Origin of the sequence: Gracilibacillus suaedae, assembly GCF_017599345.1 — a bacterium.
Lineage (GTDB): Bacteria > Bacillota > Bacilli > Bacillales > Amphibacillaceae > Gracilibacillus > Gracilibacillus suaedae.
The window spans coordinates 1-57,671 of record NZ_JAGFVL010000062.1; the positions used below are offsets into that span (position 1 = coordinate 1).

Annotated in this window: 45 protein-coding genes, 1 pseudogene and 1 other annotated feature; of the genes and pseudogenes, 37 read left to right on the plus strand and 9 right to left on the minus strand. The window is 35.3% G+C overall.

Annotation, left to right across the window (positions count from 1 at the left end):
* The first annotated feature begins 105 nt into the window (after window positions 1–105).
* Entirely contained in the window at window positions 106–1,344 is a 1,239-nt protein-coding gene (locus J5J03_RS18675) for an IS256 family transposase (RefSeq protein ID WP_208585893.1), read from the plus strand.
* Window positions 1,345–1,651: 307 nt separating this feature from the next.
* Here J5J03_RS18675 and speD read toward each other — a convergent pair whose 3' ends face one another.
* Window positions 1,652–1,891, minus strand: coding sequence for an adenosylmethionine decarboxylase (gene speD / locus J5J03_RS18680; RefSeq protein WP_208592228.1), 240 nt, complete (start codon window positions 1,889–1,891; stop codon window positions 1,652–1,654).
* A 117-nt stretch (window positions 1,892–2,008) separates the two neighbouring features.
* Window positions 2,009–2,281, plus strand: a binding site (T-box leader).
* Between the two features lie 57 nt (window positions 2,282–2,338).
* On the opposite strand from speD, the gene J5J03_RS18685 reads away from it, so the two are divergent.
* The 11 genes and pseudogenes from J5J03_RS18685 to J5J03_RS18735 all read left to right on the plus strand — a co-directional run bounded on the left by J5J03_RS18685 (window position 2,339) and on the right by J5J03_RS18735 (window position 16,902).
* Complete coding sequence (locus tag J5J03_RS18685; RefSeq protein ID WP_208591865.1) at window positions 2,339–4,000, plus strand: 2-isopropylmalate synthase; 1,662 nt, start codon at window positions 2,339–2,341, stop codon at window positions 3,998–4,000.
* A 243-nt stretch (window positions 4,001–4,243) separates the two neighbouring features.
* Window positions 4,244–4,888, plus strand: a complete 645-nt coding sequence (locus J5J03_RS18690) for a hypothetical protein (RefSeq protein WP_208591867.1) — start codon at window positions 4,244–4,246, stop codon at window positions 4,886–4,888.
* Between the two features lie 73 nt (window positions 4,889–4,961).
* A complete protein-coding gene (locus J5J03_RS18695; RefSeq protein ID WP_208591869.1) occupies window positions 4,962–5,192 on the plus strand; it encodes a hypothetical protein in 231 nt (76 codons plus the stop codon).
* A 408-nt stretch (window positions 5,193–5,600) separates the two neighbouring features.
* On the plus strand, window positions 5,601–6,350 hold the full coding sequence (locus J5J03_RS18700; protein WP_208591875.1) for a DUF3883 domain-containing protein: 750 nt from the start codon (window positions 5,601–5,603) through the stop codon (window positions 6,348–6,350).
* A gap of 31 nt (window positions 6,351–6,381) precedes the next feature.
* A pseudogene (locus J5J03_RS18705) lies at window positions 6,382–6,747 on the plus strand (transposase); the annotation flags it as partial.
* 400 nt (window positions 6,748–7,147) lie between these two features.
* Entirely contained in the window at window positions 7,148–8,644 is a 1,497-nt protein-coding gene (locus tag J5J03_RS18710; RefSeq protein WP_208591877.1) for an ATP-binding protein, read from the plus strand.
* A gap of 24 nt (window positions 8,645–8,668) precedes the next feature.
* A complete protein-coding gene (locus J5J03_RS18715) occupies window positions 8,669–11,425 on the plus strand; it encodes a Z1 domain-containing protein (protein WP_208591880.1) in 2,757 nt (918 codons plus the stop codon).
* Window positions 11,418–12,449, plus strand: a complete 1,032-nt coding sequence (locus J5J03_RS18720; RefSeq protein WP_208591882.1) for a PD-(D/E)XK motif protein — start codon at window positions 11,418–11,420, stop codon at window positions 12,447–12,449. Before J5J03_RS18715 ends, J5J03_RS18720 begins: the two co-directional genes overlap by 8 nt.
* Window position 12,450: 1 nt before the next feature.
* A complete protein-coding gene (locus J5J03_RS18725; protein WP_208591884.1) occupies window positions 12,451–14,232 on the plus strand; it encodes an AIPR family protein in 1,782 nt (593 codons plus the stop codon).
* A 208-nt stretch (window positions 14,233–14,440) separates the two neighbouring features.
* On the plus strand, window positions 14,441–16,162 hold the full coding sequence (locus J5J03_RS18730) for a DNA cytosine methyltransferase (protein ID WP_208591886.1): 1,722 nt from the start codon (window positions 14,441–14,443) through the stop codon (window positions 16,160–16,162).
* A gap of 23 nt (window positions 16,163–16,185) precedes the next feature.
* Window positions 16,186–16,902, plus strand: a complete 717-nt coding sequence (locus J5J03_RS18735) for a DUF3427 domain-containing protein (protein ID WP_331460536.1) — start codon at window positions 16,186–16,188, stop codon at window positions 16,900–16,902.
* Window positions 16,903–16,919: 17 nt separating this feature from the next.
* Here the strand turns inward: J5J03_RS18735 and J5J03_RS18740 are convergent, their stop codons facing one another.
* A complete protein-coding gene (locus J5J03_RS18740; protein WP_208591888.1) occupies window positions 16,920–17,327 on the minus strand; it encodes a (deoxy)nucleoside triphosphate pyrophosphohydrolase in 408 nt (135 codons plus the stop codon).
* Window positions 17,328–17,489: 162 nt separating this feature from the next.
* Between J5J03_RS18740 and J5J03_RS18745 the strand changes: the two genes are divergently transcribed.
* From J5J03_RS18745 to J5J03_RS18755, 3 genes are all read left to right on the plus strand, one after another.
* Window positions 17,490–17,585, plus strand: a complete 96-nt coding sequence (locus J5J03_RS18745) for a putative holin-like toxin (protein ID WP_073200242.1) — start codon at window positions 17,490–17,492, stop codon at window positions 17,583–17,585.
* Window positions 17,586–18,019: 434 nt separating this feature from the next.
* Window positions 18,020–19,252 (plus strand): endo-1,4-beta-xylanase, encoded by a 1,233-nt coding sequence (locus J5J03_RS18750; RefSeq protein WP_208591891.1) that lies wholly within the window; start codon window positions 18,020–18,022, stop codon window positions 19,250–19,252.
* Window positions 19,253–19,487: 235 nt separating this feature from the next.
* Window positions 19,488–20,249, plus strand: a complete 762-nt coding sequence (locus tag J5J03_RS18755; RefSeq protein ID WP_208591893.1) for a helix-turn-helix domain-containing protein — start codon at window positions 19,488–19,490, stop codon at window positions 20,247–20,249.
* Between the two features lie 198 nt (window positions 20,250–20,447).
* Here the strand turns inward: J5J03_RS18755 and J5J03_RS18760 are convergent, their stop codons facing one another.
* The 3 genes from J5J03_RS18760 to J5J03_RS18770 all read right to left on the minus strand — a co-directional run bounded on the left by J5J03_RS18760 (window position 20,448) and on the right by J5J03_RS18770 (window position 22,529).
* Window positions 20,448–20,825 carry a DUF3237 domain-containing protein gene (locus J5J03_RS18760; protein WP_208591902.1) on the minus strand — a complete coding sequence of 126 codons (378 nt, stop codon included), beginning with the start codon at window positions 20,823–20,825 and terminating at the stop codon, window positions 20,448–20,450.
* A 238-nt stretch (window positions 20,826–21,063) separates the two neighbouring features.
* Entirely contained in the window at window positions 21,064–21,672 is a 609-nt protein-coding gene (locus J5J03_RS18765; protein ID WP_208591904.1) for a sugar-binding protein, read from the minus strand.
* A gap of 56 nt (window positions 21,673–21,728) precedes the next feature.
* Entirely contained in the window at window positions 21,729–22,529 is an 801-nt protein-coding gene (locus J5J03_RS18770) for an alpha/beta hydrolase (RefSeq protein WP_231710850.1), read from the minus strand.
* 725 nt (window positions 22,530–23,254) lie between these two features.
* On the opposite strand from J5J03_RS18770, the gene J5J03_RS18775 reads away from it, so the two are divergent.
* The 3 genes from J5J03_RS18775 to J5J03_RS18785 all read left to right on the plus strand — a co-directional run bounded on the left by J5J03_RS18775 (window position 23,255) and on the right by J5J03_RS18785 (window position 28,455).
* Window positions 23,255–26,383, plus strand: coding sequence for a carbohydrate binding domain-containing protein (locus J5J03_RS18775; RefSeq protein ID WP_208591910.1), 3,129 nt, complete (start codon window positions 23,255–23,257; stop codon window positions 26,381–26,383).
* Between the two features lie 84 nt (window positions 26,384–26,467).
* Window positions 26,468–27,196, plus strand: a complete 729-nt coding sequence (gene bglS, locus J5J03_RS18780; RefSeq protein ID WP_208591911.1) for a beta-glucanase — start codon at window positions 26,468–26,470, stop codon at window positions 27,194–27,196.
* A gap of 188 nt (window positions 27,197–27,384) precedes the next feature.
* On the plus strand, window positions 27,385–28,455 hold the full coding sequence (locus J5J03_RS18785; protein WP_208591912.1) for a LacI family DNA-binding transcriptional regulator: 1,071 nt from the start codon (window positions 27,385–27,387) through the stop codon (window positions 28,453–28,455).
* Between the two features lie 72 nt (window positions 28,456–28,527).
* Here J5J03_RS18785 and J5J03_RS18790 read toward each other — a convergent pair whose 3' ends face one another.
* Both J5J03_RS18790 and J5J03_RS18795 read right to left on the minus strand, forming a co-directional pair.
* On the minus strand, window positions 28,528–29,070 hold the full coding sequence (locus J5J03_RS18790; protein WP_208591913.1) for a hypothetical protein: 543 nt from the start codon (window positions 29,068–29,070) through the stop codon (window positions 28,528–28,530).
* A 157-nt stretch (window positions 29,071–29,227) separates the two neighbouring features.
* Window positions 29,228–29,587 carry a hypothetical protein gene (locus tag J5J03_RS18795; RefSeq protein WP_208591914.1) on the minus strand — a complete coding sequence of 120 codons (360 nt, stop codon included), beginning with the start codon at window positions 29,585–29,587 and terminating at the stop codon, window positions 29,228–29,230.
* A 347-nt stretch (window positions 29,588–29,934) separates the two neighbouring features.
* Between J5J03_RS18795 and nikA the strand changes: the two genes are divergently transcribed.
* The 11 genes from nikA to J5J03_RS18850 all read left to right on the plus strand — a co-directional run bounded on the left by nikA (window position 29,935) and on the right by J5J03_RS18850 (window position 40,756).
* The gene (gene nikA / locus J5J03_RS18800; RefSeq protein ID WP_208591915.1) at window positions 29,935–31,575 is read left to right on the plus strand and encodes a nickel ABC transporter substrate-binding protein; all 1,641 of its coding nucleotides are present in this window, start codon (window positions 29,935–29,937) and stop codon (window positions 31,573–31,575) included.
* Window positions 31,576–31,592: 17 nt separating this feature from the next.
* The gene (gene nikB / locus J5J03_RS18805) at window positions 31,593–32,537 is read left to right on the plus strand and encodes a nickel ABC transporter permease subunit NikB (RefSeq protein ID WP_208591916.1); all 945 of its coding nucleotides are present in this window, start codon (window positions 31,593–31,595) and stop codon (window positions 32,535–32,537) included.
* Window positions 32,534–33,364 (plus strand): nickel ABC transporter permease subunit NikC, encoded by an 831-nt coding sequence (gene nikC, locus J5J03_RS18810; protein WP_208591917.1) that lies wholly within the window; start codon window positions 32,534–32,536, stop codon window positions 33,362–33,364. The genes nikB and nikC overlap by 4 nt, the downstream gene beginning before the upstream one ends.
* A gap of 20 nt (window positions 33,365–33,384) precedes the next feature.
* Complete coding sequence (gene nikD, locus J5J03_RS18815; RefSeq protein WP_208591918.1) at window positions 33,385–34,221, plus strand: nickel import ATP-binding protein NikD; 837 nt, start codon at window positions 33,385–33,387, stop codon at window positions 34,219–34,221.
* A gap of 5 nt (window positions 34,222–34,226) precedes the next feature.
* The gene (gene nikE, locus J5J03_RS18820) at window positions 34,227–35,048 is read left to right on the plus strand and encodes a nickel import ATP-binding protein NikE (protein WP_208591919.1); all 822 of its coding nucleotides are present in this window, start codon (window positions 34,227–34,229) and stop codon (window positions 35,046–35,048) included.
* A 588-nt stretch (window positions 35,049–35,636) separates the two neighbouring features.
* Entirely contained in the window at window positions 35,637–36,272 is a 636-nt protein-coding gene (locus tag J5J03_RS18825) for a DUF6088 family protein (protein WP_208591920.1), read from the plus strand.
* A complete protein-coding gene (locus tag J5J03_RS18830) occupies window positions 36,259–37,248 on the plus strand; it encodes a nucleotidyl transferase AbiEii/AbiGii toxin family protein (protein ID WP_208591921.1) in 990 nt (329 codons plus the stop codon). The genes J5J03_RS18825 and J5J03_RS18830 overlap by 14 nt, the downstream gene beginning before the upstream one ends.
* A 188-nt stretch (window positions 37,249–37,436) precedes the next feature.
* A complete protein-coding gene (locus tag J5J03_RS18835; protein ID WP_208591922.1) occupies window positions 37,437–38,378 on the plus strand; it encodes a glycoside hydrolase family 43 protein in 942 nt (313 codons plus the stop codon).
* 892 nt (window positions 38,379–39,270) lie between these two features.
* On the plus strand, window positions 39,271–39,975 hold the full coding sequence (locus J5J03_RS18840; RefSeq protein WP_208591923.1) for a ferredoxin reductase domain-containing protein: 705 nt from the start codon (window positions 39,271–39,273) through the stop codon (window positions 39,973–39,975).
* A 219-nt stretch (window positions 39,976–40,194) separates the two neighbouring features.
* A complete protein-coding gene (locus J5J03_RS18845) occupies window positions 40,195–40,422 on the plus strand; it encodes a helix-turn-helix transcriptional regulator (RefSeq protein ID WP_018931982.1) in 228 nt (75 codons plus the stop codon).
* Entirely contained in the window at window positions 40,415–40,756 is a 342-nt protein-coding gene (locus J5J03_RS18850) for a DUF2178 domain-containing protein (RefSeq protein WP_208591924.1), read from the plus strand. Before J5J03_RS18845 ends, J5J03_RS18850 begins: the two co-directional genes overlap by 8 nt.
* 329 nt (window positions 40,757–41,085) lie before the next feature.
* Here the strand turns inward: J5J03_RS18850 and J5J03_RS18855 are convergent, their stop codons facing one another.
* Window positions 41,086–42,777, minus strand: a complete 1,692-nt coding sequence (locus tag J5J03_RS18855) for a hypothetical protein (protein ID WP_208591925.1) — start codon at window positions 42,775–42,777, stop codon at window positions 41,086–41,088.
* A 510-nt stretch (window positions 42,778–43,287) separates the two neighbouring features.
* Between J5J03_RS18855 and J5J03_RS18860 the strand changes: the two genes are divergently transcribed.
* Window positions 43,288–43,581 carry a hypothetical protein gene (locus J5J03_RS18860; RefSeq protein WP_208591926.1) on the plus strand — a complete coding sequence of 98 codons (294 nt, stop codon included), beginning with the start codon at window positions 43,288–43,290 and terminating at the stop codon, window positions 43,579–43,581.
* Here J5J03_RS18860 and J5J03_RS18865 read toward each other — a convergent pair.
* Window positions 43,551–44,375, minus strand: a complete 825-nt coding sequence (locus J5J03_RS18865) for a protein kinase domain-containing protein (RefSeq protein WP_208591927.1) — start codon at window positions 44,373–44,375, stop codon at window positions 43,551–43,553. The two genes, J5J03_RS18860 and J5J03_RS18865, sit on opposite strands and share 31 nt — an antisense overlap.
* Window positions 44,376–44,767: 392 nt before the next feature.
* Here J5J03_RS18865 and J5J03_RS18870 point away from each other — a divergent pair, with 392 nt between their 5' ends.
* The 7 genes from J5J03_RS18870 (at window position 44,768) to J5J03_RS18900 (ending at window position 57,669) form a co-directional block, all read left to right on the plus strand.
* A complete protein-coding gene (locus J5J03_RS18870) occupies window positions 44,768–45,427 on the plus strand; it encodes a YesL family protein (RefSeq protein ID WP_208591928.1) in 660 nt (219 codons plus the stop codon).
* Between the two features lie 27 nt (window positions 45,428–45,454).
* Window positions 45,455–47,707 carry a helix-turn-helix domain-containing protein gene (locus J5J03_RS18875; RefSeq protein ID WP_208591929.1) on the plus strand — a complete coding sequence of 751 codons (2,253 nt, stop codon included), beginning with the start codon at window positions 45,455–45,457 and terminating at the stop codon, window positions 47,705–47,707.
* 323 nt (window positions 47,708–48,030) lie between these two features.
* Window positions 48,031–48,984, plus strand: coding sequence for an ABC transporter permease (locus J5J03_RS18880; protein WP_208591930.1), 954 nt, complete (start codon window positions 48,031–48,033; stop codon window positions 48,982–48,984).
* Window positions 48,985–48,996: 12 nt separating this feature from the next.
* Window positions 48,997–49,905 carry a carbohydrate ABC transporter permease gene (locus tag J5J03_RS18885; RefSeq protein ID WP_208591931.1) on the plus strand — a complete coding sequence of 303 codons (909 nt, stop codon included), beginning with the start codon at window positions 48,997–48,999 and terminating at the stop codon, window positions 49,903–49,905.
* 93 nt (window positions 49,906–49,998) lie between these two features.
* Entirely contained in the window at window positions 49,999–51,609 is a 1,611-nt protein-coding gene (locus J5J03_RS18890) for an extracellular solute-binding protein (RefSeq protein ID WP_208591932.1), read from the plus strand.
* A gap of 198 nt (window positions 51,610–51,807) precedes the next feature.
* Window positions 51,808–54,921, plus strand: a complete 3,114-nt coding sequence (locus J5J03_RS18895) for an alpha-mannosidase (protein ID WP_208591933.1) — start codon at window positions 51,808–51,810, stop codon at window positions 54,919–54,921.
* A gap of 24 nt (window positions 54,922–54,945) precedes the next feature.
* Window positions 54,946–57,669 carry an alpha-mannosidase gene (locus J5J03_RS18900; RefSeq protein WP_208591934.1) on the plus strand — a complete coding sequence of 908 codons (2,724 nt, stop codon included), beginning with the start codon at window positions 54,946–54,948 and terminating at the stop codon, window positions 57,667–57,669.
* Window positions 57,670–57,671: the final 2 nt, after the last annotated feature.

Here is a 57,671-nt window from a genome sequence, read left to right on the forward strand (position 1 = left end):
CGGGAGTGTAATATTAACTGTGTAAGTAAGAAATGCGTACGGTTTCTTACTCACACAGTTTTTTATTTGGTAGAATAAAAATATAAAGCTAAAGGAGTGTTTTAAATGGGCAAACCCAAAAGAGATCCTAACTCCGTAGAATTAGCTAACAAGATTATGGAACAGTATCAACCAAAGTCTGTAGAAGATATGCAACATGCATTAAAGGACATATTCGGGCCGATGTTTGAATCGATGCTAAAAGGTGAAATGAATCATCATTTGGGCTATGAATCAAATGATAAAGGAGAAAAAGAAACAAACAATAGACGGAATGGGTACGGAGAAAAGACAGTCAAAACGACTACTGGCGAAGTGGATATTGCCGTACCACGTGATCGAGATAGTTCATTTGAACCGCAACTTATTCCAAAGCGCAAAAGAGATGTTTCTGCCATCGAGGATAAAGTTATCTCCATGTATGCAAGAGGGATGTCTCAGCGAGATATTTCATCCACTATAGAAGATATCTATGGTTTCTCCGTGTCTCATGAAATGATATCTGATATTACGGATACAGTGCTTCCTGATTTAGAAGAGTGGCAAAGTCGCCCTTTAAGCAACTGTTATCCCTTTGTGTTTGTAGATTGCCTTTATACGACAATACGTAACGACTACGAAACAAAGAAATACGCTGTTTATACCATGTTAGGCTATACCATGGAAGGAAAGAAAGACATTCTTGGTCTATGGTTAAATGAAACGGAAAGTAAGCATAAATGGATGCAAATCTTTGATGAAATAAAAGCTCGTGGTGTAGAAGATATTTTCTTTATTTCGATGGATGGAGTAAGTGGTTTAGAAGATGGAGCTCGTGCTATTTTCCCACAAGTAATCGTGCAACGCTGTATCGTCCATCTCATTCGAAATTCGATTAAGTACGTTCCAAGTAAAGACTATAAACCTTTCACCGCTGCCTTAAAAAAGGTGTATAGTGCACCAAGTCTTAAGGCCTGTCATAGTGCATTTGAAACTTTTCAACAACAATGGTCTGCTTATCCTGGAGCGATTGACGTTTGGAAACGGAATTTCTCCCATGTGGAACAACTATTTGATTATGGAAGTGCGATACGCAAAATCATGTACACCACAAATGCCGTAGAAAGTATACATTCCAGCTTTAGAAAAGTGACTAAAAAAGGAGCATTCCCAAACGAGAACGCTCTTCTAAAAGTCTTGTATTTACGAACGAAAGAACTTGAAAGTAAATGGGAAGGTGGCCATATTCAACAATGGGCAATGGTCATGAACCAGTTCTTAATTCATGACCATCTTAATGAACGAGTGTTAAAGTATTTAGAATAACTTACACACTTTTCTTGACAAGCCCAGTTACCCAAGTGTAGGATGGGATACAAGTCACAAATCTTGCATTCTCTACGAAATCTTTATAAAAAAATAAAAAACACTTCCCAATTTGAGTTCTTATTCACTCAAAACACGGGAAGTGTTTTTGCGTGGAACATTATTTTCCAGCCTCTTTTACTCTTGACGACCGTTTCTTCGGTGACAAGCTAGTATGTATATAAATGAACGTAAAAAGGCTGAAAAAAATCAGCCCTTTTTACGTTTTGATCTGTTGCGTACGCTACCTATAATTTTTTATATTACATTACAAATTTCGAGATTTTACGCCTCTTATTATTTCTCTACAATTATTATTGTTTGACTCTAAAGAGTAATCCAAGTGCAGAATTGCTAACTTTGGTTGGACGTACCTTCCGCATGTGTAAATATCAATACTTGCATATCCCCGTTCTGGAGAACTGTGTATACTTAAATGAGACTCTGCTAAGATAACAACTCCACAGATCCCTTGTGGTGAGAACTCGTGAACTGCGAGAACGCAAATAACTGATGACTTTTAGTAATTATTAAATCCAATAAAGCACAAAAAACCAACTCAAGAAATTACCTCCACCACTAGCCCGTTTTGAATTAGTTTGCTATAATGAGCATAATAAAAATTGGAAATGCATTGATAAGAAATAGTACTTGCTAACTTGTTTTAAGAAAGTTGCTGGTTGATGGGAAGCAATAACAGGGAAGCAGGGAACTCGTCTTAGAGCAGACTTAGTGAAACCTAAACCATGTAGAGATTAGCTAAGGACGGAACCCCGCCGTTAAAAGGGAAGGATATAAGGCAAAGCAAACCTGTCTGTATCTGGATAAGTGCATGATAATAGTTAATTATCATGAAATCGGGGTGGTACCGCGTAAGCATAAGTCTTTCGTCTCCATAGCAATTGCTGGAGATGAAGGGCTTTTTTTATTTTCAAATTTAAGGGAGGAATGTACAATGTTTAATCATCAAAAATATGAAAAGCAATACTTTTTGCCGCCGACTATTACTTATGACTGGGTGGAGAAAGAAACGATAGAGAAAGCTCCGACATGGTGCAGTGTGGATTTGCGGGATGGAAACCAGGCATTACCGATCCCGATGAATTTGGAAGAAAAACTAGAGATGTTCCAACTGTTGGTAGATATCGGTTTTAAGGAAATAGAAGTTGCATTTCCAGCTGCCTCTGATACAGAATTTAATCTGGTGCGGACGCTGATTGACAACAATATGATCCCTGACGATGTGACGATTATGGTGATCACACAGGCGAGAGAGCACATTATCCGTAGAACGTTTGAAGCGGTTCAAGGTGCGCCCAATGCCATTATTCATCTATACAATTCTACTTCAGAAGCCCAGCGCAGACAGGTCTTCAAGAAAACCAAGGATGAGATCAAACAAATTGCTGTAGATGGAGCCATTTTAGTAAAAGAGCTTGCAGAGGAAACCGAAGGCAATTTTTATTTCCAATACAGTCCGGAAAGTTTCCCAGGAACAGAAGTGGACTATGCATTAGATATTTGTAATAGTGTGTTAGATATTTGGAAGCCAACACCTGAGCATCAAGCAATCATCAATATTCCGACAACAGTAGAGAATGCGATGCCTCATATTTTTGCAAGTCAAATCGAATATATGCATAAAAACCTGTCTTATCGCGATGGTGTCAGGTTGTCGATTCATCCCCATAATGACCGTGGCTGCGGGGTAAGTGATGCCGAATTTGGTGTTTTAGCTGGTGCAGAAAGAGTAGAAGGAACCTTGTTTGGCATAGGAGAACGTACGGGAAATGTCGATCTAATTACCTTGGCAATGAATATGTATTCTCAAGGATATGATCCTAAATTGAATTTTAATAACTTAGAAGCAATTCGAAAACAGTATGAAGGATTGACAAGAACGGCAGTATATGAACGTCAGCCTTATTCCGGTGATCTTGTTTTTACCGCATTTTCTGGGTCACATCAAGATGCTATCTCCAAGGGCATGAAATACCGCAAGGAAAACCAGGTGGAAAAATGGGATGTATCATATATTCCAGTAGATCCCATGGATTTGGGACGAAATTATCAAACAGATGTGATCCGAATTAACAGCCAGTCTGGCAAAGGCGGGATCGGTTATATCCTCGAAACCAATTATGGCATTAAGCTCCCGTATAAAATGAATGAAGAAATGGGATATGCTACGAAAAAAGTATCAGATCAAACAAATAGAGAGCTGTCTTCCGAGGAAATCTACCATGTTTTTAAAGAGCAGTATCTTGATTATTGCCCGAATTTCCAGCTAGTTGATTACCGCTTTGAAAAAGGAGAGCAGCAGGAAGTCACCTTGACATTACAACAAGCCGATCAGTACATCAAGTTACAAGGAGAAGGTACGGGAAGCTTAGATGCTGTCAGCAATACACTGAAAACCTCATTTCAGCTGGATTATGAATTGGAAGTGTATGAGCAGCATTCCTTAGGAAAAGATTCTCTTGCAGAATCCTGTGCGCAGATCGGAATCTCACATAACGGGCAAATGTATTGGGGAGCTGGAATTGATGAAGATATTATGAAGGCATCGGTTCAGGCTTTGGTGGTTGCGGTCAATAGGCTGGAGGATTCTAAGTAGATTTAAAAAGGTGTCTCACCATAGACACCTTTTTTGTTATGAAGAAATTAAGTACTGTGTGCTAACTGGCTTAACTTTTTAGAATGATGAATAATGTGATTTTTATACATTTCCTTAGTATGTAATCTGTGTAACTTCTGGTTTAGATGTAGTATCACTACTTTTATATCCAATTTTCTGGTATATTAATTGTAGGTAAATAGTTTTATTTGTTATATCATGACAAACGAAAAGGGTGTAAAAATGGCGATCTTCTTCGAAAATCATACAGATGACAGACAAAAAATCTATGATGTAGCTGAGGAATGGAAAGATGAGTGTTTATTAGATGGTAAGTCGATTATATGGGACGGAGAAAATATTTGGACAGAGCAAAATATGAATCGTTTTCGAGCTATCTTTATTGAGAACCCTGATGCATCAGGAAATAGTTTTGATAGCAAGTTAAAAAAACAACTAGAAAATGAATCCCAAAGTGTTTATAAATTTGCTATTGAGCTATTGTTTATCTATTATATGTTTCCGTATAGAAAATCAGTTAGTTTTAAAACAAAGATAGAAAAGCTAGAAATGATTGCTTCATGGAAAGGAGTAGAGTTTGATCGTTCGTGGAAAGTATTTGGTGCATTAAAAGATGGCCTTGGAGCTACGGGAACTTTCTATAATACTAGCAAATATTTTGAAGTATCTTTTCTGTTTTTAGTGGTAGAGAGGCTAAAAGGACTTTCATTAGATATTCGAAAAGATATATTACATGATCCTAAACAACTGAAACGACATGCTGATGAAATACGACAAAGGCTTGGTAAGCGAGTGCAAGCACTACATATATTTTTACACTTATTGTTACCGGATTACTTCGAATCGATTGCTAGTTGGGGGGCATAAAGAGAAAATTGTAAAGGCTTATTCTAATTATATACCGGATTCTTCTGTTGAAGATACAGATGAAAAGTTGTTGATGATTAGAGAAAAGCTGCAAGAACACTATCTAGATGAGCAAATAAATTTTTATAGAATGCCTGAAATTGCGAAGGTTTGGCAAGAAGAAAAGCCTACCGCAGAACCAGAAATAAGGAATAAAGAAATGGATGAGAAGAAAATCAATACCTCCTGTGTGAATTTTGATAGTGTTGAAAATAAATTGGAAGGGTTAGTGTTTGAAAATATGAACTTCTGCTTGATCAAGTAATGACAGCTATTCAGAACGGAAAACATATTATTCTCACTGGATATCCAGGCACCATTATTAAATATTTTCTCACTAACTCATAATCAACAACATTCTCATGAGTGGTATCCTAATTGTTCAATTATAGTTCTCCATGTTTTATTTTAACTTCTACATGAGTATCAAGTATTTAGTAGAATGATATTCAATTATATAAAATAAAAAACGAGCTTTATTAAATTAGGGAAGCGGTTATAAGCTTAATGAATTTTAAATTCTGTAAGGAAAAATACTTTGCCATCCTACAGTTTATATTATTTAATGGATATACGAATTTGAATGAGTAATTGGAAACTCATGTCAAATTCCATTATTACTTTATGTACTAAATGATAAGGAAGAAGAAATTTATTGAATGGATGATTAACTATGGATTTAAATAGAAAAAAAGGGTTAGTAGTTTCTTATTATCTCTCTAAGTATGATAGAAAGGCGTTAAAAGAACTGAAATACGATTCCTTTAGAGCAGCTTTTAGAGATATCGGCACAAAACTTAATATTCCACCTAATACTATTAAAAATAGACGAGATGACTATGATTCAATAAATGATAATAATAGAAATGGGTGGTATCAGAAAGAGTTATCTAAAAGCACTCTAGACATAGTAGAGCAATTCGGAAATATTAGTGAGGTTGCATTAACAGAAATTGTTAAGGATATTTTGTTCAATACAAATGACAATAACTCTCTATTTGAGTTACTTAAAGAGGATGAAGATTCAAGTAATAGTTCGTTCAATAACCGAGGAATTACTGGTAAACAGGCAGAAAAATTATTTATACAATATTTTAACGACGGATTGTTTAATGATTATGAAGGAGAGCTAATTGATACTCGTGATGATGGCTGTGGCTATGATTTTAAATTGAGTGGTGAGACTAAAGTTGTATTTGAAGTAAAGGGACTTTCGTCTGAAGAAGGTGGCGTTAGCTTTACAGATAAAGAATGGTCAATTGCTAAGGAGTTGAAGTCCAAATATATTCTAATAATTATTAGTAACATATCTTTAAGTCCGAAAATAAAAGTTGTTGTTAATCCCTATGAAAAAATAAATCCAACTAAAAGATATACAAAAGTTATATCTGTAAATTGGGCTTTTAGAACAAGAGAAATGTAGTAATATCTAGTGAGAATGATTTGAATCTATTGCTAATCCACATAAAGATGTACCATTAGTTCAGCGTACTTTCGCGACAGTAAAATATAACCTAAATCGCTTCGACTTGTTCCATACAGATCGAGGAAGTGAGTTTAAGAATAAGCTTATTGATGAAGCTTAGAGACATTTGGCATTGAGCGATCTCTTAGTGACAAAGGTACACCTTATGACAATGCAGTGGCGGAAGCAACATTCAGAACAATTAAAACAGAATTCGTAAGTGGTATGTTTTTTTAAGTCAGCAAGAGCTAGCTCTGGAATTTTTTGATTACGTAAATTGTTCAATAATATTAGAATCCATGATTCATTAGACTATTTACCGCCTAAAGAATATTTAAATGCAATCACCAAGTAGAAGTGAGCACTCTTTCGTGGAGAAACGCGTACTTTACTTGGAGATGCGAGCAAGATTGCCTTGATTGCTGAACCAGATTTATTTAATATCTGGTTTCCTGGCTCATCACCTTGCCCGTAGATGCTCAAAGTCAAGTGACAAACTGTACGCACTAGCTTCCAATAAAGCTCTAAAAACTTAGAACACTACAAACAAGTTTATGTTCCTTTAAAAATTTGTTCAGTTTAGTGTTGAAATACCATAATGCTCTCTTAGCTAATTAGGTTAATGCTCGGCTTTTAATTTTACAATATAAAAGCTATCACTTTTTGACTGCTTTTCTATATATATCCCTAAAAATTTGTCGTAAATAATGATATATTAGTAATAGTTATTATTAGTAATTTAGGCGGTGTAAGGAATGACGTCGAACTCTGAATTTGAATTAATTGCTCCAGAAGCATCCTCTGTTGTAGAATCAATGCGTTCAATTGGCTATAATCTTGAGACTGCTTTATCCGATATTATAGATAATAGTATTTCAGCACAAGCAGCTGAAATTAAAATCAACTTCCATTGGGATAATAATAACAGCTATATTAGAATAGAAGACAACGGAATAGGCATGAGTAAGATGGAATTAACTCAGGCGATGAAAATCGGTTCAAAAAATCCGTTAGCGCAACGTGAGTCAAAAGATCTCGGAAGGTTTGGAATGGGACTAAAAACAGCAGCTTTTTCCCAATGTCGAAGGTTGACGGTTAAATCTAGACGTTATTCAGGTTGCTCTAATACTCGGTGTTGGGACTTAGATACCATACGGAAAACGGGGAAATGGACACTTCTAACAAATACAAAGGATGAAAAATCATCCGTGAATTTAAGTGAATTTTCATATAAAAGCGCTGGAACTATAGTCTTATTAGAACGATTAGACCGAGTAATATCGTTACCGTATTCAAGTAGAAAATACAATGCTTTCTTATCTAAGATAGATAAAGTAGAAAAACATTTAAGAATGGTTTTTCATCGATATTTATCAGGTCCTAATTCGATAAATATAATAATAAATAACCATCCTATTGAAGCATGGGATCCATACTTACTAAAACAAGATGCTACTCAAGAATTATTAGAAGAACCTTTTCAAGATGAAGATCAGGTAGTTAAAGTGGCTGCTTATATATTACCACACCATTCTAAAGTTTCTGAAGAGGTTTATAAAAATGCAGAGGGACCGAAAGGATGGAATGGTCAGCAAGGCTTTTATATATACAGGAACAAAAGGTTGCTAGTGGCGGGGAGTTGGTTAGGTTTATTTAAAAAAGAAGAACCTTATAAATTAGCCAGGGTTATGGTTGATATAACTAGTAACTCAGATTTTAATTGGCAAATAGATATCAAAAAATCAGTGGCCAGACCACCCAACAAAATTTTGCAGGAATTGAAAAGGATTGGTAATTTAGCAAGACAAGCTTCTTATAGAGTTTTCTATCATCGTGGTACAAAAATAATTGGTTCAGGTTCTAACACTATTAAAGAAAGTCATTTGTGGGAGCAGGTATATAGGCATGGTAAGTCATTTTATAAGTTAAACAAGTCCCACCCATTGTTATTAAAATTAATTGAAGATACTTCGGTTGATGAAAGAATATTATATACTTATTTGTCATTAGTTGAAGAAAATTTACCAATAAACCTAGTACCTTATCAGCCATCAAAAGAAAACAACGTAGAAGTGAACAAGAAAAAAATAATTAATGATGATGAAAAAGCTAGGGTATTAAGAGGATTGAGTGATTTTATTTATACAATGAGGCAACTAAATTATACAGAGGAAGATATTCTGTTTAAGTTAAGAAATAGTGAACCTTATAAACATTATCCTGAATTAATTGATGCTAGATTAGATGAATAAATGTAAAAGTGAGCGAGGGATAAAATGTCAAAGTTATTCAATGATGCAAGAAGTATGGCTTTAATATACTACGACTTGTTTGTGCAAAAATTTGATGATAATGAAATAGCATTAGATGAAGCGATCAAAAAAACAGTTGCTACAATCCCAGAAGTTACTGCTGAAAAATTAAAGGCTAATTTACTAGAATCAATTAATACTTTTATTGGCTATGATTCTATGCTTACTGATGATAACGATACAGAACATATACCATGGTATTATGATAGTAAAGGTAAAGTTGATTTGAATTTCTGGCATAGGTTTGAAAGGTACTTGAAACAAGAAAAGCACTGGCCAACTAAGGTTGTACAAAGTATAGATGAAACTACTGATAAAATTCTTAATCAGCTAGAAGATCCCACTATTAACAATCGAAAATATGATAGAAGAGGTATTGTAGTTGGTTATGTTCAGTCAGGAAAAACAGCAAACTTTACTGGCTTAATTAATAAGGCTGTTGACATGGGATTTAAGCTTATTATAGTTTTAGCTGGAATGCACAATAGTCTTCGAAGTCAAACTCAAATGCGGTTAGATGAGGAAGTATTAGGATACGAGACTAGCGTCCTAAAGCAAAATCCTAATGATAATAAACTAATAGGTGTAAGTACATTATCAGGAGAAGGGTTTTTAAGAATAAACTCTTTAACTACAAGAGATGATTCTGGGGATTTTAGCAGGTCTACAGCAAGGAAAATACGTGTGGAACCAGGTGTTGAACCTTTTCTGCTAGTAGTAAAGAAAAATGCGAGTGTATTAAAAAATGTTTTAAATTATTTTCGAGAAGATAGTTTGTTAGCCCGAATTGCGACACCAGAAGCAACTCATAAGACAGTTCCAAACGTTCCTATGTTACTTATTGATGATGAAGCAGATCAAGCTTCTATAAATACATCTGATTTGTACGATGAAGAAGGTAACTTATTGGAAGATTATGATCCAACAAAAATTAATGCTTTGATAAGACAAATATACTATACTTTTGAACAAAAAGCGTATGTTGGATATACAGCAACGCCCTTCGCTAATATTTTTGTTCATAATAAAGCATCGTCAGAACAGTATGGGTCAGAACTTTTCCCGAAAGACTTTATTTTAAGCTTGCCAAAGCCGTCAAACTATGTGGGACCTGCTGAATTTTTTAGACTGGAAGACGATGACGTAGAAGATAGTATGACATTAATTAATTTAATCGATTACCAAAATAATTTTGTTCCAATAAGGCATAAAAAAACTCATATTCCCTCTGTTCTTCCAAACAGCTTAAAAGAAGCAATCTTAAGTTATATACTTTCAGTTGCTATTCGAAGATTGAGGGGTCAAGAAAATAGTCATAATTCAATGTTAATTCATGTAACAAGATTTAAGGATGTTCAACATCATATTACTGAATTAGTAAAAGACGAATTATATAATGTAAAGAATAAAATTCGGTATGGGGATACTTCTCCTTTCACAATTAAAGACAAATTAAAAGAAATTTTGGAGAACGATGTTACCCCGACTTCAAGAAAATTTGATGCTCCTATTCACACGTGGGATGAAATTGAAAGTGTACTCGTTCCAACAGTAGAAAGCATAGTTGTAAAAGAAATTAATGGTTCAAGTGGCGACGTATTAGATTATAAAGAAAATAAGGGTACGGGGTTAAATGTAATTGCTGTTGGTGGAGATAAACTCTCTAGAGGCTTAACGTTAGAAGGCCTTACGATCAGTTATTACTTAAGGGCCAGTAAAATGTATGATACTTTAATGCAAATGGGGCGTTGGTTTGGATATAGAGATGGTTACGTGGATCTGTGTAGGATTTATACAACCCCTGATTTAGCGTCCTGGTTTAGGCATATTGCAGTAGCAACTGAAGATCTTAGGGATGAAATTGAATATATGTCTTCTATAGGAGCTACTCCTGAGGAATTTGGATTAAGGGTACAAACCCATCCAGTAATGTATATTACTAGTCAAATGAAAATGAAGTCTGGTAAGCGTCAAAAATTATCTTATAGAAATACTGTTAGTGAAACAACTGTTTTTGAATTAGATAATGACGTTTTTGCTCATAATTTTGGTGTTATTAATAGGTTTGTTCGAAACTTAGATAAACCAGTAGAAAATTTTCTGCAGAAGAGACAAGGAAAAAACATTAGATCTAATCATTTTTTCTGGGAGGATGTACCAGGAGAAACGATTGTAGAATTTTTAACCAAATATAAAACAGCACCATCTGCACCAAGAGCTAATAGCATGTATTTGAAACAATATATAGAAAAACAGCTCGAAAACAGTGAGTTAACGGATTGGACAGTCTGCTTAATTAATACTGGTGATAAGGTTTCAAGTTACCAGAAAATCGGGGGCTTAGAAGTATCGAAGGGCATAAAACGTTACGGTATCCCGCAAACAGGCACTACGGTTTCAGTAAAGCGTTTACTATCTGAAAGCCATGAATACCTTGATTTTACCAAAGAACAAATCGAGAAAAAAAATGAAATTGAAAAAAGAGCTACTGGAAGTAAGAAAAAGAGTCAAAAAATACGGGCAGAGGTCAGAGATCCTAAAAATGGCTTGTTATTAATTTACCCGATAGATCGTGATAAATCTGAAGGATTCAAAGATAAAAATATTAGTAGTTGGCCTATTGGTATAGCACTTGTTTTTCCAGACACTAATCACAAAGATGTAGCTGTTGATTACGTTGTAAATAATGTGTTTACAGAACTGGAGGAACAGGATGGTTAAAATAAATCAAATTCTTAAAAGTCTTGAAAAAGCTTCGACTACTAATATAGAAGAAATAGAACAACAATTAGCTGTTAGATTTATTGATAGTCGAGCAGTAGTACCACTTTTTTTAGGGCTAAATCAAGCAAGTGGAGTAAGATATCTTTTTATACACCTTAAAGAAAAATTACCTACTCAAACTTTAGTTAATTTGCCTACTTGGAATGGAATGAACATAGAACAAGTGAAGACATCCATTTCCCTAGCTAGTATTCATAATGAATGGTTTTTAGTTTTGCATCATCAGAATGAATCTGACTATAAAATATTTGAATCTGTAATAGAAAACATCTGTATAGATTTATTAAGTATAGAAAAAAATGAGGGTATGATTACAAAGTTACAAAGGAATTTAGAACGATGGAAATATTTTTTTAGTGTTCACGGGAGAGAAGGCCTGTCTCAAGAGGCGCAGCAAGGTCTGTATGGAGAACTATGGGTTCTTAGAGAATTGCTTCAAAACAATCATAATTCTAACATTATTGACACCTGGATTGGTCCTGAAAATGAAGCTAATGACTTTCAAAAATCAGGTGTAGCTTTAGAAGTAAAGACATTAACTACAAAAAAGCATTATAAAGTATCAATAAACAACGAAAAACAATTAAATGATAATGGACTTAGAGCACTATTTTTAGTAACCGTGGTATTAAGAAAAATAGATAGTGGAGAAACATTACCTGAAATAATAACTAGTATCAGGCGGAAATTAGGGGATAATGTTTACTCCATAAAGATGTTTGAGGAAAAGCTATTTCAAGTCGGATATTTAGGCAATCATTCATATTTATACAATAAGGGCTATGTTTTTGAAGAACTCCTTTCTTATCAAGTCAGTGAGGGATTTCCGAGAGTACTAACAAATGAATTACAACAAGGTGTTGGGGATATTAAATACTCTATACAACTTGCAGCATGTGAATCATATAAAGTTGATTTTAAGGATGTTTTATACGTTTATACCCAAGATGAGGGGGGATAGAATGAGAGATACATTATCCTTTGCTGAAAATTTTTTAGAAGATATTATAGCTACTACGGAAGCAGAAATGGAAACCGCTGAAAATATATTCGTTGAAAAATTTTGTGATTTTTTAATAGATGCTGAAGAGTGCTTTGATTACCGAATTTGTAATTACAGAAAATCTAATAAAGGAATTAAGATAAATGCCTATGAATACACTGATGATTTTGATTCAATATCTATATTTGTTTCTGAATTTGATAAGTTAAAAGTAGCGAAAAAAATTAACTCGAATACAATTAGAAAAGGTTGTAAACGAGGATTTAAATTTTTTACTCAAACGCTAAAAGGATTAAAGGATCAAATAGAAGAATCACACCGAGAGGCATTTGAGTTTGCAGATATGTTGGAAAACAATGTGAATGAAATAAGGAAAGTAAAAATTTATTTCTTAACAAATGGTGTTACCGTAAATGATAATCTTGAAGATGAAAAGATAGGTAATATAAAAGTAAGTTACCATATTTGGGATATTGAAAGGCTTTTCCAGTTTGTACACGAGAAAAAGGGGCAAGAGGTTTTAAAAGTTAATTTTAAAGAAGACTTTGGTGAATCACTTCAATTAGTAAAGATGCCTGATGAAAACCCGGTGTACGACTGTTATGTCGGTGTTATGTCAGGTGAGCTACTGGCTCGAGTCTATGATTATTGGGGACAAAGATTAATAGAACGTAATGTAAGGTCATTTTTACAAGCAAGGGGAAAAATTAATCGTGGCATTCGTGATACAATTTCAAAAAATCCTTATATGTTTATGGCCTATAATAATGGAATCTCCACAGTAGCAGAAGAAGCTAATTTTATTTCAGGTGAAAATGAAAATATGTACTTTGTACGTGATTTGACTGGATGGCAGATCGTAAATGGAGGTCAAACAACAGCTTCTTTATACCAAGCACTAAAAAATAAAATATCTTTAAAACATGTTTTTATACAAATTAAATTAACAGTAATAAAGGAAAGTAATAAAACTGGTGAAATTGTTGCTTCAATTTCAAAATATGCAAACAGTCAAAATAAAATTTCAGTTTCAGATTTAAGTGCAAATGATCCCTTTCAAGTTAATTTGGAAAATCTATCTCGAACTATCTGGGTACCGAACAAAGATCAAAAAGGGAAAGGTACAACAAAGTGGTTTTTTGAGAGGGCTAGAGGACAATATCTAGTTGAAGTGAATAGACAGGGTACTCCTGCAAGGAAAAGGGATTTTCAACAAAAAAACCCTAAAAAACAAGTAATTAAAAAAACTGATGTTGCCAAGTTTGAAATGTCATGGAGGCAACATCCTGATATTGTAAGTAAAGGTGCTGAGACAAACTTTTTAGAGTTTATTGAGAGAATGAAAGAGTGTAAAGTTACACCGGATAACAAATTTTATAAACATTTAGTAGCAAAAGCTATTCTTTTTAAAACAGTAGATAAGATAGTAAAAGAAATGGATTTTGGTGGTTATAAAGCTAATATAGTCACTTATACAATTGCTTACTTTTCATATATTAATAAGGGTGAAATGAATTTTGATAGAATTTGGGAAAATCAAGAAGTCGATTTAAACCTTTGTGATAAATTACGTGAGCTGTCTAAAGTAATTTTCAAGCATATTACCAACACCCCTTCAGACATAACAAACGTAACTCAATGGTGTAAGAAAATAAAGTGTTGGGAACAACTAAAAGGGAAAAATATCGATACATCCCCCTATATGTTAGAAATAGAAAATGAAAAATATATAACCCAGTGACTGGATTATTGGGCACCTTATTTTACAAGAAATATTTAATATAACTTTTCAATTAACATAAATTTAAGTAGATGTTTATAAGGGGAATTGATTAAAATACTTTATTATTTATTAATATTTTGCTAACATTATTTCTTACGTATTTTTTAAAATAATGTAATGAATTAATACTTAGAAGAAATCTTTTTTTGTTAGGAGGTGAAATCTCATGAGCACCTATAATGTACTAGATTTATTTGCTGGGGCCGGTGGTCTTAGTAATGGATTTGAACAGCTCGAAAAATATAAAATTAAAATGGCCGTAGAATTAAATAAATACGCTAGAGAAACATATATTGCAAATCATAAACATGTTGAGATAAAGTCTGACATTACTGATATAGAATTTAATAATAAGCGTGGAGAATTAAAAGAAGAGTTCAGTAATATAGATATAGTTATTGGTGGACCGCCGTGTCAGGGATTTTCTAATGCGAATAGACAAAAAAACACGTTAATTTCTAGTAACAATCAACTGGTTAAAGAATATCTTCGAGCTATTGAGGCTATCAAACCACAAGCTTTTGTGATGGAAAATGTTAAAAGTATGGATTCTGAAAAGCATAAGTTTTATCTCTCTAGTACTGACAATATTAAAGAATTAGAAAATTTATGTATAGAAATTGTTAAAGAAAAAGTGAAAATTGGAGAAACAAGTTCATTATTTAATTCTATTAAGCAGTTTATTAATGTCAAAATTAATCACAATTCCAAAAGAAATTTAAAACCATATTTATTAAGTAAAGAAACCTTATCCCGTTTAAATACCGTATATCGTCATGCAAAGAAAGTAAGTAAGAATGATCTTCATGAATATTTTTTAAAAGAAAAAAATATAAAGTATTTTAAAAAATTATTAGAAAGCTGGAATAACCAATATAAAGCATGTTGGGACAAAGACTTTGAATTAGAATGGGAACGTTTAAAAAAAGAAATTCAAAATCTTTTAGCCGGTAAAGTAGATTATAACGGGATTTTATCTTCGTTAAAGCGGATAGTAGAAACGCAAAAAATTATGTCTAAAATGCAAGAGGTTTTCCAAAATAATATTATTTATAAAGATTTACAAGAAAAGGATGAAGAAATAGTAATCGAGTTATTCACCTTTAATGTATTTAAATATGTTGTAGCAAAATTAAAACAATTAGGTTATAGTCTAAACGAGAATGACTATATTTTTAATGCTGCTCAATATGGTGTACCTCAAGTTAGAAAAAGATTAATTCTATTAGGGGTTAGAAATGATGTGTTAAAAAAGAAGGTGAAAAAACCTACCCCCCTATTTTTTGAAGAATGTGAATACTATTCCATCTATGATGCCATTGGTGATTTAGCAGAAGAGGAACCTGAAGTAGATATTAAAAAAAGTAAACGACCAAGAATTACAAATAAAATAGAGAAAAACAATTTAAATAATTACTTAAATAATTCTTCTGTATTAAATAACCATGTAAGGACTAATACAACAAAGACCGCATTGAAACGTTTTAAATCATTAAAACAAGGTCAAAATTTCCATGACTTAGATGATTCACTTAAGTCAACGTATAGTGATTATTCCAGAACACAAAATACGATATACAGAAGGCTTCGATATGACAAACCTTCAGACACAGTACTTAATGTTAGAAAATCAATGTGGATTCATCCAGAAAAGCATAGAGCGTTAAGTATTAGAGAGGCTGCAAGGTTGCAATCATTTCAAGACACCTACATTTTCAAAGGAAGCAAAGATTCTCAATATCAGCAAATAGGTAATGCAGTCCCTCCGTTATTGTCACGTTTTGTTGCAGAAAAGATTTTAGAATTATTAGGGGAAGAAGTAAATTCGACAATTCGAGCGATTATTGGTAATGAAAATGTAAATGGTCAAATAGCTTTAACTATTTAACTAATTTTTTAATTTGTTGTCCAATCGCGTCTTTTCTACGTTATCTAGAGGATGAGGAAGTACGTAATCAGGAAGAACAATTAATGGTAAACATGTTATATTACACGTTTTACCGAAAGAGTCCGGAAAAATTAGGTTTTGATTCAATTGCAGAAGGCTTACATGAAGTATTAAAAAGTAATGAGATGAAGAAAGAGATACAAGCAATTTTCACTTATAATTATCGACATTTAGAACTAGTGGAAAAATCGCATGATTTAACCTTCGAATCGCCATTACGTGTTCACTCTAGTTATTCAACAGATCAAGTTTTATCAGCCTTGGGCTATTATAATGAGCAGCAACGTCCAGAGTTTCGTGAAGGTGTAAAATATTTGAAAGGTAAAAAGGTAGATGTCTTTTTCATCACGTTAAATAAATCGGATAAAGATTTTTCTCCTTCGACGATGTATGATGATTATGCAATGAATGAGTGGTTATTTCATTGGCAATCGCAAAGTAGAACATCGGTAACTTCTGAAACGGCTCAGCGATATATTCATCATCGCGAGCGTAATCATCAAATCTTATTATTTGTGCGCGAATATAAACAAGAGAATGGTTATGCTGCTCCTTTTACTTATTTAGGAACCGCTGATTATGTAAGACATTCGGGCAATAAGCCAATTAGTTTTGTTTGGGAACTCCATGAAAAAATACCCGCAAAGTTGATTGTTCAAGTAAATAAACATATCTTATAAATAACGTCTTCCTCGTACTACGAGGAAGACGTCTTAGTTTTCATTATTTTTTCAACAGCAGGAATATCAGCTGGTGCCCACATGATCGAATCTAAATGTTCTGGTGCAAGCCATACTAATTTAGCATGTTCGGTTGCTTTTGGTGTTCCTTCTTTAATGGCTGCTTTGATTACGTGGAGATGAATCGTAAAGGTGTCGTATTCATGTGTATGTTCACAAATAATTTCATCGGTTGTTATTTTACAATCTAGTTCCTCTAGTATTTCACGTTGTAATGCCTCATGTGCAGTTTCACCTTTATTTATTTTACCCCCAGGGAACTCCCATTTATTAGACATGCTCATCTTAAGTGAGCGTAAAGCACATAGAATTTCATGGTTATCATTTTCAATACAGGCCGCAGCTACTTCAATTGTTTTTTTCATCATGTTCCTCCAGTGAAAAGAGTGTGAATAATATGACATTAAAATTATTAGAAACTCCCTTAAATAGAATGAATGTTCGTAATGTTTGTGATATACTAAAAAATGGATAACGTTCTTTTAGGGCAAGGTCGGCTAATCCCCTTAAGAAAGGGGGTGATGCCTATGAGTATGTATGAGAGTTTTATGGTACTATTCGGTTTTGGTACCTTCTTGATTGCATTGCTCGCTTTGATCGTATCACTGATCAATAGAAAATAGACCTCCCTATTAACCAACCAAGTGAGTAGGAGAGGTCTATCACAATCGATAGCTGATCCCTCTAAGGGAACCGCTTATCCATAACCCGTAGTGGCAGCTACGGGTTATTTAGTATATGCATTGCTCAATATAAGTATAACATAACTTAAAACAATTTGTGAATACAAGCAATGAGAATATGAAGCCTAAATGTAGTGATTATAAAGATGAAAATCCTTATAGGATTCCCATTATCTAATTGAGCTGCCACAAAAATTTTCCTTCAATAATGAAAAAAGAAATCAGGTTTCGGAGTCATGCAACACTACCTTTAATTTTTACAATAAAATCTTTAATTTACTTAGTTTTTATATCAACTGTATTCTGCTAACATTTAATGAATAAAAAAGAAAGCGCTATCTATTAAACAACATGTTATGAGTGGAGGTATTAGAATGGGACAAACAAATAAATTAGCACATCGAATGGCGAACAAAACGATTAAACTCGTTGATGCACAAGGGAATCCTGTAGCAGGGAAGGAAGTGGAACTGAAACAGACCAATCATCAATTTTTATTTGGTTCTGGGATTTTTGATGTCATCGATGTAGCAAATAAGAATGTACCAGCAGACAGACTTGCATTTCAAGAAGAAAAACTAGATAAATTTTTAGATGTATTTAACGCTGGTACATTACCTTTCTATTGGGGAAGGTTCGAACCCGAAAAAGGTAAACCCCAAACAAAAGAATTACAGGCAGCAGCTCAGTGGTTAAAAGAGAGAAATGTAACGGTGAAGGGACATCCACTTTGTTGGCACACCGTAACAGCTCCTTGGCTTCTCGATATGAGCAATGAAGAAATTTTGCAAGCACAGTTTGCTAGAATTGAACGGGACGTTACAGATTTCAAAGGCCTTATCGATATGTGGGATGTCATTAATGAAGTAGTCATTATGCCGATTTTTGACAAATATGATAATGGTATCACCAGAATAAGTAAAGATTTGGGGCGTGTTGGTATTATAAAAGAAATGTTTGCGAAGACACGTGAATATAACCCAGATGCGACCTTATTATTAAATGACTTCAATACATCAATAAATTATGAAATATTAATTGATGGCTGCTTAAATGCAGGTGTCCAAATTGATGCGATTGGTATTCAGTCCCATCAACATCAAGGATATTGGGGACGTGAGAAATTAGAAGAAGTATTAGATCGCTTTTCACATTTCGGAATTCCCATTCACTTTACAGAAAATACATTAACATCTGGACACCTGATGCCACCTGAAATAGAGGATTTGAATGATTATCAGAATCCAGAATGGCCATCTACACCAGAATTCGAGGAACGTCAGGAGCAAGAAGTGGAAGAAATGTATTCTATTTTGTTTGAACATCCTCTTGTAGAGGCGATTACGACATGGTCCTTCAGTGATGATGGTGCGTGGCTTGGGGCTCCAGCAGGATTTGTTCGGAAGGATAACAGTTTGAAGCCATCTTATGAGGTATTAAAGAAATTAATTAAAGGTGATTGGTATACCAATAAACAATCTAAAACAGATGACAACGGTATGGTATCATTTGAAGGATTCCTTGGAGATTATGACCTTTTATGTGATGGTAAAAAGGTAAGCTTTACATTAGATAAGAGTGAAGGAACAATAAAGTTGGTAGTGTAAATCATCCCTTGTCAAAAGTAATACCATTAATAAATACAGGAAAGTAATTACTTAAATAGCCGTATAGCTCCAAACTTTGATGATTTCGACAGGTGCCTGGCGCCTGTCGAAAGGGGAGCTTTTAAGTCCAAGCGTACCATTCCTCGGAAAAAAGAGATAATCATAGTTTTGGAATTAAATCGGAAATTCGAAGACTCCGTATTATAGATTGGTATATCAGTGGAGGTATACACGGATGACACATATTCACTATGTTGAATACAATATGTCGCATAATAGCAATTTTGTTATTGATGTTCCAAAGGGCTATCATTGGCTTATTGTCATCACCAAGACTCCAGCACAATTCTGGGTTAATGGTGGCCTTAAGGAGTATCCTGCACATACCACCATCGTCTATCGCCCTACACAGAAAGTTTATTACAGAGCCTGCACCGATCAGTTCATCAATGACTGGATTCGCTTTGAATCCAACGCACCTTATATAACGGAATCACCGCTTCCATTTGGCGAACCATTTTCTGTGAATGATCCAAACTATTGCCGTAAGCTATTTGAACTATTATCTATTGAACACAATTTCAATCGAGATTACAAAAAATCTTCCATCGAATTCTTGTTGAAGACGCTGTTCAACAAGTTAATGGAATCCTATTTCCATGGAGACATTTTCTCTCAATACTACAATCTATTAAAACTTCGCACAATGATTCAAAACAACCCAGGAGAATATTGGACGGTTGCCAAAATGGCAGATTACCTTCGAATCAGTTCAGGATATGTTCAGAACATATACAAAAGAACCTTTGGGGTTTCCTGTATGGATGACGTAATCGACAATCGAATTCGATTGGCTAAAGAATATTTAATTCATAGCAACCAAAATATTACAGAAATCGCTTCTCAATGCGGGTATCAAAATGTGGAACACTTCTACAGGCAGTTCAAGCATATTACGGGAAAAACACCTAGGAAATTTCAAAAATACGGTTCTTGAAGTTATACTTTATAAGGGGTTTTATTACTTCGTTGGTTGTTCCTTATAAAGATCTATCCGATGATGTGTACTAGCATCCCAGAAGGTGCCTCTACCGTATAGACCTACCAGAGAGGCAGTTTTTCTCAGGTTGTCTGTTCGGGTTTGAAAATCTAACCCCTTCGAATGGATCCGTTTCTCTGTCGCCTCTCGCGCAGATCACGTGATTTGCTTTAAACGGTAAAAGTGGAGCTTCACTGCTATCCCTTCATTCACCTGCTGTGGTTCCAATTTTCCAACAAAAGTATCTTCATTTAACCATGCGTACCAACCAATTGAGGTCAAGAAGCTAGGATGTGTCCAAATGGTTTCTCCCTTACTATTACCATGGTTTCCCTCGTTAATAATGGAAATCAATATCCCATCATCTGTTTCCAATGTATACCTCGCCCATATTTCACTACTTCCATCTTTCCGGACGGTGTTCCAGTCTGCTCCACCAGGAACGACTCTCCCGTTAATTGCCGGTCCTTCAAATGTCCCTCCCACAATTGGAATGACACGAAGAAACCCTTTAGGTGTATCTCCAATTTCCAATGGCTCTGAACATAAGCAACCAGAGAACATCGGGCATTTGGCGGATTCTCTATGGGGGCAGTCACGACGTGGTATACATTTACAGAAGCCCTAGACTATTTCAAGTATTATATGCCATTAAGTGGAGACAGCTGGGTACTTGGTTCATCAGCGGGTGGTAGCCAACCAGAGGAAACAGCTGAATACCTTGCCAACGTTGTAAGAGAATCCAGCTATACGCCACAGGATTATTACATTTTCAGTGCCACAGGCAATAAGGATATTGCGTATCCGAACTTGAAACCGATGGTGGTACACATTCCGTTATTTTCGAAGATGTGTAATACTTCTCGGCATTTTCAATATCCACGGATAGGCTATTCTCATAGTTTACCCGAATATGCAAATCATCTACTCCATATTCTTGCGTCTTATCGTTATTCTCGTCTAAAAATATTTCCACCGAATCTTGCATGTGTAGTGTGTCGGATTTTACTGATAAGTGTTCGTCTTTCACTTCTGCAAGGATATAAAGCGCATCATCGTCCCATAGCGCTTTAAATGTTGTGGAAGTGTTATCAGTAGATACGTGTTTCGGTGTAACCTTAGGTGCTTTCTTCCATACATCATCTACTTCTCTGTCAATGAGTGGCGATCCGATATAGACAACCATTCTTCCCTTTGAATCAAATCCGTCCTTGTCTACTGGAACTTTTGCAGGTACTGTAGTGGGTTTACCTGCCGCCTTACCATTATCTGAAGATGCGGAGACATCAGGCCAAATACCGATCGAATACGTTAATACTAGTGTCACAACAACTAACAACATCATTCTGGGGGAAGAAAACAACCATTTTCCTTTGTTCATAAAAATTAATCCTCGTGAACGGTTTATTTTAGTAAGCGATTACAATGTTATCTTCATTATTTCTTAAACAGTTGTTGAGAGAAATGATAGAGTCCACTACTCCAGACTGCTGGTTCATGTCCTCCTCGATCTAAATACCAGATATGAGAAATATTCTTTTCTGTTAAACTATGATGAAAGTTTTCACTAATAGATAGTAGATCGTCTTGATCTCCGCATGATAACCAAAGTAAATGTAGACGCTTAGAAATTTTTTTCGGATCTTCAAGTAATTCTTCTGGTGTCTTTGTGTTTGGTGCAGCAGAGAATGACCCGACCCACGAAAAGGTATCTAGATTATTTAGTCCGAAGTTTAATGATTGACCTCCTCCCATAGATAACCCTGCAAGTGCACGGTGGTGGCGATTTTTCCAAACAGGATATTCAGATTCTATATATGGGATAAGATCATTTAGTAAATCATCTTCAAACCTTTCGAATGCAGCAATTTTTTCAGGATCAAATATATCTCCAATGGGACGATCATCTTCCATTGCTCGACCATTTGGAAAAACAACAATCATAGGTTCTAGTTTATTCTCGGCATACAGGTTATCGAGGATGTTTTGAGGGTTCATTTGGTCATTCCACTCATTTTCATCCCCACCTATTCCGTGAAGAAGATATAAAACATTATATTTTTTCTTTGGTGAATAACCTGGAGGAGTATAGACCAATGCATTACGATTAACTCCAACTGTAGTAGAATAATAGGTTATCATATTCATTTCCCCATGAGGAATTCCACTTTGATATTCATCATATCCAGGAGGTGCGGCTTCGATTTCGTCTGAAGCTATAATGGAGCCTGGGGCCATGGCAAAAATGATACAAAAAGATAATGTCAACAAGTAGATCTTTTTCATTTTTTCACTTTCCTACTTTTATTGTATTCCTAACACCAATTACTTTTAGCTTGAAGTATTTATCACCACCTCTCAGCAGTTTGTGATAAAACAATCTTCATCCAACCTATTAACAATTCAAAGTTACAATATTCCGATTGGTCAAGACAATGATCAAAACAAATGAAAAATTGATCTATCCTCATATTAAATGATAGAACCTCTTCCGTTTACTGAAGCGAACGTGTTGATCGATTTATAGTAATTGCCTGAGATACCAAGCAATTCAATAATTTATCCCTGGACAGAACTCCCCTATAATATAAGTACACGAGCTACTTAAAAAACACTGAAAAATTTCGATAAAAAGATTGAATTTTTTCAAATAATAGTTTACTATCATTAATGAAACCGTTTTCTTTTTGGGTCGCTTTTATTTTTTTAGGTTAATACTAACGCGCGTTAGTGATTTTATGGTATACATTATACGGTTGTAAAATGTATGACAATGGAGACTAATACATCAAAAATTTCCAAGAGGTTCTAGATAATATATACAACCTCTCAAGATACATAAACACTGTAAAACATGATATAGATCGTCCTTATTGTAAAAGTAAAATACTTTATTAAAGGAGGTGATGGGTAAGCGTATTCTGTATCACTAAACCTTACAAAATTTTTAGGAGGATAGGAAAATGATGAAGTTAAAAAAATTACGTATTGCATTACTAGTAGTTCTTCTGATTAGTTTTAATTTTAGTTTTATCGCTAGTGTTTCCGCTAATACAGACGAAGATGAATCGGACGATTGGAAATTACGTTGGTCTGATGAATTTGATGATAGCGAAATAAATATGGATAACTGGAGTTATGATGTTCCGACAAATGGCAGATGGAACGGCGAAATACAATCATATACAGAAAATAATGCATTTATAGAAGATGGATCACTTATTCTGGAGGCAAGAGAAGAGGAGATAACAGAGGAAGATGGGCAAACATATGACTACTCTTCTGCTAAGCTCATTACGCAAGGTAAGCAAAAATGGACGTATGGTAAAGTGGAAGTGAGAGCAAAAATGCCTACTGGACAAGGTATTTGGCCAGCAATTTGGATGATGCCAGAGGATGAACCGTTTTATGGTACATGGCCTGTGAGTGGAGAAATCGATATTATGGAATTGTTAGGTCATGAACCTGATACCATTCATGGAACGGTACACTTTGGTGAACCACACCAACAAATTCAAGGCACGTATCGTTTGCCTGATGGACAAAGTTTTGGTGCCGATTATCATGTTTATAGCATTGAATGGGAGCCAGGGGAAATCAGATGGTATATCGACGATGAATTATATCATACAGCCAATGACTGGTTCACGAAGCATGCAGACAATGCTGATGAATATACGTATCCTGCCCCGTTTGATCAAGATTTCTTCTTAATCATGAATATTTCAGTTGGTGGGGACTGGCCTGGAAACCCAGATGAAACAACCGAATTTCCAAAGCAAATGGCTGTTGATTATGTGAGAGTATACGAAAAAGATGACTATCCAATACACGAAAAACCTATTAGTGAAGAGGATGACAACATTCGAGAACCTCTTGAAGATGGAAACTATGTGTATAATGGAAGCTTTGATATGGATGACCCTGAGGTAGAAGGTGTAGAAGGGGTTCCGAATACGGATTATTGGACTTTTTTACAGGATGGAAGTGCTAACGCTAACCTTGAAGTGAATGATGATGCGTTGGATGTACAAATTGAATCAGGTGGGAATGTTGAACACGGAGTACAGTTATTTCAAGCTCCCATGCACCTTGAAAAAGGAGCCAAGTATAAAGCTTCGTTTAAAGCAAAAGCAGAAGCAGAAAGACCGTTAAAAGTAAAAATTGGGGCAGATGGGGATCGTAGCTGGGTTGATTATGCGGACAAGGACCCCTTCACGATTACATCATCCTGGGAAGAATATGAATTGGAGTTTACGATGGAGCATGCAACAGATGTTAAAGCTAGGTACGAATTCAATATGGGACTAGACGACAATAGTATCTCTCTTGATGATGTCAGGCTAGAAAAAATTGCCGATCCAGAACCAGTTGATCCTTCAGAAACAGTAAGGGAACCACTACCAACTGGAAACCACATCTATAATGGTACTTTCGATCAAGGTGCTGAAAGAATGGGGGATTGGGAATTTAATACTGATGAAACGGCAGAGGCGACCAAATATATTGGCAGTTCTGTAGATGAACGAAGATTTGAGGCCCTCATTACCGATGGTGGTGACAACAGTGATTCTGTACAGTTAATACAAAGCGGTTTTCGGTTAGAAAATAATAGACAGTATCAGCTCACGTTTGATGCCAGTGCAGAAACAGACAGAGATATTCATGTAGCTTTTAGAAATTCGGAATCTGAAGTAGTACATGAGGAAACGATCAAGTTAAGCTCGACTACTAACACACATACAGTAGATTTTACGATGGAAGCAGAAAACGATAATCATTCAGAGCTGCAGTTTAATATGGGCAGAAATGAAAGTGATGTTTACATTGATAATGTATTTTTAAAGAAACAACCATTAGAAGAAGTAGAAGGCAATCTTATTAAAAATGGAATATTTGATGGGCTGGAAAATTGGAGAGCAGAAGCATTCAATCCTGGTAAGGCAAGTTTTCAAGTAAATGAAGAGGGACAAGCGAAAGCAGCTATTACGGATATAGGAAGTGACGATTGGAATATTCAATTATTTCAAAACGGTGTCGAAATCGAACAAGGTGCTACGTATGAGGTATCTTTTGATGCAAAAGCAACGGTTGATCGACCGTTACGTCTGCAAATTCAACATAATGGAGAAGAAGATGACGATTGGACAGGATATTTTGACCAAACAGTATCATTAACAGACACAATGGAAACGTATACGTTCACATTCGAAATGACAGAATCATCTGATCCAGCTGCTAAATTTGGTTTTGCTTTAGGAAAAGATGGGGACGGATTAACACCATCAGAAGGACATGATGTATTGATTGACAATGTTTTATTGAAAAAGGTTGAAGATGAAGACACAGATGATCCAAATGAAGAGAAGTCAGTAATTACAAATGTGAATGATTTAGAATTGGTTGATAATGTATACCAAACAAATAAAGGGACAAAGACAACAGTAGTAAGTAAGGAAGTCATTAATCAATTAGATGCAAATGGCTCGATTGCGTTTAGCTTTCAGGGAGTTACTGCTATTGTTCCTATAAGCGTGTTACAGACTGGGGAGGATATTACATTCGTATTTGGTGAGGTATCTGACGGAGTGAAAAAGAATAATTCGGATGCCGTAAGTGAACTGTATGATTTCTCATTAATTTCAAATGGAGAAGCAATCGACTTTGATGAGCCTATCACACTTATCTTTACCGTTGATCCATCTGAAATATCGAATTGGGATAATGTAAGGGGAATCTATATTAATGATAATGGTGAAAAAACAAATGAAGTCATTAAACCGGTTTCTTATGACAAAGATAACCATAGAGTAGCTGTGGAAGTATCACACTTTAGTATTTATGGGGTATTTGAAGTAGAAGAAACAAATACAGAAGATCCAGAAGCAGAGAATCCAATCACAGATGACAAGCAGAGAGAAGACAATGAAGAGAAGGAAGCAGGAGACACTACGGAATCTAAGGATAAAGACGGTGATACATTGCCAGATACAGCGACTTCTTTATTTAACTACCTATTAATTGGTCTACTAGTTCTTGCAGTGGGTGTTTTCATGTACGTTAGATCAAGAAAAAAAGTAACAGATAAATAAAAACGATTGCCAGCACTAATCATCTATCTAACTAAATTATATGTTGAAGTTCGACAAAACAAATTATATTTAGGAGTGATGACAATGAAAGGTAAAAGTATTATTAGAATGGTAGTTATGTCGCTAATAATGATGTCTTTTACGGTGGTGATTTCTGCGCAAAGCCAGGCAACAGAATATCATTCTTTCGACTATCATGATTGGCAAAACTGGCAGATTTCGGACGGATGGAGGAATAATGATCCTTTTTTCGGATGTCACTGGAATGCAAACAGGGTGAATTTTAATCAGGGAGAGATGGAGTTATCTCTTCGTACCAATTATTCGTACCCAGCACCGTATAACTACGAGTGTGCAGAGTATGCAACAAGTAATTTTTATGGGTATGGATTGTACGAAGTATCGATGAAGCCAGCAAATGTATCGGGGGTAATCTCTTCTTTCTTCACGTATACAGGCCCATCCTATGATGCCCCGTGGGACGAAATTGATATTGAATTCCTAGGTAACGACACGACAAAGGTTCAATTCAATTATTACACGAACGGTGTCGGAGGGAATGAAATCCTTCACGATTTAGGATTTAATGCTGCCCACAGTTTTAATACCTATGCTTTTGATTGGCAAGAGAACTATATTAGCTGGTACGTTAACGGCCAATTGGTTGCTACAGCTACTGAAAATATTCCGAGGAACCCGAGTAAAATCATGATGAATGTATGGAATACGTACGGAATTAATGAATGGGCAGGCCCCTATTATGGAGAAAATGCCAATGCATCCTATCAATGGGTTCGCTATACGCCGAATTAATAGGCAAGTACCAATTGAATCGAATAAGCAATAGTAGCTAAATGTGCTGTATAACAAGAAGTGTAGGTTGTCCAAGAGGTTGTTATGACCATAGGACAACCTCTTTTAAGTAAGAAAATAGATGAAATAGATATACAAAGCTATCTTTTTGATATAATAGGAAAAAAAGTAGATTAGGTGGAGAATGTATGCGTAGTGAGGACTTAGCTAAACTTTTGGGATTATCCAGAAGTACCATATCAAGAGTTATTAATAATTATCCCGATATCCCCCAGGCTACTAGAGAGAAGGTTTGGAAGGCAATCGAGGAATACAATTATGCACCCAATGCTTCAGCACGGAATCTAGCTGGTGCAAAAAACAAAATGATCGCAATCATCTTATTAGATGTAAACGATGATGAGGAGCCACATCATGTAAAAACCACAGAAGATACGATCATTCATGATAATCCATTTTTTTCTCCTATTGTTAACGCCGTCAGTGACCAAGCGAATAAAATGGATTATTATGTCCTTGTTTCAATATCCTATTCAAAGAATGATTTAAAAAGAGTTCAAAATATTTTTCATCAAAAAATGATAGATGGAGCCATTTTCGTAGGCACGCAGGAAGCAGAATATGAGCTTATATTTAACCTGATTGAACAAAAGCATAAAATTGCAATGATTGATACCAGTGAAGTGTATGACACAGACCGCGATGCGATCTATATTAATGCGGATAACTACAAGGGTAGTGTGAAGGCGTTATCGTATTTATTGGAACTTGGCCACACTTCTATTGGTATTATTACGGGGAATTTAAATAAATTGTCTGCAATAGAGAGGCTGGCAGGCTTTGAAAAAACACTCATGCAACATGGGATAGAACCGAATAAGGATGCTATATACCAAGGTGATTTTACGGAGAACAGCGGATATAAAGGGGCAAAACACCTTTTGAGTGGGTCCAATCCTCCGACAGCTATTTTTGTGAGTAATGATACGATGGCGGTTGGTGCATATAAAGCGATAAATGAACTAGGGTTAAGTATTCCAGAGGATATATCCATTATAGGATTTGATAATTCATTTTTTTCGCCTTATCTAAATCCACCCCTAACAACCATAGACATCTCCTTTGAAGATATAGCTAAAAGAGCCACAACACTTCTAATTGAATCGATTGAACAGGAACACCAACGAAGGGTTGTGGAAAAGGTGAATGCTACTCTTATTAAGAGGGAGTCTTGTACAGCTGTAAAAGGTGATGGGTGATATGGATGAAAAATCGATTTGTATAAGCTGAAGGAAGAGAGAAGTTGCACGTTACCTACTACTTTATAATCTTTAAGTGTTTATAGCAATTGATGAGCGATTGGGCTCCATTATTAGGATGCTAATCGTCAATAACTCTAAAATCCCTAACCTTATGCCGCCATTCGTTTGGTAAAGGTTCATTGAATACTTTTTTTCCCATGGCAAGGATATCCTCAACCTCATCAAGTCCCGAGGTGCAGGTTGAACTGCAATTTGGATATGAGACCCGACGTTGTTTTTTAGAGAGAGTGGTTTTATTTGACCGATTCTGCTTCTATGATTGTCCACAAAAAAGTCGAAGTAATCTGGCTTGTTCAGAGTACTTTCGGCAGATTGAACAGCACTATGGAACGTAGACTTTTCATTAGTTAATAATGTTGATTCCACAGCGATAATATCATGTATTCCGCTTGCCATACTTTTTGTTAGTAAGTTTTTGTCATCCTGAAAATTATCTGGGGAACTATATTCCTTTAACCAGAAAGCAGGATAGGCGTGGCCACGGAAAAAAACGATAAGTGGATGAATACCTATCGACTCTGCGCATATCGCATATAACAGCGTTAAGTCCAAGCAGGTACCTAACTTATGTTCCTTTATTATGTCAGGAAATCGAATTTTCTGTCCCTGGGTCTCAAAGTTGGCAGGGGGATTGGTATAGGAAATTTCCTGAGATTCGATTAGGAGTGACGAAGCTTGAAATAATCTCTGGGATAACGTTAGAGCCTGGCTATGAATCAAAGGAGAGGATATCCACTGGAAGCTTTTTTTGATAGGCTTCTTTGTCCCCGATTCTAATTTTTAAACTGAAATGTCCTGTGATACTTTCATCCAGGTTTATAAGATAATCCGCTGATAATGGAATGTCAGGATGGATTTCCATAGTTTCTTCGGGATTTAATACTTCAATGTGTATGGTTTCGGGTTCAAAGAACGAAGGATTAGAGGATAAATCTATTTTAATATCGTGGTACTTTTCCTCACATGTGTTTTCAATGGATAAGCGCTTTATAAACGGTACATGGTTTTGTTGCAGGGCGAAGGTAATCTTTTCACCATATTCATAATTACAAGCTATTAATCTTTCCACAATTTTACCTCCTATTATTTAACTCATATCATATTAGGTCATTACTACTATTATAACAACTATTCTCTTAATTTGTTCCTTAAAAGGTAGAATATTGTAAAAAAATACTCTCTGAGTGCCTGTCATTAACCGAAAATTGTCGATTTAAAAAATATGGAGATTGCATAGGCTGAGGAGGGACAAGCACTAATTAAAGCTAGCAGTATTTTGCCTTTAACTATTGGGTTATGGACTTATCAAATTCTAATTTTAATCGATTAAATAGCTAAATAGTATTGACAATGAAATATACAAACCTTACTATTGATAATGATTATCGTTGTCAATAGTAGGAGGTTTCGAATTTTATGTTACATACCAAAAATAAAAAACTAGTTTTACTTATTTCTGTAATGCTTCTAATATTGTCAACAGTTTTACTGGGTTGTACAAGTGAATCAGTAGAACAGGAGGAAGCAGATGCTTCAAGTGAAACTAGTGAAAGTACCAATATGATTACTTTTTCTTGGCCTAGAGATATAGGTGAAATGAATCCGCATGTCTATAATCCGTCTCAAATGTTTGCCCAATCAATGATCTATGAACCTTTAGTTAGCTACCAAGATGGTGGAGAGTTAGAGCCACATTTGGCTGAATCATGGGATATTTCTGAAGATGGAAAGGAATATGTATTCAACTTACGTCAAGGTGTAAAATTTTCAGACGGCTCAAGTTTCAATGCTGGAATTGTGAAAAAGAACTTTGATACTATTTTAGACAACAGAGAAAGGCATAGTTGGTTAGGATTTGTTCCGTTAATCGATCAAACAGAGGTCGTAGATGAATATACATTTAAGTTTACATTAACGGAACCATATTACCCTACAATTCAGGAGCTAGCTAACGTTCGTCCAGTACGTTTCTTAGGAGAGGCAGGATTCCCTGAAAATGAGGACACTTCAAAAGGTGTAGAACAACCAATCGGTACAGGTCCGTGGGTTTTGGAAGAACATAAAGTGGATCAATATGCTACTTTTAAACGCAATGAGAATTATTGGGGTGAACTACCAAGTGTAGAGCGAATTAAAGTCAATGTTATTCCTGATGCAGAAACACGCGTACTAGCTTTTGAGAAAGGTGAATTAGACCTTATATATGGTGAAGGGGTTATTAATATAGATGCTTTTAACCAATTAAAATCGACAGGTTCTTATGAGAGTAGTATTTCTGAACCAGTTGCAACTAGAATACTAGTAATGAATACGAATAGGGAGATGCTTTCAGATATCCAGGTTCGTCAGGCTTTACATTATGGATTTAATAAAGAAGCAATCGTCGAGGGCGGGACATCTGGTTTGGAAGAGGAGGCTGACAGAATCTTATCAACCAACTTCCCTTACGCTTCCAATGTTGATGCAACTACGGTTGATTATGACGTTAATAAAGCTGAGCAATTATTAGATGATGCAGGATGGAAGTTACCAGAAGGAAAAGATATTCGTGAAAAAGACGGGAAGCCACTTGAAATCGAGTTAATGTATAATTCTGCTGAATCCATTCAAAAAACAATGGCAGAAGCATTACAATCTGAGTGGGCGAAAATTGGTGTGAAATTAAACATTGACGGAGTTGAACTTCCTACTCAAGTGGAAAGGTTTAATAAGAATGAATTTGATATGAATTTCTATAGTACCTCGGGTGCTCCGTATGACCCACATTATTTTGTAAACATAGTTGCAACAGAAGGATTTGGGTTTGTAGAAGCTATATCATCTTATCCTAACAAGGATGAGTTGTTGAGCCAAATTGCTGCTGTCCAACAATCAACTGACGAAAATGAGCGTCAGGAACTGTACACATCCATTTTAGGTTCATTACAAGAGCAAGGTGCAATTGTACCGATTTCTTACATTAAGCAAATTGCAATCTATCAAAAAGGTGTTTCTAATTTTACATTCCCTGCTAATCGAGATGAACATCCTTTTACAGGCATTAGTATCGAGGAGTAAGCGACAGGAGTTTTCTTATGGGTGTTTATATTTTGAAACGAATCATGACTATTATTCCAATTTTTCTGATAGCAACTTTGCTGACATTTGGAATGATTCACTTATCACCAGTGGATCCTGCTGAAGCATACTTAGCTGCTGCAAATATCCAGCCAACAGAAGAGCTATTGGAACAAACAAGACAGGAGTTTGGTTTAGATAAGCCTCTTCTTGTACAATATATAAACTCCGTTATGAAGATATCCCAATTTGACTTTGGGGTATCTTATGTAACGAATAAACCCGTATGGGAAGAGGTATCTTCTCGAATGCCAGCAACCATTCAGTTAACTGTAGGGAGCCTCATCATAGCAATTCTAGCCAGTATCCCACTTGGGTTTTTAGCAGGTATAAAGAAAAACAGTGGAATCGACCATTTCAGTCGATTTCTCTCTTTTTTTGGGGCATCCATACCTTCCTTTTGGTTTGGATATTTGTTGATCTTTTTCTTTTCTGTAAAACTAGATCTATTCCCAGTAGAGGGGATAGGGACTTGGAAACATTTGGTTTTACCTGCTATCACTTTGGCTTTACCTTTAATCGCTTTATATACTCGGCTATTACGTGCAAGTGTTCTTGAAAGTTTAGAAGAGCCTTATGTGCTTTTCGCCCGAACGAGGGGAATTCATGAAAAGAAAATAATGGGAAAGCATGTATTAAGAATTGCCATATCCCCTATGATTACTGGACTTGGAATGAATTTGGGGAAGCTGATGACAGGTGCTATCATTGTAGAGGCAGTATTTTCTTGGCCAGGATTTGGGCGTTATTTTATTGAGGCAGTTTTTAATCGTGATGTTCCTGTTATTCAATGCTATGTATTGTTAGCTGCTGGTTTATTTCTAATAAGCAACTTAATCGTTGACCTTATTCAAATGTACATTGACCCACGTATCTCAAGAAAAGGAAGGCAGTTCCAATGATTGCAAGTTTGAGTGTATTAGTAAAAAGTCAAAAAGTGATTGTGATATGTTCCTTAATGTTATGCACTTTATTGTTTATCTCGGCCTTTGCTCCTTGGCTTGCTCCTAATGACCCCACTTTAGTTAATTTCGCTCATAAACTTCAGGGCCCTTCCTTGAATTACCCATTAGGAACAGACCACTTAGGAAGATGTACATTTTCACGTATTCTTTTTGGGGCACGGGTTTCACTAGGATTTGCTACTTTGATTTTTATTTCATCTCTAACCATCGGTTTGATCATTGGACTTATTGCAGGTTATAAAGGTGGCTGGGTAGATCAATTGTTAATGAGGTTTGCAGATGGTGTGATGGCATTTCCAGACCTTTTGCTAGTTCTAGGATTAGTTGGTATATGGGGAGCTGGTCTTAAACAAGTTGTACTTGCCTTAATTTTCGTACAATGGGTTTATTATGCAAGAGTGATCCGAGGAGTGGTTCTAAGCCTGAAAGAACAGAACTATATTACTGCTGCTAAAATAAGTGGATCTTCTCAATGGAAGATCATGAAGAAACATATCATTCCTAATGTCCTTCCACCATTAGCGGTAATAGGAACATTGGAAATGGGGTGGGCGATCATGCATTTATCTTCCATGTCCTTTTTAGGTTTAGGTGTGCAACCCCCTATACCAGAGTGGGGAGCCATGATACACGAAGGGAAATCATATATAAGGACAGATCCATTATTAATGGTTTACCCTGGTTTAATGATTATGCTTGTTGTCGTTACCTTTAATTTGTTGGGCGAATCACTATCAGAACGTTTTGGGATTAAACGTCGATAATAAAGAGGACTGATAGAATAATGGAAAAAAAAGGTCAAAATATTTTACAAGTGAGAGACTTAACTGTGCAAGTAAGTACAAAAGCTGGCTTTTCTACACTTGTGCAAAACATTAATTTCGGAATTGAAAAAGGGAAGGTACTGGGACTTGTTGGGGAAAGTGGTAGTGGTAAAACCGTAACAAGTATGTCTATCTTACAGCTGCTTGAACGGAAAAAAACAGAAATTCAAGGAAGCATTACACTAAGAGGACAGGAATTAAATGGGTTAAAAAACAAAGAATTGAGAAAAATTCGCGGGAAGGATATTGCCTTTATTATGCAGAATCCGATGAATGCCTTTACTCCTGTTTTTACGGTGGGTCACCAATTTGTTGAAACGATTAGATCGCATACTTCATTAAATAAGAAACAAGCAAAGGAACTTGCGATTAATATAATGGAAAGTGTAAATTTACCAGATCCCGATAAGATATTAAAAAACTATCCTTTTCAGTTGAGTGGAGGTATGCTTCAGCGTGTAATGATTGCCGTAGCTGCATGCTTAAATCCCACCGTTATTATTGCTGATGAGCCAACTACAGCACTTGATCTTCATAATCAGTTATTAGTACTTCGACTATTAGAGAAAATTCGTTCAGAATACGGAACATCTGTTTTGCTCATTTCACATGATCTTGGAGTGATCTCAGAAATGGCAGATGAAGTCATCGTGATGAAGCAAGGAAGAATTGTTGAATCAGCCAATGTATTTGATTTGTTTGATAATCCAAAACACGAATATACAAAAAAACTGTTAAGAACAAGACCTTCCTTACACGCTAAACAACAACCAATTACCCATCTTGCAAAGGTGTGAAACGAATGAGCCTATTACAAGTAATAGAAGTAAGTCATAGCTATAATTCTAAGAAGCTATTTAAATCGAAGGATACATCTAATAAGGTACTGCATAATATTTCCTTTTCTATTGAAGAAGGAACATGCTTAGGATTACTCGGTACAAGTGGTGCTGGTAAAAGCACTTTAGGGAAAGTGATTCTTGGCATACAACGCCCACAGCAAGGTCAGGTTCTATTTCAAGGATATGATATTTATAATGCGGATAAGATCACTAAAAGCAAAATACGTCGCGATCTACAGGTTGTTTTCCAAGATTCATATTCATCAGTTAATCCCCGAATGACAGCTGAACGTATTATAAGCGAGCCATTAGAGAATTATGAAAAGCTAACCTTAATAGAAAAAAGAAAAACGGTTATTTCTCTATTGGAGCGGGTAGGATTAAATGAAAAGGATTTAAAAAAATACCCTAATCAGTTTAGCGGTGGCCAATTGCAAAGAATTAATATTGCTAGGGCAATCGCTCTTAAGCCGAAGTTAATCGTTTTAGATGAATCGGTTAGTAGTTTGGATATGGTTACACAAGCTTTAATTTTAGAATTATTAAGTGAATTAAAAGACGACTTCGGTTTATCTTATCTTTTTATTACCCATGATATTAAAGCAGCCTTTTCTATTTCTGATAAGATTGGTGTGCTTGAAAAAGGAGAACTTATAGAAAGATACGATTCAAAAGATCAGTTTTTTAAATCTCAACACCCTGCAATAAAACGAATGAGAGATTCTATTCTTGCTGAACATCCACGTGATCGTTCGATTAATCGGAATTCAAGCTTGACATAGTATTGTTGGTTTAATCATGATTGAGCAAGAAATAAACTGAAGACTTAATGTCACAACATATTAAAATGCTGTGACACTTTTTGGTTTAAAGAGGAATTTATATGAGTTTACAAATTTCTACATATTCAAGCACGATGCAGACAGCTTTAACAAATAAACAATACATGTTTTTAGCCGTACTGATTATTATTTTTTAGGTGACAACGCCATTACTTGGCGCTGTGGATACGGCGGTAGTTGATCAACTTCCTAATCCCATTTATATAGGAGGTATGGCGGTTACTAGTATAATATTTAATACATTATACTGGTTGTTCGTTTTTTTAAGAGTTAATACATCAGGTTTCACCTCTCAAGCCCACGGTGCCAACAATCATGTTGAATGACTTTTTGCTTTATTACGCCCCATGTTTATTGCTATAGCTATCGGTGTATTTTTATCCTGTTTCAAGAACCGATTAAATGGTGGCTTTACAGATAGTAATTAAATTTTTGTTTTACAAAAGTAACGTTTGGGAAAAATGAATATTATATACGTTACATTACAGTGAATTGGTGCTATAATAAAGGTGTCAGGAGGAGTGTATGATGAATAGGCTTTATAAAGTTATCTTAGAAGAATATGGATATGATGAGCCTGTATTTACGAAGGATTTAAAAAAGCATCTTGATATGTCAGCCGAAGCCTTACGTCAAAATGTGAAGAGATTGTCTGATAATGGGAATATTATTAAGGTGAAAAATGGCATGTATTACGTCCCAAGAGCTAACAGTGTGTTAAACAAACGTCGTGTAAATATAGATAAATTGATAAGAAGAAGATATATTAAACCGATCGATAAAAATGTTATCGGGTATATTACTGGAACGAATTTTGCGAATCAGCTTGGTTTAACGTCACAAACAGCTAGTGTAACAACCATTGTAACGAATGAAGCAGGTAGACCTGAACGTGAAGTAACATTTGGAAATAAAGTTGTGAGACTAAAGAAGCCAAGAGTTAGAATAAATGATCAGAATTATAAGCTGTTGCAAGTATTAGATTTATTGAGTGATTACGATCGAGTAAGTGAAATCCCATTCGAAAAAGGATCAAGATTAATAAAAAAGTATTTACAAGATTCCGATATCACCATAAGCGAATTAAATCAGTATATAAAAAAATACCCGAGGAAAACATTGGAAAATTTATTGGAAATGGGGCTTTACAATGAACTTGCATGAAAATAAAGAAGTATTCCGAGAAGTTGTTGAAGCTGCATCTGCTGAATTTAACTTGCAACCTTTTCAAGTGGAGAAAGACTATTATGTTTCATTATTATTGAAAAATTTACAGGAGGTCGTGCCTAATTTAGTATTTAAAGGTGGGACCTCTCTTTCAAAGTGTTATAATGTTATCCATCGGTTTTCTGAAGATATTGATCTAACAATAAACTTTGATGGAGATAAGTTAACAAGCGGTCCATTAAAAAGGGAACAACAATTATTGATTCAAGCCACTATAGACACAATAGAAAAACTTGATTTTACTTTATTAAATGACGAGTTAGATGAACCAATACGTTCAAAAAGGCACTTTAATACATATAGAGTAGGTTACAATCGAACGTATAAGGATGAAACCCAGTTTCAAATGCTGGATCATATTTTAATTGAAACTAGCCTAGGATTCAAACCTTTTCCGTGTGAAATAATGCCCGTTAGTAATTACATAACTAAACTTTTAGAAAATGAAAATATAACTTATTTGATTGATGAGTATAATATGTCTCCTTTTTCTATGAGGATTCAAGCAATCGATCGAACATTTTTGGACAAGTTATTTGCTATATGTGACTATCACCATGACAAGGATTATATTCGAAAGTCCAGACATATTTATGATATTCATATGATCTATCAGAGTGGTTTAATAGATTCGGCGAACTTAACATCTCTGATGAGCCAAATAATAGAAACGAGAAGAATGGGGAAGAAAACATACTCCTGCGAGACAGGTTTTAGACCACGAGAGGTTATGCAAGAAATTATTGATAAAGAAGTTTTTAAAGAAGATTACGAAACTAATACAAGAGAATTTTTATCCAAAAAAGTTGACTATGGGACATCTATTGAATCTCTGCAAGAAATTATTATTAGAGGATGGTTACCTGAAGAAATTCCTGAGGATGTAACCAGTCTTGCAACGGATCTACTGTAGTTACTGATCACAGAAAAACCTCTGAAGCTCGCCTTTAGAACGAAAACGATTGAAGAACTCTACAAAAAGAAGGTTTTCGTTTATTAGCAAATCCTTAGCCCTTGAGTATGTCAAAATGAAAGCATCAGAAGCCGAAATATGCAGCTTAGAAAAAAATATACTAGAAAGAAAAGGAGAATGGCACAATCATGCAACCTTTAAACGATTCAACTAGTGATCATTTATACGGTTATCTTTTCGCTCATTTTATCGGAGAACAAAAAAATGGAGAGCAAATTTATTTCGCACTTAGCAAGGATGGCCTTCATTGGCGAGAATTAAATCATAAGCAACCTGTATTATATTCGACAATTGGCGAATGTGGTGTCCGAGATCCATTCTTGATTCGTAGTCATGATGATAGTCGCTTTTATTTACTTGCTACGGATCTTAGTATCTATCACCGAGGTGGTTGGCACAATACCGAGGCCACCGTGACAGGTAGCCATTCTATCATTATTTGGGAATCATTTGATCTTGTTAATTGGTCCGAACCATGGAAAGTGGAAGTGGCACCAAAAGAAGCAGGGTGTGCATGGGCACCAGAAGCGATTTATGACGAAGAAAATGATGATTTTCTCGTTTTTTGGGCTTCTAGTATCGGCACTGGTATCCATATTTACGCGAGTAAAACAAGAGATTTTCGCACCTTTACGAAGCCTGAACTTTATATCACACGAGGTGAAGATAAAACGATCATTGATACGACGATCATAAAGGTAAAGGATACCTATTATCGGGCATCTGGTGATGGACAAATTACCATTGAAAAAAGTCAACATTTAATGGGAGACTGGGAAGTTATATCTACTTTGCAATCTTTAGGTTTTGGGTTTACTGGTGAAGATGTAGAAGGGCCACAATTCTTTAAATTTAATGGGGAAGACAAATGGGGATTAATCGTTGATCAGTATGCAACCGATAAAGGATATTTACCATTCATTACATCAGATATTGGAGATACGTCTGGATCAAAGTGGCAGATGCTAAAACCACAGGCATTTTCATTCGGAAGCTTGAAGAAACGCCATGGAACGATTTTACCCATTACGAAAAAAGAGTATGATGAAATAGTTGCGAAATGGGGATGAGCATATCAGGAGAATAAATTTTTTCGGATTTTGGTGATTCACTGCATTTCAAAATGGATGTATCATAACTTGTCCATTTGCTATCCAGAGCTTCATGTTTGGACAGATGAACACGTAAGGAATAAATGAAGTTGTCACTACCCATAGTTGAACCCCTCCTATGAATCAAATTTTTTATTGTTTTTGTATATCACGTAAATAAGGTTTATGATCACTATTAATAATGATCCGCTTAATGCTCCTAATATAAAGTATGAATTAAGGTCTATTAACAGATTTCCAATTATCCCTCCAATAAAAACTATGAGTGCATATACACTAAAACGCCAATCAGAAGAAAAAATCTGTTTCATATTTCCATACTCCCTTCTTTAAAGTTGTATGCGTATTTAATCTCCAGATTGTTCCGCTATTTTTGAATCTTAATACATCCAGTTATTTTCATTGTAACATCCTTCATATTACATACTTTGTGATTTTGTTGTATTAACGATTAAATTTTCTGGTTATATGGGAACGAACATAAAAAACACAGGATCTTTTTACAACTTCTTGAATGCTTTAAAGACTATCCCAGGAAACTCAAACATTTACTGATACAAAAGTAGTGTAAAAACTACCAATCCAAACAGACTATAAAATAATGGATTACAAGGATCCCGAATTGGATAGAGGAAAGTTGAAATTCCGTTAAAATAAATCAAAGCATGATTGGCAGTAGGCAGTAAACTGACGAAGCACATGCAACTGACAACTAGTGATTACAGCCAATGAAAGGTTTTAGTAGATTTATTTAAGATAGAATCTGAATCAGGCTGTTTAATTGAGAATTGTTATCACTTGCTGTATAGTAGATAGTAACAATATCATAATGTAGTAAGGAGAATATAACATGCAAATATACTGGACTAAAATAAATAAGATCATAGAAGAAACACCTGAGGTAAAAACGTACCTGCTCGACTGTCCGGAAGACTTTACATGGGAAGAAGGTTCCCACACCCACTTCGCACTGGAAGGATTTAATGCCGGAGATAAACCAAATCGTAGTTTGATTCGTCACATGTCCATTTCCACTCTACCACATGAAAATTCAATCGGTATTACAACACGGATCAGAGAGCAGTGTTCTGAATTTAAATCGATTTTAAGAAATATGGAGATCGGCCATGAAGTGGCAATATTTAAAACACATTCGAATGTACCACTTAAAAGAGAAGACAAAAATGTTTACTTGCTGTCATCTGGTGTCGGCCTGGCAACTTTCAGACCGCTTGTACTGGATTATTTCGAACGTGCTGACAACGTCAATCACATTCATTCCTTGAACATTGATTCATCAAGAGATTTTTTATTCACCAATATTTTTCAATCTACACCTGACAAGAAGTTCACAGCACAGTTTGTTGATAACCGTAAAGAATACTATGAAGAAGTGAAAAATCTTGCTGCAGACAAGGATGGTCTTTTCTATGTTGTCGGCAGTGATGAATTCCTTGTTCAGAACATAGAAGTACTTCGTGAGCAGGGCATCAAGCCGGAACAGATCATGCTCGACAAGCACGAACAATCACGACCTGAGTTTTTAAATTTTTAAAAAGAAGATTATCTTTGTGGAAGTCCCCAAGCCTAGTTCCTCCGTATAAATAAGGAGGAATTAGGCTTTTTTATGAAGTTAACGCACACGTAAATGGGTATGAAGAACGTCTAGGAAAGTTGTACGAATCAAAAGATTGGATAAGTTTATTGTTAATTTGTATAAGTATACTTTACTTTTATAAAGAAGAAGTTTATAATTTCTATAGAGGTGATGATAATGAAAGGGAATTTTGATGATTCGATATCCAATAAAGTTTATGAATATCGAGTCCTTGCCAGAATGTCTCAGCGGGAGCTGGCAGAGAAAGTTGGTGTTTCTAAACAAACCATTTTTGTAATGGAAAAAGGAAATTATGTTCCTACGTTACTACTTGCCTTTCGTATTGCTGATTTCTTTGAAGTTGATGTGAACGATATTTTTACTTATGAGAAAGGAAATGATTAAAATGAAAATGGAATCTATCTTTGATCCTTTAAGAACCTGGGCAGAAGAATCACCTGGTAATTGGAATATCCTCCTTGGTAGTGGTTTTGTATTGCTTGTAGTTGGAATGATTCTAGTATTCGTATTTATGAAGAAAATGGGTAAAGGTGATGAAAGAACAAATCAAATATATTTAAAAAGCACCCTTGTTATGTTATTTGGAGTAATTTTGTGCGACTTGATTTTCCCAAAAGAATATATGTGGCAAATTTTCTTCCTATTTAAATACTCTCTGGCATTCATCGCTTCAGGAATCTATCTAGCTATTCAATATAAAAGAGATTTTTTAAACTAACCAGATTAGTGCAAAAACAAAAGTATATGAAATAGGAATAAGGAAAAGGATGTGTAAGGATCGAGAATGTAGGTGATGAAATGGTTGGTACTTTCTTCATTTCATTGCTCGCTTTGATCGTATCGCTGATCAAACGAAAATAGATCTCCCTATTAACCAACCAAGTGAGTAGGAAAGATCTATTTTTGATAGCCGATCTCTCTAGGAACCGCTAATCCATAACCCGTAGTGCCCACTACGGGTTATGGAAATGGTCATCATCATACCATATGATCATCACCAAACACGGGGAAAAGCCAATTTCCCTCTCTCATGAACCTGATTCCCTGTTAATGCGCATTTCGATAATGTCCATTTTTCTTCTTCTCGCTATATTCAGTCTTTAACCAACCTTTTGGACTCTGGTTGATTTTGTTAGCTCCAGCATATTCCTTAACCGTATCTACCACACGATTTAACGGAATGACATTATAGGAATAAGGAAGTTGCTCATCATATTTATATTCAAACGTAAAAGGTTCAGACGGTGGGTTCATTTTTTCCATATCTTCACTTCCGACAATATGGGAAGACCAGGCCCAGTTTCCGATGGTTGCTTTATCATGCCAAATAAAGCCGGTAGTAAATAAGTTTTCACCATTATTGTCCCAACTGCTTCCTGTATACGTTCCATATTGGTTCGTTACTTTGGAGTTTACGATTAAATTTCGGTTATAGGCGTGCTGGAAAAGCTCCGCCCATTGGTCATCCATGTTCTTCGTATCTAACCCTTGAATCTCCGCACCGATAATTGGTTCGTTCATGTCATGGAATACAGAAGTATCTGTTGCGATTGAAGCTCCATTTCTTGCATTAAGTGCTCGGGAAAGTTGATCTCTTCCATGTTCCGCAATAGCAGTTACATTATCCAAGACATTCTGGTGTGTGGAGTTATCAAGATACAAGTTGTATGCATGGCCTGTCCCCTGTCGGATCATCGGAACTCGCTGACCGACATTTGTATATTGGTTATAAGCAAGGGTTAACCGGATTCTTTGATTACCATCTTTATAATTCATTCCACTGCTACTTACATAATCCACATAATCTTTATCCCCTGAGCCAGTTAAGTGTACTTTGCTGTGATAGGCAGCATATGCCATAATTTGCTCTTTCGTTGCACCATCATTACGCATGTTGTAGTATACACTGTCTGATCCTAGTTCATTTGCAACGTAAGCTTCTTCCATATATTGAATTGATTGATAGATATCACTATCCTTTGCTGGATGTTCACTAGCAGGTAAACCGAATTTAGACCAGGAGATGGTAATGTTAGAGCCACCATTTTCGGTATCAATTAGTCCATCTGATGCAATCGAGAATTGACAATGGTCAATCCATACGTTGTTGGCACCATTCACTTTAATAAAAGTCCAGCCTACTTCCTTATGTCTCCCCGTATCATCCCATTGCCACATGCCGTCAAAATTTAAATTACGGATAACAATATCATTGGATGATCGTTGTAAATTGATTTCCGCGCTTCTGATGGTTTTCCCTTTTTTAGAAAAGATCGTTAGTCCATCCACATTATTTACATCCAATTGCGAAACCCCGGAGGATGCTAGCTTTGGATTGGTGAATCCGTTGGTGGGTTCTCGGTATGCTCTTATAAAGCGATACTTCTTCGTTTCTTCTTCAGTTAGATTTAATGCTTTCCATCCCAGGTTAAGATCCTTTGCTATTTCAATTACTTTAACGTCTCCATTTCCGGCATCCAATAGTGCCTGTAGAAACTCTCTTTCTGTTTTGACTTTACGATAATAAGAAGTATCCATGTATTCACTTCGATCATGAACTCCTGATGATGCATAGCCAGTTACGGATAGATAACTATTGTCATAGTCTTTGAAGTGTCTTTCTGTGTTTGGTATCGAATCGATTGCTGCTGCATTTGTAACACCATTACCAATGAATAGTAATGGCGAAATAAATAATGATAGCAATAATAACCAAATTAGTGGTCTTTTCGTAGTCATTCAATTTCCTCCTTCATAAAATATACATATAGGTTGGGATCAGGATGTTCCTTTGTTTATTCTAGCATCACCTCTTTTAGGTTTTGTAAGCCTTTTCATATTGTTATATGAAAACACCCTGTTATTTTCATTGTAACAACCTTGATATTACATATTTGATAGTTTTGTTGTGTTAACGATTACATTTTCTGTTTCTATAGGGATAATGGGTCAGACTCCGAGCCTACCCTTTTGGAACAGAACTCCAAATAGTCTTATTACTATCTTCTTCTCAATATCCATATAATTTTGTTATTCTTCCTTTGCCATAAATTTGCATAATCCCTAGGAATAGCGGTGCAGAATTGTCCACTAGTCGCTTAAATCTAGTAAGCCACTTAGTCGGAGAGACAAAGAGCGTCTCACTCGAAAAAGTTGAAACATTGTTATAAATTAATCGTATATACCATAAAGGAGGGAACCCGATGTTTAAAAAGTTCCTAAAAGGCATTTCTCATGAGATGAAAAAGCGTGGTAGTAGCAGTCGTCGATCTAGATATCATCGTTATAGCTCTAGCAGTAGAAAAAAGAGAAAGTATTTTGGAAGCAGTAGTGACAGGCGCGGAAGATATCCCTATCATGGCTCACATCGTTATCGGCAAAAAAGACATTACTCAAGCAGTAGCTGATTCTTACTCGTATCACAAACAATCAAACTCGATCTGGCGGGGAGAGCAACAATTCCCACCAAATCGAGTGTTAACTTATTGGAAGCATATAAGAACTGTCTGTAGTTATGATTCTACTCTTACCGAGCTTGCGTGAGTCTCACTTTCTGAAAGTAGAGTTATGGCTTCCACTATATCAGTCAGAACATCTTCACATCGTCGGTACGGCTCGTCAATCTGAAGCAATCTTTTAAGCAGGTGAGTTGTTTTTGGATCAAGGCTCAATTCTTCAGTCCAAGGTCTATCCTTCTTAGTTTCCTCATCATAAGAAGAGTAGAGTAGAAAAAGCAGAAAATCCCCTAGGTCAAAAAAATCCTCCTGTACTAAATGTTCTTGCTGTTCTCTCGCCTTGTTATCGGTATGTAGGTTGAGTGCCAACCCAAAGTCGATCAGACATAACTTACCATGATGAACTAGTACATTCGGGATTCGGATATCTCCATGGACCACTCCTTTTTCATGGAGATAACAAATAATCGAGGTTAATTGTTTTAGCATTTTCAAACATTCGATCTCATTGTACTTCTGCTCAGAGTCAAATAACGCATCTTCTATATTCTTCCCCTCGATAAATTCCATTGAAAAGAACTGCTTATCCTGATACACGAACGTGTCTATCAGTTTGGGAATCGCTAGATGATCTAGCATCTGCAAAATAGCTGTCTCCTGCTTGTAATTTTCCACGTTTTCTTTCTTCTTGCTTTTTCGCATCTGTTTAACCACACATCTTTGCTGGCTATCCAGGTCCCAGCATAAATAAATGATGCCATAACTGCCATTCTGTAATACTTTTTCAATCTTGTATCGTTGACCCAACGTCTGATCTATGGCGTATTGATGATCCATCATTGCTTGACGCGCCTTTTTGATTATCCAATGTATCGCTTCCATATGCACCTCTATAAATTATGTTTTGTTGTATTATAGCAAACTTCACTATTTGGGGGTCAACCAGCAAAATGCGGAAACATACGCTAAGGATTTATTCAGAAAACCAGTGAGAATATCACGTGTTAGACATGGAAATGAAAGAAGATGTGAATGGTAATCCAATGTTTAGCGATACTTATACTGTTATCTCTAAAATATAAGTCAATTTCGCAAACAAACACAAGCAAGCGAAGCGGGTAAAACAATGACTACAAATAACAGCCCAAGCTAGAAATATGACCTTCTATAACTTCACTGAGAAGACTAGATACATACTTTTATTTTGAAAGGGCTTTCTTTTTAACGTGTTTTTTTGCTATGATAGAAATAATATCAAGATAGGGGGATGTATCATGATAGCAATTAATGGATTCTTCAAATATTTATATATATTTGGGTATTGGTTAGGCAAGGTAATGGTTTTACATATATATTGGCTTGTATCCACATTATTAGGTATGGGGTTATTCGGATTTGCTCCTGCAACGATTGCTTTAACATCTGTTATTTATAAATGGTTCACAGTTGATCCAGACATATCCATTACCAAAGAATTTTGGCACGTATATAAAAAGAATTTCGTAAAAGCAAACATAGTATTTTTAGGCTGGGCATGTATTGGCTTATTTTTATACATGGATTACTTTGTGTCCAAGACCTATATTCAAAATTTTTATTTTCATGCGATTTTGTTAGTCCTAATCAGTGTATGTGTCACTAGTTTCTCCTATTTCTTAATTGTCTTTGTTCGATATGAATTATCAATTGTACAATATTTTAAACAAGCCTTCTTGATTGCTCTGGCTCGACCATTGGAGGCCGTTGCAATATTACTCTCTTTGCTTATTTTATATTATTTATATATGTACCTTCCAGCTCTTACTGCTTTTGTTGGAGTACCATTAACGTTATATCCGATTCTATGGTTTTCTTACCGTGCCTGTTTAGCAGTAGAAGAAAATAAAGAGAAGATAGAACAGAAAAGTAAAACCCCCTCCTATGGAAGGAGTTAATGGATTGTATTGCGAGGAGGTCATCCCTTGTTTAAATCTAAATTATTTGTTAATTATATTGTTTCGTATTTAATGGTCTTTTTTGTACCTTTTGTTATTATGAGTTCCATTATTTATCTGCATTCTGTTAATAACTTGAAATCAGAGATTGAACAATCTAATTTAGCGAAATTAGAACAAGTTGCTACCATTACAAATGAGCGAATGAGCGAATTAGAATCTCTGTCGACTAGAATTGCACATGATCCAAGACTAACCCCATATATGATTAATCATCCATATTATGGTTTAGAAGCGGTAGCGGAATTAAAGAAATATAAAGCGAATAGTTCACTAGTAGATGAAATATTAATCTTCTATCACCATAGTAATACGATTTATTCTTCTGAGGGATCATTTAGTATCCAAGCTTTTTTAAATAAATATCCATTTTATGATGTAAATCTAGATGATTTCGGAGAGATGCTTCATACAACAATTCCTAATAATGTGCTATTTGAAAAACTAAACAGTAATGGAGAAAAAGTAAACTATGTTGCCTATTTTTCGCCAATTACATTAGATAGTAATAGTACATATGGATCTGTTTTTTATTTAATTAATGAGAGACGCTTGAATGAATTAATTGAGAACGTGATGGGCGATTTTAAAGGTAATTCTTATATTGTATCAAGAAATAACAATATACTTGCTTCTACGATAAAAGATCAATCAGTCAATATTCATGATGTATCAATAGATAAGAGTGAATATAGAAGGATCAACCAGATTGAATTAAATAATAATAATTACTCTTTAGCAGCAGTGGAATCTCCAGTTTCTGAATGGAAATTCGTAACCATCATGGAGACGGCGCAATTTTTTGAGCGGTTGTCTGATACGCGCTTATTAATATTCCTTCTGTGTGTAAGTGTATTCCTTATTGGGGGATTATTAGCTATTTTTCTTGCGAGAAAGCAATATAATCCAATTCGTTCACTATTTAACTCTGTTAGTCATAATCGAAAAATTGGTGCGACAGTGAATGAATTAGAAACCATTAAACAAACTGTTACATCTGTATTTGAAGATCATGAGAAACTAAGTGAAACCGTTTATAAACATCAATCGTTCGTAAGAGATCAATTTATTACGAAAATATTAAAAGGTGATTTTCGTACGGAAGAAGAGATTACTAGTTATAATAGTACGTTACACTTAGACATCGAAGGAGATTATTATGCATCACTTATTATCTCTTTAGAGAGTGGTCGTTCTTCTTCCAAAAAACTGATCGAGAAGGAAACCATTTATGAAATGGTGAATAGTACGGAGCTAGCTGATGTGAAAGCATTTGGTGTAGATTTATTGTATGTAAACGGGATCGCGTTGATCATTAAAATGAATGGTGATTTCGAAACAGCTTCAGTGAAACGTCGTAACTTTGTTGAAAAGTTAAGAGCTGAGTCCAAAGAGAAGTTAAGTATAAGACCGATTATTAGTACAGGTTCTATTGTTCATGATATCACGGTAGTGAATAGATCATATATTGAAGCATTAGCAGCTTTGGAGTATAAATATTATTATGCACAAGGTAGTTGCATTTATTTTGAGGAGATTGAAAAAGAACCAACTGCGTCATTAGGTTATCCAAAAGACGAATTACTCAAAATTGTGCAGAGTATTAAGCATGGTGATGCGCAAGTTGCTAAAGAATCGCTTATTTCTATAGTGGATACGATAAAACATCAAGAAATATCGCATTCTTTTTTGAGGGCAATTAGCTTTGACATTATTAACACTGTTATTAAGACCATATCAGAAGTTGGTATTAAGCCAAGCCAAAATCAATTAGAAGTTATTTTTGATTTTCAATCCATTGAAGAATTGCACAGTGAGCTGGATAAATTGATTGTACAAACGTGTGATGAAGTGAATAGCAATAAAAAGAGTCATAATGATCAGTTGAAAAATGATCTTATTGCCTATTTAGATAAACATTACCATTTGTATGATTTATCTTTAGAAAAAATCGCATTAGAATTTCATTTATCTGCCTCATATGTAAGCAGATTTATTAAGGAACAAACAGGTTCTAATTTTAAACAATATGTGCAAAATTTGCGTATCGAAAAAGTGAAACAAGATTTAATCCACACAGATGTACCGATAAAGAGTATCGTGATCGATGTAGGATATAAAGATGTCGCTAACTTCACTAGGAAGTTTAAAAATATTGTTGGTATGACCCCAGGAAAATACCGTCAATATTACAAGGAAGGAGAAACAGAAGAAATATAAAGGGATACAAAAAAGAGGAGTGAACTGCTTATTTAAAAGTAGTTCACTCTTCTTTCTATGTAGAAAAGCGGAATTCACCGTTAAAGCAGCACTAACAAGTGATAATATGACATATGTCAAAATTAACATAGAGGTAAAGTTTCACATATTAGCAAACTTTGAAAACGTTATCTGACAAGGGATTTGAAAGGTAATAAGGAAAAGATGACAATTAAAAACAAAAACAACATATTGATAACGCTTACAACCTGTAGCTATGATGGTATCAGATAGCAGAAAGCAGAAAGCGAATGACCAAGTAGGGAAAAGGAGGAATGTGATACATGAGCAGTCTAGAGTCCGCAGTATCGAATAAAGAAAAAATTAAAGTGAAGACAAAGAAGAATAGAAAAATAATTCAGAATTGGCAGCTATATATTTTTATTTTGCCAGCATTCACCTATTTTATTATTTTTCATTATGTACCAATGTACGGTATTCAAATAGCATTTAAAGATTATGTCCCATCCTTAGGGTTTTTAGGAAGTGAATGGGTAGGGTTTAAACATTTTATACGTTTCTTCGATTCCTACTATTTCTGGGACTTATTAAAAAACACATTAGGAATCAGTATTTACGAATTAGTGGTAGGTTTCCCGTTACCAATCATATTAGCTCTATTATTAAATGAAGCAAAAGACGGGCTTTATAAACGAACTGTTCAAACAGTTACATATGCACCACACTTTATCTCTGTTGTAGTTATTTCAGGTATGATTATTGCTTTCTTATCTCCTACAACAGGTATTATCAATCATATTATTGCATTTTTCGGCTTTGAACCAATCGCTTTTATGAGTGATCCAGCGTGGTTTAAAACCGTCTATGTACTATCAGGTGTGTGGCAAAGTACTGGTTGGGGTACCATCATTTATTTAGCGGCATTATCTGGTGTTGACCCGCAGCAACATGAAGCGGCAATTGTAGATGGGGCATCAAGATTGCAGCGTATTTTGTATATTAATATTCCAACATTAGTACCGACAATGGTTATATTGTTAATTATGAATTTGGGAAATATTATGGCACTAGGTTTTGAAAAAATCCTATTATTACAGAATCCATTAAATATGGAATCGTCCAATGTAATTGCGACATTTGTTTATCAAGCAGGTTTATTAGATGCACAATATAGCTTTGCAGCAGCCGTAGGTTTATTTAATGCAGTCATTAATGCAATTTTATTAATAGCTGTTAATCAAATTGCAAGGAAAACAAGTGAAACAAGCTTATGGTAAAGGGGTGGAGAAATGGAAACATCAACATTATATGAAACAAAGACGGATAAACTATTTAAGTTCATTGTATATTGCTTTCTAACTTTTGCGTTAATAATTGTTTTATATCCATTGATTTATATTATCAGCGCATCCATAAGTAATCCAACAGCAGTAAATACAGGCGAAATGTGGTTATTACCAAAAGATATCACACTTGAAGGCTATCGACTGATTTTTGGAAATGATTCGATATGGCGTGGGTATGGAATGACCATTATTTATACCGCTTTAGGTACATTTATTAACTTGGTAGTCACTATTCCAGCAGCTTATGCATTATCACGAAAAGATTTCTATGGAAGTGGTTTTTTCACCGCAATCTTTGTATTAACCATGTTCTTCACAGGTGGATTAATTCCAACTTATTTAGTGGTAAAGGATTTAGGCTTAATTGATACCATTTGGGCAATGGTTCTACCGAATGCCGCAGCAGTATGGAATATTGTTATTGCACGAGTTTTCTTCCAATCAACCATACCAAAAGGGTTAGAAGAAGCAGCAATTATTGATGGAGCATCGAATTTTAAGTTATTCTTTAAAATTATTTTGCCGCTATCTGCACCAATTATAGCTGTAATGGCACTATTCTATGGTGTAGGACATTGGAATGGTTACTTTAACGCATTAATTTATATTTCAGACCGTGATTTATTTCCATTACAGTTAGTGTTAAGGGAAATACTCGTATTGCAGGATATGTCATCCAATAATGCGAATGTAACTGGAGAGGCTGCTCAATTAATAAATAGTCAGCAACAGTTAGCAGCAATTATTAAATATGGTGTCATGATTGTATCTTCGTTACCAGTTATTATTGTTTACCCATTTTTACAGAAATACTTTGTGAAAGGTGTCATGATTGGTTCATTAAAAGGATAGCTCAGAAGGACTTTAAGGAGGTGATGTAAAAAATATAATGCGTAAGTACATCAAACAAATATCATTTAAAAAGTTAAAGAAAGGGGTTAAAAAATGAAAAAGAGAATTTGGTTAGCTATAGTTTTTGCAGTACTTTTAATATCTTTAATAGCTTGTAGTAATGATGACACAACAGAACAGACCACTAGTGATGAGGAGAATGAATCAGAAGATGTTGCAGTAAATAAAGAAGGCTATCCAATCGTGGATGAAGAGATTACATTATCTTTAATGGCTCCAGGTACTGGTCTTGCGGATTGGGAGGACATGCCGACATTACAGCAGTATTCTGAAAAAACAAATGTCAATTTTGAATATGATACCCCACCTTTAGGTGAGTTTCAAACTAAATTGAACTTAGCTTTTGCTAGTGGAGATATAGCAGATATTATTTTTGGCGCAGGAACAGCAGATTTGACCCCAGGTATGGAAGTTGATTACGGCCAACAAGGTGTTTTACTTCCACTAGAAGATTTAATTGATGAATATGCACCGAATTTCAAAGCCTTAATGGAAGAAAATCCAGAAATAGAAAGATCCATCACTACTACGGATGGACACATTTACGCATTACCGGCAGTCAACCAACATCCTACATCAGCATGGCCAGCAGGTCCAATGTGGTATAACGGTTCATGGCTAGATGCATTAGGTGTAGAAGAATTACCGAAGACGACAGATGAACTTTACGATCTATTAGTACGGTTTAGAGATGAAGATCCGAACGGTAATGGAGAAGCGGATGAAATTCCTTTAATAGATGTGCAAATGAATAGTACAAGAAGGTGGCTCCTAGCAGCATTTGGAATGAAGGAGTGGGGCATTGAAGAAGTTGACGGGACAGTTCGTTATGCACCAGCGTCAGAGAATTACAAAGAATATTTAACGTATATGAACAAATTGTATGACGAAAAGTTACTGGATCAAGAAACATTCTCTCAAGCTGATGAACAGAAAAAAGCAAAAGGTCAACAAGATAGGTTAGGTTTATTCCCTGATTGGTTCTCGTTCTTTACAACAGGACAAACGGAAGAAGAGGCAATCAATAATCCAATGTTCCATCCATTAACAAGTGATGTTTCACCTGAAATTGTATTACCAGGTAATCCTGGAATTAGTAGAGGTGCTTTTGCGATAACTTCTAATAATGAGCATCCAGAAGCTTCTATTAGATGGATTGATTATCTGTATTCACAAGAAGGGCGCGATTTCTTTGACCAAGGCCCTGAAGGTTATCTGTGGGAAGAAGGCGAAGATGGCATGCGCGAATTTAAAGAATTGCCAGCAGAATACGAAAGTAGTGAAGATTATCGTGGATCATTGACACCTGCATACGGTATTACGACACCAATGCTAGTTGATTTAGTAGAAAATGCACCGAGATCTGACTTTGACTTATTTATTGAAGAAGAAACAAAAGCAAAAGTAGATCCATATGCGGAGACAGCTTATCCATTAGTGTACTTAACGGATGAAGAACAAGAAGAAATCAACACCATTGAAGTTGATTTAGAATCTTATGTAGAACAAATGGAAGCGAAATTTATTACTGGTGTAGAACCATTATCAAATTGGGATAAATATATGGAAACAATTGAAAATATGAATATTGATCGTTATGTGGAAATTTACCAAGATGCATATAATCGCTGGGCAAGTAACTAATTCATCACGGCACAATTGTCTATAATACCCTCACTACAAGTTTTAGGTATGAACATCCTGATGCATTAGCTAACAATCACCGGGATTCGAAAATCCTAAGTCTCTTATAACATTATCAATGGCTCGTTATGTACATCATTTACTGAAGTATAATGACGAGCCATTGATACATCATTTCTTCCATAAGGAGAATTTACTATGTTTTTAACAGAAAAGAAATTAAATGCAAGAATACAAGAAATCGAAAAGTTTAGGTACAGAGATGTAATAACATTAGATGAATGGGTACATACCATTGATCATAAAGGAGAAATAGGTACATATCCACCAGATACGAGTGAAGAAAGCACAAAGATTAAGCTAGGTGATCACTGGTCAGGTCGAGATTTATATGTATGGCTAACAAAGGAAGTACATATTCCAAGAGATTGGCAATTCAAAAAAATTGTTGCAAGATTTGATTTTGGAGATACAGGTGCTGGTAACAATTCAGGCTTCGAATCATTATTATTTTTGAATAATCATCCATATCAAGGTGTGGATTCTAATCATAGAGAAGTTTTTTTATCATCTAACCATATAGGTGAAAAAGTCAAATTTGATTTACGATTATGGTCAGGGTTAGAAGGTGGAGGAAAACCACAAGAACAACATTATCGATTTAAACATGCAAGTATCGCCTGTATAGATGAAATAGTGGATGGTTTCTACTTTGATGCGAAGGTGATGCTAGAGACGTTACAACATCTCGCTGAAACACAAACAGAAAAGCAACAGTTAACACAAATATTAAATAAAGCAATCCATAAAATAGACTGGTTAACTCCAGGTTCTGACTCTTTCTATCAGTCTGTCTATGAAGCGAGTGACTATTTATCTGATAACTTAAACCAATTAGAAAAGCATAGTGATGTCATTTTCCATTGTATTGGCCATACGCATATTGATGTTGCATGGTTGTGGCGATTGAAGCATACAAGAGAGAAGTCTGCTAGATCGTTTAGCACGGTTCTTCGCTTAATGGAGCAGTATCCAGACTATTTATTCTTACAAAGTCAGCCACAGCTTTATGAATATATAAAGCATGATTATCCAGAAATTTATCAAAATATTAAGCGTAAAGTGGGTGAAGGTCAATGGGAAGTCGAAGGTGGTATGTGGGTAGAAGCGGATTGTAACATCCCATCAGGAGAGTCACTAGTACGTCAGTTACTTTTAGGAACTAGGTTCTTTAAAGAAGAATTTGATAAAAAGAATGAAGTATTGTGGCTACCAGACGTATTTGGCTATAGCTGGGCATTACCACAAATATTAAGAAAATCTGGCTTCACCTCATTTATGACAACGAAAATTAGTTGGAATCAATTTAATCGCATGCCACACGATACTTTCTTTTGGAAAGGAATAGATGGTAGTGAGATATTAACACATTTTATTACAACAACAGAACCATGGCCTGAATCGACTTACTATACGTACAACGGTTATATGCAACCAAATATATTACTAGATTCATGGCAAGCATATAAAGATAAGAATGTGAACACGGATTTATTACTCGCATATGGCTACGGAGATGGTGGAGGTGGTGTAAATAGAGACATGTTAGAAGTACGAAAGCGAATGGATCAATTACCAGCACTTCCAAAAGCAAAACCATCTACCGTTAGTGATTATTTTGAGAAATTAAGAAATACCATTGCGAATACAGAAGAATATGTACACACATGGGATGGCGAGTTATATTTAGAATTTCACCGAGGGACCTATACATCACAAGCATTTATGAAGAAAAACAACCGCAAACTGGAATTAGCATATCGCGAAAGTGAATGGTTGAATAGCTTGGTAGCAATTGAGGAAGGGTTTTCGAATTATCCAGGAAATCAGTTAACAGCAGGTTGGAAAATAATTTTAAGAAATCAATTTCATGATATTATTCCAGGTTCTTCTATTAAAGAAGTGTATGAGGATGCAAAAGTTGAATATGAAGAAGCAGAACATATTGTGGAACAAACCATAAATGAAGCATTAAAAGTTTGTGTAGCGGAAACCGAAAGTAATTCCTACACTATCATAAATAGTTCCTCATGGCAGCGTGATGATTGGGCATTTATTCCTAACGAAGTGGATGGGACATGGAGAGATCATACAGGAAACCTCTTAAAATCACAAGCTACAAATGACGGGGTAGTTGTTTATGTGACAGATATTCCTGCATTGGGTGTAGCGTCGATTAGTCGTGAAGAACATACCAAGGATCGAATACTGCCTGCATTTAAAGAGGGTAACAATAGTATGGATTCACCATTTTATACAATTAGTTGGAATACGAATGGACAATTAACAAGTATTTGGGATAAAAAAGCAAATCGAGAATTATTACAACAAGGTCAAGTAGGCAATGATTTGCAGATTTTTGAAGATAAGCCATTAATGTTCGATGCATGGGATATTGATATTTTTTATCAAGAGAAAATAGAGCATGTTCATGAATTAATACATGTCGATTGTACAGAGAGTGGCGATATTTTTACGACCGTTCATTTTGAATGGCGATATGGAAAGTCGACCATTAAGCAAGATATGATACTGTATGCAGATAATCCTAGAATTGATTTTGAAACATATGTTGATTGGAAAGAAAGACAGCGTTTACTAAAAGTTGCCTTTCCGGTGGATATTCGTGCAACAGAAGCTACCTATGACATTCAATATGGTAATGTAAATCGACCGACACATTGGAATACAAGTTGGGATTATGCGCGTTTTGAAACAGTTGGACATAAGTGGGCAGATATATCTGAAGCAGGGTATGGAGTCAGTTTACTAAATGATAGTAAATACGGCTATGATATTAAAGATAGTACCATGCGATTGTCGTTACTTAAATCACCAGTATATCCAGATCCTGAAGCTGACTTAGGGGAACATACTTTTACCTATGCATTGTTACCACATACGAATGATTGGCGTGAAGCAAAAGTCCATTCATTAGCTTATAACTTAAATGCACCTTTACGTGTAACCAAAGGTACATTTAAGGGGAGTGAGGAATCATTTATAAAAATGGATGAAGATCATATCGAAATCGATACGGTAAAAAAAGCAGAAGATGAGGAGTCCATTATTGTAAGGTTACATGAATTCCATGGTAGAAGAGGGAATATATCCTTGACGTGCAATAAACAAATTACTTCATGGACAGAATGTGATTTAATGGAAAATTCTATAACAGATGAACAAAAAACGAACACTGTAGACCTATTTGTGAAACCATACGAAATTAAAACAATTCGAATCAAATTTTAATAGCAAGCAGGGGGGAGTTTGATAGTGAATGGAAAAAAGAAAACAATTCATATTATTTCACATACACACTGGGATCGAGAATGGTATTTGCCATATGAAAAGCACCACTATTTATTAATAGAATTTATGGATCAATTACTTGATACACTGGAAAAAGATCCACAATTTAAGAGTTTCCATTTAGATGGGCAAACTATTATTCTAGATGATTATCTTGAAGTAAGACCTGACATGAAAGATAAAATAAAGCAGTTTATTGATGAAGAAAGAATTCATATCGGACCATGGTATGTGTTGCAAGATGAATTCTTAACAAGTAGTGAATCAAATATTCGTAATTTACAATACGGGATGAAGGACGCGAAGAAATGGGGAAATATATCCAAGATTGGTTATTTCCCTGACTCCTTTGGCAATATGGGGCAAGCACCACAAATTCTTCATCAGGCAGGAATAAAGCATGCGGCATTTGGTCGTGGGGTAAAGCCAACGGGATTTAATAATTTAGTAAGTGAAGCAGATAGTTATGAATCTCCATATTCTGAAATGAGATGGCAAGCACCTAATGGTTCAGAAGTAACGGGTATATTATTTGCTAATTGGTATTGTAATGGTAATGAAATACCTGAGGACAAAGAAGCTGCTAAGAAATATTGGGATGGTCATATTGAAGCAATGGAAAGATATGCTGCATCAGATCATTTGTTGATGCTTAATGGCTGTGACCATCAGCCAGTACAAACTAATTTATCAGCTGCAATTCAAACAGCTGAAGAGCTGTACCCAGATTATGAATTTATACATTCGAATTTTAATCAATATATACAAGCTTTAGATGAACAATTAACAGTACCAGAATTAAAGGAAGTAAAAGGAGAGCTAAGAAGTCAGCATACAGATGGATGGGGAACTTTAGTTAATACTGCATCGTCACGTGTTTATCTAAAACAAATGAACCAAGAAGTACAGACATTACTAGAGAAGGAAGTAGAGCCGTTAGCCACATTTTCTTATTTATTAGGAGAAGATGATGACAGAGATATTTTGGAATATGCATGGAAAACATTAATGCAAAATCATCCTCATGATAGTATTTGTGGTTGCAGTGTTGATGAAGTTCATCGCGAAATGGTTACACGATTTGAAAAAAGCAAGTATATGGCCGAAAGCTATAAACAAGCGACAATGAAGAAGCTAGGAGCCAAAATTGATACAACAATATTTAATAAATACGGAAAAGAACCTATTCCATTTGTTGTGTTTAACACAACTGGTCTAGGCAAAACAGGTGTAGTAACGGTGGAAATAGATTTTATGCGCGCTTACTTTGCTGATGGTGCTCACCGTCAATCTGTAGAAGCCTTTGATTTAGATCACTATATTTTAGTTGATGCAGATGGCAATGAATATGACTATCACTTAGAAGATACGGCAGTAGTATTTGATTATGATTTACCAAAGCATCAATTCAGACAGCCTTATTTAGCGAAAAGAGCAAAGGTTTCATTTGAAGCAAAGGATATCCCTTTATTCAGTCATTCTACATTCGCATTAGTGAAGGCTGCGAAAAAGGAAAGGGAAAAACAACAAATAGCTTCGTCTAAAAATACATTAGAAAATAAACAGGTAAGAGTGGAAATTAATACAAATGGTTCTTTAACCATCATAGATAAAAAAACAGGCCGAACTTTTTCTAATCTATTAATTTACGAAAATACAGGTGACATTGGTAATGAATATATGTACAGAGAAGCGAATGATGACTCACCGATAACGACAGAAAATGAAACTGCACAGATTCAATTAATTGAAAATTCATCTTTTCGCGCAACATACCTGATTACCCATCAATTTGAAATACCAGAAAGTGCCGAAGCATTATTAGAAAAAGAGCAAAAACAGTTGGTTTGGTTTACATCTCGTAAAGCAAAGCGATCTAAGAAAACCGTATTATTTACCATGCAAACAAAAGTCAGTTTAGAGAAGCATAGTACAGGTGTAAATGTAGATGTTGTTTATGATAATAATGCAAAAGACCATCGTTTACGTGTGTTGTTCCCAACCAATATTCAATCAGATGTTCATTATGCAGACGCGATTTTTGAAGTAGCCAAACGTAACAATAGGCCAGCAGGTGAATGGACAAATCCAGATTATTCTCAGCATCAACAGGCTTTTGTTAGTATGCATGATTCGAACCAAGGGATAACGATTACCAACAAGGGATTAAATGAATATGAAGTGTTAAGAGATGAAGCGAATACTATTGCGATGACATTACTTCGAGCAGTCGGAGAGTTAGGTGACTGGGGATATTTCCCTACGCCAGAGGCACAGTGTCTAGGTCAACAGACAGCTTCTTTTAAAATCTATCCGCACTTGAGTGGTACAACTAACGAGCAAGTTTATCAACAAGCATACCAATATGTCGTTCCATGGTCTACATTGCAAATTCCTGTACAAGATGGAGAAGTTGCTAGTAAACATCAATATCTATCTTATCAAGCAAAAGATAATCTTGTGCAAACATCACTTAAAGTTGCGACCAATAAAGAGGACCTTATGATTCGCTTTTTTAATATGACCAATAAAGAATCATCTATTGAAATTAAAGAACAGGAAAACATAGCAACCATTTACGAAAGTAATGTACTTGAGGAAAAAGTCAATGAATGCATCGATAACATGCAGGTATATGTAAAGCAATTTGAGATTAAATCAATCGGAATTATTCCTAGAAGAAAGTAGTG

Excerpts from the sequence above, each read along its gene's own strand:
- bglS (WP_208591911.1), top strand. The coding sequence starts at position 26,468 with ATGAAAGGTAAAAGTATTATTAGAATGGTAGTTATGTCGCTAATAATG.
- J5J03_RS18730 (WP_208591886.1), top strand. The coding sequence starts at position 14,441 with ATGAGCACCTATAATGTACTAGATTTATTTGCTGGGGCCGGTGGTCTT.
- J5J03_RS18785 (WP_208591912.1), top strand. The coding sequence starts at position 27,385 with ATGCGTAGTGAGGACTTAGCTAAACTTTTGGGATTATCCAGAAGTACC.
- J5J03_RS18750 (WP_208591891.1), top strand. The coding sequence starts at position 18,020 with ATGGGACAAACAAATAAATTAGCACATCGAATGGCGAACAAAACGATT.
- J5J03_RS18830 (WP_208591921.1), top strand. The coding sequence starts at position 36,259 with ATGAACTTGCATGAAAATAAAGAAGTATTCCGAGAAGTTGTTGAAGCT.
- J5J03_RS18675 (WP_208585893.1), top strand. The coding sequence starts at position 106 with ATGGGCAAACCCAAAAGAGATCCTAACTCCGTAGAATTAGCTAACAAG.
- nikE (WP_208591919.1), top strand. The coding sequence starts at position 34,227 with ATGAGCCTATTACAAGTAATAGAAGTAAGTCATAGCTATAATTCTAAG.
- J5J03_RS18745 (WP_073200242.1), top strand. The coding sequence starts at position 17,490 with ATGAGTATGTATGAGAGTTTTATGGTACTATTCGGTTTTGGTACCTTC.
- nikA (WP_208591915.1), top strand. The coding sequence starts at position 29,935 with ATGTTACATACCAAAAATAAAAAACTAGTTTTACTTATTTCTGTAATG.
- J5J03_RS18885 (WP_208591931.1), top strand. The coding sequence starts at position 48,997 with ATGGAAACATCAACATTATATGAAACAAAGACGGATAAACTATTTAAG.
- J5J03_RS18855 (WP_208591925.1), bottom strand. The coding sequence starts at position 42,777 with ATGACTACGAAAAGACCACTAATTTGGTTATTATTGCTATCATTATTT.
- J5J03_RS18870 (WP_208591928.1), top strand. The coding sequence starts at position 44,768 with ATGATAGCAATTAATGGATTCTTCAAATATTTATATATATTTGGGTAT.
- nikB (WP_208591916.1), top strand. The coding sequence starts at position 31,593 with ATGGGTGTTTATATTTTGAAACGAATCATGACTATTATTCCAATTTTT.
- J5J03_RS18840 (WP_208591923.1), top strand. The coding sequence starts at position 39,271 with ATGCAAATATACTGGACTAAAATAAATAAGATCATAGAAGAAACACCT.
- J5J03_RS18720 (WP_208591882.1), top strand. The coding sequence starts at position 11,418 with ATGGTTAAAATAAATCAAATTCTTAAAAGTCTTGAAAAAGCTTCGACT.
- J5J03_RS18710 (WP_208591877.1), top strand. The coding sequence starts at position 7,148 with ATGACGTCGAACTCTGAATTTGAATTAATTGCTCCAGAAGCATCCTCT.
- J5J03_RS18775 (WP_208591910.1), top strand. The coding sequence starts at position 23,255 with ATGATGAAGTTAAAAAAATTACGTATTGCATTACTAGTAGTTCTTCTG.
- J5J03_RS18715 (WP_208591880.1), top strand. The coding sequence starts at position 8,669 with ATGTCAAAGTTATTCAATGATGCAAGAAGTATGGCTTTAATATACTAC.
- J5J03_RS18825 (WP_208591920.1), top strand. The coding sequence starts at position 35,637 with ATGAATAGGCTTTATAAAGTTATCTTAGAAGAATATGGATATGATGAG.
- J5J03_RS18765 (WP_208591904.1), bottom strand. The coding sequence starts at position 21,672 with ATGAACAAAGGAAAATGGTTGTTTTCTTCCCCCAGAATGATGTTGTTA.
- J5J03_RS18835 (WP_208591922.1), top strand. The coding sequence starts at position 37,437 with ATGCAACCTTTAAACGATTCAACTAGTGATCATTTATACGGTTATCTT.
- J5J03_RS18685 (WP_208591865.1), top strand. The coding sequence starts at position 2,339 with ATGTTTAATCATCAAAAATATGAAAAGCAATACTTTTTGCCGCCGACT.
- J5J03_RS18740 (WP_208591888.1), bottom strand. The coding sequence starts at position 17,327 with ATGAAAAAAACAATTGAAGTAGCTGCGGCCTGTATTGAAAATGATAAC.
- J5J03_RS18845 (WP_018931982.1), top strand. The coding sequence starts at position 40,195 with ATGAAAGGGAATTTTGATGATTCGATATCCAATAAAGTTTATGAATAT.
- J5J03_RS18725 (WP_208591884.1), top strand. The coding sequence starts at position 12,451 with ATGAGAGATACATTATCCTTTGCTGAAAATTTTTTAGAAGATATTATA.
- J5J03_RS18865 (WP_208591927.1), bottom strand. The coding sequence starts at position 44,375 with ATGGAAGCGATACATTGGATAATCAAAAAGGCGCGTCAAGCAATGATG.
- J5J03_RS18895 (WP_208591933.1), top strand. The coding sequence starts at position 51,808 with ATGTTTTTAACAGAAAAGAAATTAAATGCAAGAATACAAGAAATCGAA.
- nikD (WP_208591918.1), top strand. The coding sequence starts at position 33,385 with ATGGAAAAAAAAGGTCAAAATATTTTACAAGTGAGAGACTTAACTGTG.
- nikC (WP_208591917.1), top strand. The coding sequence starts at position 32,534 with ATGATTGCAAGTTTGAGTGTATTAGTAAAAAGTCAAAAAGTGATTGTG.
- J5J03_RS18890 (WP_208591932.1), top strand. The coding sequence starts at position 49,999 with ATGAAAAAGAGAATTTGGTTAGCTATAGTTTTTGCAGTACTTTTAATA.
- J5J03_RS18850 (WP_208591924.1), top strand. The coding sequence starts at position 40,415 with ATGATTAAAATGAAAATGGAATCTATCTTTGATCCTTTAAGAACCTGG.
- J5J03_RS18880 (WP_208591930.1), top strand. The coding sequence starts at position 48,031 with ATGAGCAGTCTAGAGTCCGCAGTATCGAATAAAGAAAAAATTAAAGTG.
- J5J03_RS18770 (WP_231710850.1), bottom strand. The coding sequence starts at position 22,529 with ATGGCCCCAGGCTCCATTATAGCTTCAGACGAAATCGAAGCCGCACCT.
- J5J03_RS18755 (WP_208591893.1), top strand. The coding sequence starts at position 19,488 with ATGACACATATTCACTATGTTGAATACAATATGTCGCATAATAGCAAT.
- J5J03_RS18695 (WP_208591869.1), top strand. The coding sequence starts at position 4,962 with ATGATTAGAGAAAAGCTGCAAGAACACTATCTAGATGAGCAAATAAAT.
- J5J03_RS18700 (WP_208591875.1), top strand. The coding sequence starts at position 5,601 with ATGGATTTAAATAGAAAAAAAGGGTTAGTAGTTTCTTATTATCTCTCT.
- J5J03_RS18690 (WP_208591867.1), top strand. The coding sequence starts at position 4,244 with ATGGCGATCTTCTTCGAAAATCATACAGATGACAGACAAAAAATCTAT.